Below are 56573 nucleotides of genomic sequence, written 5' to 3'. Positions count from 1 at the left end.
GCCCCGCCCGGTTGCTCCGACCGGGTGGGGCACGTCCGGCCGCGGGCCGTGGCTCACCCGGATCGGCGATGACATGTGCTTAGCGTGGCCCGATGAACGATCAGTCGTCGTATCGTCATATCGCCACACTGCGAGGGGCCGTGAGCCGGGCCACCGTCGCCGTCGCCGCGGTCGGAGCGTTGGTGGTGCTGCCGACGGTGGCCGCCCAGCCCGCGGCGGCCGTGCAGCCCGTCACGCCCGCCCCGCCCGCCGGCCACCCGGCGCCGCCACCGGCGCAGGCCGCTCCGGCCAAGGCAGCCCCCGTGAAGGCGGCCCCAGCGAAGGCCGTTCCGGTCAAGGCGGCCCCCGTGAAGGCCGTTCCGGTCAAGGCGGCCCCGGCGAAGGCCGCCCCCGCGACCGCCCCGCGCGGCGTGTGGAACCGGATCGCCCAGTGCGAGAGCAGCGGCGACTGGCACATCAACACCGGCAACGGCTTCTACGGCGGGCTGCAGTTCTGGCAGCCGACCTGGCAGCGGTTCGGCGGCACGAAATACGCCCCCCGCGCCGACCTCGCCACGCCCGCCCAGCAGATCGCGGTCGCCGAGCGGGTGCGCAGGGCGCAGGGCTGGCGTGCCTGGCCGGTCTGCGCCCGCGCCCAGCGCCTCGCCGCGAAGAAGCACCGCGTGCACACCGTCAGGCGCGGCGAGACGCTGTCCTCCATCGCGCACGACCACGCCGTCACCGGCGGCTGGCAGCGGCTCTACGCCATGAACAAGGCCGCGATCGGCGCCGACCCGGACAACGTCGCCGTGGGACTGGTGCTCACCCTCGCCTGAAGCGCGCGAAGTGTACTGCGACCGCTCCCGAACTCCAGACCGGCGGCGGCCCGTTGTCCGACGGTCTTGTTAGGGTCGGTCAGCGGGCCGCACGGCCTGTTCGGCTGGGGGACACGGGACAGACATGCGCATCACGTTCTTGATTCACAACGCGTACGGCATCGGCGGCACCATCCGTGCCACCTTCAACCTGGCGGGGCAGCTCGCGGCCGAACACGACGTGGAGATCGTCTCGGTGTTCCGCGACCGCGAGCGGCCCGCCTTCGCGATCGACCCCCGGATCCGGCTGCGCCACCTCGCCGACACGCGGGGGGACGTCCCCGGCAGCGTGCGCGAGGACCCGCGGCACGCACTGCCGTCGGCGGTCTTCCCGTCCTCCGACCGGCAGCACGCCATCTACAGCCCGATCACCGACGAGCGCATCGGCCGCTGCCTGGCCGAGCTCGACACCGACGTCCTGGTCGGCACCCGGCCGGGGCTCAATGTCCACATCGCCCGCCAGGCGCCGCGCCACCTCGTCCGGGTCGCCCAGGAGCACCTGACGCTCGACACGCACTCCACCCGGCTCGTCCTGGAGCTGCGCCGCCGCTACCCGGGCCTGGACGCCGTCACCACCACCACCGAGGCCGACGCGGCCGTCTACCGCCGCCGGATGCCCGGCGTGCCCGCCACAGCCATCCCCAACAGCGTCCCGCCCCCCGGCGCCCCGCCCTCCGACTGCACCGCGCCCGTCGTGGTCGCCGCGGGACGCCTCGCCGAGGCCAAGCGGTACGACGACCTCATCCGCGCCTTCGCCGTCGTCTGCGACCGGCACCCGGACTGGGCCCTGCGGCTGTACGGCTCGGGCGACCGGCGCGCGATGCTCGACGCGCTCATCACCGAACTGGGCGTCGGCAAGCACGTGACGATGATGGGCCCGGTCTTCCCGCTGGAGCCCGAGCTGGCCAAGGCGTCGGTGATGGCCGTGACCTCCACCATGGAGTCCTTCGGCATGACCATCGTGGAGGGCATGCGCGCCGGGCTCCCGGTGGTCGCCACCGACTGCCCGCTCGGGCCCCGCGAGATCGTCACGGACGGTGTCAACGGCTTCCTGGTGCCGCCGCGCGACATCGACGCCATCGCGGGCGCGCTGCTCACCCTCGTCGAGGACGACGAGCGCCGCCGGGCGATGGGCCGCGCCGCCCTGGCCACCGCCGAGACCTACGACCCCGCCCTGATCGCGGCCCGGCACGTACGCCTCTTCCAGGCGCTGCTGGACGCCCGCGCGCGCCCCGGCCACCGGGCCCGCGCCGCTGTGCGCCGGGCCGTGGGAGGCACCCTGGGAGCCTTCCTGACCGTGGCCGACACCATCGGGGCGGGCGTCAGGAAGGTGCGGCGGACCTTTCGGGGCGTCAGGTAATCGCACTGGCCGGAAACGGGTTACGGGTCACTTATCCGGGCATCCGAGGAGGCCACCCGCGAACCGCCGGGTAACCGCGGGTATTGCGGAGATGCTGTGCGGGACATGTGTGCGCGGGAAATTCATTGACCTGCGGGTATTCACCCGAAATCGGTAAACCGGAAGGGCACGATCTGTGACACGAGTGTGACGATCAAGGCCCTCGGAGGGAGTGCCGGGGCCTACCGTGTCGGGCATGTCGCCGCAACCGCAGTTTCCGCAGAACCCGCAGGACGACCTCGACGCGTACCTCGGCCTCGACGCCGGTGAGGCGGAGCTCCGGGCCCGTGAGCGGGGCTGGACGACGGTCAGGAGCCTGCCGCCGGGCGCGATCGTGACGCTGGAGTACATGGCCCGCCGGCTGAACTTCACCGTGGAGGAGGGCCGGGTGCGGCGCTGCTGGGCGGGCTGACCGGCTGACCCGTGGCCGCGGCCGGGCATGCTCGTGGCGGGCCCGCGATCGCGCAGGCCCGCCGGGTGTACGGGTGGGGGAAGGTCAGCCGACCATGCCGCGGCCGCGCACCTGCTGGTGCGCGAGCGGGGTGGCGCTGGGGCGTACGGGACGCTCGACGGGCGGGCGGCGGCTGCCGACGGGAGTGAGCGGGGTCCGCTCGTTGCGTCCCGTGGGGGGCCTGCCGGGCGCGTGCGGGGCCGTGGCGCCCGGAACGGCCGTGGCGCCCGTCGCGGGGCCGGAGCCGCCGCGTGCGCCCGCACCGACCGTCTCGCGGCTCGGCACCTGCTCGTCGTCGCCCGTGGCGGTCCGCTGGGTGACCAGGACCGGGCTCGCGGGCACCGGCGCGGCCAGCGGACCGGCCGAGCGGTCACGCATCCGCTGCCAGGCGGCGAGGATGTACGCCTCGGCCCGCGCCATCGCCGGTTCGAACCACGGCAGCGCCAGCAGGATCAGCAGCCCCGCGGCCCAGCCGAGCAGCACATCGCTGACCCAGTGGGTGCCGAGGTAGACGGTGGTCGCTCCCACGCCCAGCGCGAGCAGCGCGCTGATCACGGAGCCCAGCCGCCGGGCCCGCGGCGTGGTGGCCAGATACGCCAGAACGCCCCAGGTCACGACCGCGTTCGCGGTGTGGCCCGAGGGAAATATATCGCCGCCGGCGAACATCTCGGCCGATCCGACGGTCGTCGCGTAGTGCGGTCCGAGCCGTCCGAGGCCGTATTTCACGGCCCCCACGGTGATGTTCAGCAGCAGCAGCGAGGTGCCGAGAACCAGCAGCGGGTGCAGGGTGCGGTGGCGCCACGCGCGCCAGCCCAGCCATGCCAGCACCATCACCGCGGTCGGTCCGCGCTGGCCCAGGACCACGAAATAGTCCAGGAACGCGTGGATTTGCGGCCATTGTTTGTAAGGACGCCAGAGCATGACCTGCCAGTCCAGCGTCACCAGCTTGGAGGTGGTGAGGACGCCCACGACGATGGCGACGTAAACCGCCAGCGTCAGACCGAACAGCCATACGCGGGTTCGGCTCATCCGCGGCACGTCGCCACGGGTCGTGGGGTGCTCCGCCGGACGGAGGAGCTTCTCATCGGTACGCACCCAAAGGACGTTACAGCGTGTGACGGCACAGTTCGGCCGAACGGGCTGCTTTGTAATGACGATGTGATGTGGAGTGCGTCTCACTGCGGCTTTGCGGGCCGTGGTTTCGGCGGAATAGCGTGGCGGCTGGAGTTTATGTTCGGGTGTTGATACTCACACCTCCTTGGCGCGCCGCTCCGTTCTTATTTATCGCTTATTTCCCTCACCTTTCTGTGGCGTTTCCCGTCCGATAGCCGGGGCGCCGCGTCCGCACGGTGTGACCTGGGCCACAGGGGGTCCTCAGCTGCGTCGCGTACGCTGGCCAATCACCCGACAGTGGCCGGAGGCCCGCGGGGGGAACCAGGCGCCGCGAAGGCGAGCGCGCAGGGAGGTACGCAGATGACAGGGACGACCGTGACCCGCAGGTCCAGGCCTGCGACGACCGTCCCCCTGTTCGCCACCCGCCAGGCCAGCCGCTGGACGATCCTCTTCGTCCTCTGCGTCAGCCTGCTGATCGTGGCGCTCGACGCCACCGTGCTCCACGTGGCCGTGCCCGCGCTCACCGAGGACCTGCGGCCCAGCTCGCAGGGCCTGCTGTGGATCGTGGACGCCTACCCGCTGGTCGCCGCCTCGCTGCTGATCCTCTTCGGCACGCTGGGCGACCGGATCGGCCGCCGCAAGGTGCTGCTGATCGGCTACGGGCTCTTCGGCGTCGCCTCCGCGCTGGCCGCCTTCGCGCCCAGCCCCATGGTGTTGATCGCCGCACGCGCGCTGCTCGGCGCCGGCGGCGCCATGATCATGCCTGCCACTTTGTCGATACTTCGACAGGTCTTCCCGGACCGCCGCGAGCGGGCCATGGCGATCGGCGTCTGGAGCGCGGTCGCCGCCGTCGGCGCCGCGGTCGGACCGGTGCTCGGCGGCTTCCTGGTCGAGCACTTCTGGTGGGGCTCGGTCTTCCTGATCAACATCCCGCTGATGGCCGTCATGCTCGTGGTGGGCCGGATGCTGCTGCCGGAGTCCAGGGGCGGCGCCGACGGCCCGTGGGACGTACTCGGCGCCCTGACGGCCGCGGGCGGCGTCCTCGGCGTGGTGCTCGGCATGAAGCGGCTCGGCGCCGGCGCGGGCCCGCTGAACGCCTCCGTGTGCGTACCGCTGATCGTCGGCGCGGCGCTGCTCGTCCTCTTCATACGCCGCCAGCGGCAGCGAAAGCACCCGCTGATCGACATCAAGATGTTTGCGCAGGTCGCCTTCTCCACCTCCGTCGGCTGCATCGTGCTGGCCATGCTCGCCCTGGTCGGCCTGGAGCTCATCGCCGTCCAGTACCTGCAGCTCGTCCTCGGCCTCAGCCCGTTCCAGACCGGCTTGCGGCTGCTGCCGCTCACCTTCGCCGCGATGGGCGCCGGGCTCGCCGGATCGCGGCTGCTGACCCGCTTCGGGCCGCGCGCCATGGTCTCCAGCGGCTTCGTCCTCACCGCCGTCGCGGTGCTCTCGCTGACCGCGATGGGTCAGCACGACCGTCCGATGCTGCTCACCACCGCCTTCGTCCTGCTCGGCTTCGGCCTGGAGACCACCCTCTTCGGCGCCTACGAGTCGATGCTCAGCGAGGCCCCGGCCCGCCAGGCGGGCGGCGCCGCGGCGATCGGCGAGACGTCGTACCAGCTCGGCGCGGGCATGGGCATCGCGCTGCTCGGCAGTGTGATGAACGCCGCCTACACCCCGGGCGTGGCGCACACCCCCGGTGTCAGCGCGGCGGACGGCGCCGCGGCGGGCAACTCGCTCGGTGAGGCGTACGACATCGCCGACCGGCTCGGCGGCGGCCCCGGCGCGGCCCTGCGGCACGCCGCCCGGCACGCCTTTGTCACCGGGCTGCATGTGACACTGCTGGTCAGCGCCGCCCTGCTGCTCGTCGGCGCGCTCGCCGCGCTGCGGCTGCCGCGGGTCATGGAGTGCGGCAGCCTGGACCGGGCCGCCGCTCTGACCTCCTGCGACGCCCTGCTTCCGGCACGCCGGGAACCGGTGGAACTGCTCCGCCCGGCGCGCCAGGAGTCGCTGGCCGTCGCCCGGTCTGGACTCGCGGGAGACTGAGCCGTAACGTCGGCGCGAGCCGCCAGTTACCACCGCTAGTTTTGCCGGAGGACCGTCATGCCCGCACCTTCCGCAGCGAAGCCGCCGCCCTTCGACCCGTACGACCCGCTCGGCCTCGACGACCTGCTGACGCCGGAGGACCGCGCGGTCCGCGACACCGTGCGCGGCTGGGCCGCCGACCGGGTGCTGCCCCATGTGGCGGGCTGGTACGAGCGCGGCGAACTGCCCGTCATCCGCGAACTCGCCCGCGAACTGGGCGCCATCGGCGCGCTCGGCATGTCGCTGACCGGCTACGGCTGTGCGGGAGCCAGCGCCGTCCAGTACGGCCTGGCCTGCCTGGAGCTGGAAGCCGCCGACTCCGGCATCCGCTCCCTGGTGTCGGTCCAGGGCTCGCTGGCGATGTACGCCATCCACCGCTTCGGCTCCGAGGAGCAGAAGCAGCGCTGGCTGCCGTCCATGGCCGCCGGCGAGGTCATCGGCTGCTTCGGCCTCACCGAGCCCGACCACGGCTCCGACCCGGCCGAGATGCGCACCTACGCCAAGCGCGACGGCGGGGGCACTGACGCCGACTGGATCCTCAGCGGCCGCAAGATGTGGATCACCAACGGCTCGGTGGCGGGCGTCGCCGTCGTCTGGGCGCAGACCGACGAGGGGATCCGCGGCTTCGCCGTCCCCACCGACACCCCCGGCTTCTCCGCCCCCGAGATCCACCACAAGTGGAGCCTGCGCGCCTCGGTCACCAGCGAACTCGTACTCGACGACGTACGCCTCCCGGCCGACGCGGTGTTCCCCGAGGTCACCGGCCTGCGCGGCCCGTTGAGCTGTCTGAACCACGCCCGCTACGGAATCGTCTGGGGCGCGATGGGCGCCGCCCGCAGCAGCTTCGAGTCCGCGCTCGAATACGCCAGGACGCGCGAGCAGTTCGGCAAGCCGATCGGTGGCTTCCAGCTCACCCAGGCCAAACTCGCCGACATGGCCGTCGAACTGCACAAGGGCATCCTGCTCGCCCACCACCTGGGGCAGCGGATGGACGCCGGACGGCTGCGGCCCGAGCAGGTCAGCTTCGGGAAGCTCAACAACGTCCGCGAGGCGATCGAGATCTGCCGCACCGCCCGCACCATCCTGGGCGCCAACGGGATCTCGCTGGAGTACCCGGTGATGCGGCACGCGACCAACCTGGAGTCCGTGCTCACCTACGAGGGCACGGTCGAGATGCACCAACTGGTGCTGGGCAAGGCACTCACCGGACTCGACGCGTTCCGCGGCTGACGCGGAGTGCGCCGGGACGTCCGGTGAGGGCCTTGCTCAGTTCTGGTTGAAGAAGCCGTCGCCGCCGCGGGCGGTGTCGGCGTTCATCACCATGTAGTCGGCCGGGGTCAGCAGGAAGACCCGGGTGGCGACGCGCTCGATGGAGCCGCGCAGCCCGAACGTGAGACCGGCGGCGAAGTCGACGACGCGCTTGGCGTCGGTCGGCTCCATGCCGGTGAGGTTGACGATCACGGGGACACCGGCGCGGAACAGCTCACCGATGCCACGCGCGTCCCGGAAGCCGTCCGGAGTGACGGTGGCGATCCGGCGGCCCTGTTCCTCGGCCGCCTCCGTGGCCACCCGCACCCGCGGGTCGGTCACCCAGGTGTCGGCACGCTCGGAACCCTCGCCGTAGTCGGCGTACTCCTCGTCGTAGTAACTCTCGTCGCCGTTGTCGTCGACGAGGCCCAGCCAGGCACTCGCCCGTCGAACCGATCCCATGACGCCTCCTCTCTCACACGCGGTCGGTACCGTCCGCAGTCCTATGGTCGTCCATGATGCGGAGGATGCGCCAAGCGGATTGCCGCCTCGCAGGCGACTTGTGACGGTACTGGTGCACACGATAGTGGCGGATCGTCAGGTAGCCACAGGTGTAAGCAAGGTGACGGATCGGTGGAAGCGCTCTCCACTTCCGGGTGACGGCGGGGGCCGTCCGGCCGAATCAGGCCGTGCGTGACCGCCCGCTGGGGTGTGGGTGGTTGGCGGTAGCATGACCGCCGATCACAGGGACAGTCACCGGGGGAGCCATGTTCGGGATCATCAGGCCGTGCCGTCATCGCATGTCGGAGGGGTTGGCGGCGTCGTGGCTCGCCCATCTGTGCGGGCTCTGCCTGGCGCTGCGTGACGGGCACGGCCAGTTCGCGCGGATGGCCACCAACTACGACGGACTGGTGATCTCGGTGCTCGTCGAGGCGCAGTCCACGCCCGGCGCGGTGGATTCGCGGCGTAAGGCAGGACCCTGCCCGCTGCGCGGGATGCGGACCGCGCCGGTGGCCATGGGCGAGGGCGCGCGGCTGGCCGCGGCCGTCTCACTGGTGCTGGCCTCGGCGAAGATGCGCGACCATGTCGAGGACGCCGACGGGGCGTTCAGGCGGCGGCCGGTCGCCGCGGCGGCCCGTACGGTGGCGCGCCGCTGGGACCGCGCGGGTGCCCGGACCGGCGGCGACCTGGGCTTCGACACCGCCGTGCTGCTCGACGCGGTCGGGCGGCAGAGCGAGATCGAGGCGGCGGCGGGCCCCGGCACCTCGCTGCTGACCATCACGGAACCGACCGAGACGGCCACCGCGGCGGCCTTCGCCCACACCGCGGTGCTCGCCGGGCGGCCCGGCAACCTGGCGCCGCTGGAGGAGGCGGGACGGCTCTTCGGCCGCCTCGCCCATCTGCTCGACGCGGTCGAGGACCTGGCCGCCGACACCCGCTCCGGCGCCTGGAACCCGCTGACCGCGACCGGCACGGACCTCGGCGAGGCCCGCCGGCTGTGCGACGACGCTCTGCACGGCATACGCCTGGCCCTGAAGGACGCCGACTTCGCGGGGTCCACGTCGGGGCGGCTGACGCACATGCTCCTCGTCCACGAGCTGGGACGGTCGGTGGACAGGGCGTTCGGCACGGGCGGTTGCTCCCACGGGACGGCGGCGGGGCCGGCCGACGGGCCGTACGCCTCCGGTGGGAACCCGTACGGTCCCGGGCCGAATCCCTACGCGCCCGGTGGTCCCGGGCAGAGCCCGTACGCGCCGGGCGGACCGGGGCAGAACCCTTACTCGCCCGGCGGTCCCGGCTTCCCCGGCGGGGGCTTCCCGCCGCCCCCCGAGCCGCCGCGTCGCCGTGGACTGCTCGCCGGGTGCCTGGTCTACACGGGCATGTGCTGCACCTGCGAGCTCTGCTGCCGCGAGCACGACGACGCGTGGAGCGGGCAGCGCCGGGACGCCTGGTGCAACAGCTGCGACTGCGACGGGTGCTCGGACTGCTGCGACTGTTGCGAGTGCTGTGAGTGTTGCGAATGCTGCGACTGCGGCTGCTGAGGTCGGTGTCCTGAGGTCAGCCGCGGGAGGGGGGCTCCCGCGGCTGAAGTGCCGTCATATCCATGGTGGGGCGCGGGTGGTCGCGGCCGAATGCCCCCTTGTGTGTTTCCTGTGAGGTCTGAATACTCCTGTGTACTTGTCAGGCACACGACGAGTTCGAATATCGGAGCGAGTCTGACGGTACACCGACAAATCCACCCTCCACCCCACAGGAGGAACCGCGTGAAGACCACCCGACGCATCCAACTGCTGGCCGTCACTTCCGGCCTGCTGGCGGCCACCGCGTTCGCGCTGCCGTCCGCCGTCGCCGCCCCCACGGCGAAGGCCACCCCCGCCACCGCCGCCTCCGTCGCCGCGTCGCTCGGCACGGGCAGCACCGCGGGCACCTACTACGACACCGCCTCGAAGGCCACCGTCGTCAACGTCACCAACCAGGCGGCGGCCGACACCGTCCGCGCCGCGGGCGCCACCCCCCGGCTGGTCGCCCACAGCGCCGCGCAGCTCGCCAAGGCGGCCGACGCCACCAAGGCCGCGGACATCGCGGGCAGCGCCTGGTCCGTCGACCCGCGCAGCGACACCCTGTCGGTCACCGTCGACAGCCGGGTCACCGCGGCCCAGTTGGCGCGCCTGAAGCAGTCCACGGCCGGCTACGGCGACGCCGTGCACATCAGCCGGGTCGCGGGCAGGTTCAGCAAGCTGCTCTCCGGCGGCGACGCGATCTACACCGACAGCTGGCGCTGCTCGGTCGGCTTCAATGTCCGCAGCGGCAGCACGTACTACTTCCTGACCGCGGGTCACTGCACCGAGGGCTACCCGGACTACTACACCAGCGGTGGCACGTACATCGGCCCGACGGTCGGTACCAGCTTCCCGAACAACGACTACGGCATCGTCCGCTACGACTCCTCCGTCGCCCACAGCGGAACCGTCGGCAGCCAGGACATCACCAGCGCCGCGAACGCGTACGTCGGCGAGTCCGTCAAGCGCCGCGGCTCCACCACCGGCATCCACGGCGGGTCCGTGACCGGCCTCAACGCCACCGTCAACTACGGCAACGGCGAGGTCGTCTACGGCCTCATCCAGACCAACGTCTGCGCCGAGCCCGGCGACAGCGGCGGCTCCCTCTACGACGGCTCCAAGGCCATCGGCCTGACCTCCGGCGGCAGCGGCAACTGCACCTCCGGCGGCACGACCTTCTTCCAGCCGGTGACGGAGGCGCTCAGCGCCTACGGCGTCAGCGTCTACTGACGGTCCTCTTCCGGTTCCGGCGTCTCCACCGTTCCCTGCGCGGTGGAGGCGCCGGTTCTCATGTCCACGGTGAGTGCGCCGGCCTGATCCCGGGTCATGTGGGACCGGCCGTGGTGGGTACGGGACCGGCCGGTGTCCGTGAGGAACGCCAGCAGGCGGGCGGCCTCCGCCTCGACCGCCGCCCGGTCCTCGGCGGACGTCCACTCGCCGAACGGTTCCACCACCAGCGTCGCGCCGTCGCGCCGCTCGTCGAGGCGCCAGATGCCGTGGACGAAACCGTCCACCAGATAGGTGCCGCGCCGCTCCCGGCCGCTGTACACGACGCGCGCCCGGTCGTCGTCGGTGCGGAAGACCCGGGAGCGGTCGTCGTGCGACAGCAGCAGATTGTCGTACTGCGGCAGAAAGCGCGGGGGAGCGGGGACCTCGGGTCCGGGGAAGGGGGCGCCGGGCACGTCGTACAACTCGGTGCCGCGCTCGTCGCGGTAGTTCACGAGGCGGTCGGCCAGGCGGGCGAGGACGGTACGGACCGCGGTGAGACCCGACCAGACGGCGATGTCGGCGGCGGAGGCGGGGCCGAAGGCGGCGAGGTAGCGCAGGACGGCGGTGTCGGTTCCGGTGTCGGTGTCGGTGCCTGTTTTCGTGTCCGGGTGCGGGTCCGGGTGGCTTTCCGGGCGGAGGGCGGCGGCGTCGAGCCAGGTGTCGGCCGGGACATGGCGGGCCGCGCCCGAGGTGCGCCACAGGCCGCGCGGCGGCGGCTGGACCAGCGGCAGCCGGGCGCCGACCGCGGCGCCGAGCGCGAGCCGGTCGCGGTCGGGCCAGCGTTCCCGCAGCCGGTCGCCCAGCTCACTGGTCGTCATCGGCCGCTCCTCCAGCAGCGGGCGGGCGGCGCGGACCACCTCGTTCAGGTCGAGCCCGGCGAGCGCCTTGCGGAAGGTGCCGAGCATCCGCTGGTCGATCACCCGCTGCATCACCGGGCGCAGCGCCAGGCAGTCCCTGTCGGTCACCAGGTGGATCGTCCAGCGCATCAGACCGATCCGTACCGCCGCACGCCTGCTGAGCAGGTCCGACAACTCGTCCGGCGCGAAGTCCGCCACCCGCGACCACAGTCCCACATACGGGTCCTGCGGCACCTGGGCCTGCATGCCGACCAACCGCTCGATCGCCTCGGCCGCGCCGACCGCGTTCCTGTGCAGCAGCGACTGCCGTGCCAGCAGCGAGCGGTTGAGCGTGCGCCGGTCGAGCGTGGCACCTGCGGCGGGGGCAGGGGCGGCCGGGCGGGCGTGAGGGGTGGGGCGGGTCGTCATGGTGTCCAGCGTAGGAAGGCTTGCGGTCAGTTCCTGTCCGCAAGCCTTCCCGACCGGTCGGAGCGGCCGGTCGGCGCGGCCCGTCAGCGAAGGGTGACGGTGCGTTCCCCCAGATAGGTGGTGTACGAGGTGACGGCGGTGGGCACCTGCAGCGCCTTGTGCTCCTGGTAGAGGCGGCGGATCTCAGCGAACGGGCCGCCCGCGGCGCTCAACTCGGCCGCCGAGTCGAGCAGCGCCACATCGCCGGCTGCCAGCGCCTCCAGCGGCTGTCCGGGCGGCGCGTCGGCCAGGCCCCAGGCGTCCCACGGCAGCACCTCGGCCCCGTTCATCGCCGCGAGGTCCCGCACCACGTTGTTCTGCACGAACCACAGCCCCTGGAGCCCGATGCCGCCGACCCCGTACGCCTCCGGGTCGGCCGCGCCGCTGCGGCAGTCCTGCCAGGCCCGCCCGGCCACCAGGAACCGGTCGCGCGGCACGTCGCACGGGTCGAAGTCGATCCCGTACCCCTTCGCCGGCTCGGGCGCGGCCAGTTGGGGATCCGCCAGCAGCCAGCCGCGTCCGGTGTCCCAGAACTCGGTGACCCAGTGGTCGTCGTGGAACCCGGGGGTGAAGTAGGTGGCGAACCCGACGCGGGGCCTGGCCGGTATGCCCTTGGCGCGCAGGGCGGAGCACAGCAGCAGAGCGAAGTCCCGGCAGGTCCCGGCGAATCGCCGTGCCGGGTCGCGCGGCCGGTCCAGCGGCGCGTCGTCGAGGCCGCGGACCGCCGCCAGGATGTCCGCCGCATAGCGCGTCTCCGCCTCGGTGTGCTTGCGCTCCCGCGGCAGCGCGTACCCGAAGAGGTGCTCCGACTCCTCGCGGTGTACGAGCAGACCACGCACCGCCTCCGCCAGCGCGCGCGGTTCCGCGGGGAGCCCGGCGAAGGCCGCGGGGCTGCCCGGATCACTGACCCGGCTCTGCGTCCGGTAGAAATCTCTTTCGATGGCGTCCATGCCGGAACCCTGCCGGAAATTCGCCCCGAATTTCAACCCGCGGAAACTCGGCGGGATTTCGGGCCGGGGAAAGGGGCGAATTCCGCCCCGGGCGGGAGCGTCACTCCACTGGGCCGCTGACGGCTCCCGAACCGCGGCCCCAGCCATAGGCCCGGTCGGCGCGCAGGGTGATGACCAGGCGCTTGTCGGCGACCATCGCGGCGCGGTACTCGTCCCAGTTCGGGTGCTCGCCCTGGATCGCGCGGAAGACGTCGATCAGTTCCTCCACCGTGGCGTCGTGCGGATCCGCGGCCACCGGGGTCAGTTCCGCTTCGCCCTCGGCGACCAGATACGCCCCGAGATCGGAGGTGGAGACATAAAAGCTGGCCCGCGGATCGCGGCGCAGATTGCGGGTCTTCGCACGGTCGTCGGTCGCCGAAATGCGGATGGTACGGGTCTTGTCGTCATAGGTGAACGCCACATTGGACAACTGCGGGCGCCCGTCCCGCTTCAGGGTGACGAGGACGCCGGTGCGGCGCTCCCGCAGAAGGTCGAACAGCGTGCCGGCGGGTGATTCTTCCTGGCTCACAGTCACTCCGATTCTGGTTCCGGTGCTGATTCCTGCTCCCTGAGGGGGAACGCCATGACCGTGGCCCCGATTCCGAGCGTGCCGGGGGCGTGCGGGGCCCGCGCCGCCTCGTGGAGCTCGTCGAAGAGCGCGGCCAGCCGCTGCCGGAAGTCCTCCCAGACCTCCGGCTCCACCCACAGCTCCAGGTCCGAGGTCACGCCCGGCGCGTCCGGGGCGCGGCGGGCGGCGCGGGCCCGCAGGTTGTGGGCGAGCGCCTCGGCGAGCAGCGGCGCCCCTTCGTGCCTCTGGTCGGAGAGCGGCGAGCCGTGCACCGCGAGGTAACGGCGTTCCCGCCCGCCCCTGTTGGACCGCACCTCCGCGAGCCGCACCAGCCCGGCCGCGTCCAGCTTGCGCAGATGCTGGCTGGCCAGGGCGTGCGAGATGCCGAGTTCACGGGCCAGTTCGGCGGCGGACAGCGGCGCGTTCCAGACCAGGGACACCATGCGCAGCCGTACCGGATGGGCGAGGGCTCGCAGGAGGGGATCGTTCGCCGTCATGGGCCCATTAGATCGCGTACACCGCACCGGGAGCGGGAGCGATGTTGCCGCTCATGACTCCCAAGCAATAGATTGGGGGTCATGACGGTACGGAGGGTCCTGGGGGACCGTGTCGCGGCGACCTATCTGGGCGGGGTGCTGGTCTCCGGGTTCGGCGACGCGGCGATGCTGCTGGTCGCCGGCATCTGGGTGAAGACGCTGACGGGTTCCAGCAGCCTCGCGGCGGCGGTGACCTTCTGCGTGTGGGCGCCCACCCTGGCAGGTCCCGTGCTGGGCACCCTCGCCGACCGGGTGCGCCGCCGCCCCTTGCTGATCTGGGTCAACGTGGTGCTCGCGGCCCTCCTCCCCCTTCTCCTCGCGGTGCGCGCCGGGCGCGACGTCTGGCTGCTCTTCGCGGTCTTCTTCGTGATCGGCACCGCCTCCGTACTGTCGGACGCCGCCGAGGCGGGCATCGTCACCGCCGCCGTACCCGCCGCCCTGCGCGGCGACTTCAACGGTCTGCGGATGACCGTCAACGAGGCCATGAAACTGCTGGCCCCCCTCGCGGGCGCCGGGCTCTTCCTCCGGTACGGCGGTGGCGCCGTCGCCGTCCTCGACGCCGTCACCTTCGTGCTCGCCGCCGCGGCCTTCGCCGCCCTGCGCGTGCGCGAGCAGCCGCCCGCCCCGCCTGTCGCGGGGTGGCGCGAGCAGACCGCGGAGGGCGTCCGCTATCTACGCCGGCACCCGCTGCTCCGGCCGCTGGTGACCGCCGGAGCCGTCGCCATGCTGCTGTCCGGGCTCAGCAGCGCCACGATCTACGAGATGACCGACGCCGGTCTGCACCGCCCGCCCGCCTTCGTCGCGGTGCTGTACATGGTCCAGGGCGCCGGGTCGATCGTCGCCGGAGTGGTCGCCGGGGCTGTCATGCGCCGGCTTCCGGAACGCGTCTTCGCCGCCACCGGTCTGCTGCTCTTCACCGCCGGCGCCGCCGTGCGCGCCGTGCCGTCCCTCCCTGTCGTCCTCACCGGAACCCTGGCCATCGGGGTCGGGCTGCCCTGGGTCATCGTCGCGGGCTTCACCGCCGTCCAGCAGCACACCGAACCGGCGCTGGTCGGCAGGGTCGCCGCCACCGCGGGCACGGTGATCTTCGCGCCCACCGCCCTGTCCGCCGCCCTCGGCGCCGGCCTGGTCGCCCTCATCGACTACCGCGTCCAACTCGCCGCCGTCGGCGTCCTCGGCCTCCTCTGCGCTGCCCTCCTTCTCCTGCTCCGCCCGCGTACTTACCCGTCAGACGTCCCCGCCGCCGAGCGGGAACACGGCGTGCTGTCCCCAGCGGACGCCGTCGAAGGCCACCAACTGGACCTCGGCGACCCGAGTCCCCAGCAGCACTAGCGCGTCGGCGCACTCCTTCTGCACCGCCGCGTACACCTCCTCCGACTGCCACTGCGCGACGGTCAGATGGGGCGCGGGGTCGGCGAAAGCGCCTCCGTAGGGCGGTGCTTCCGGCCACCGCGCCGCCACCGCCGCGGTGAGTGCCCGTACCGGACCGTCCGGTTCGGGTACCAGCCACAGCAGTTCGGGGAAGCGGTCGAACCGCGGGAAACGCACCTCGAACGGCTCATGCCCCGCGAACAGCTCGCGCAGCGCCGCCAGCACCCCCGTGTCGATCCGCTCCACCGGCAGGAACGGGTACAGCACCGACACATGCGCGGGCACCCCTTCGGCCGCGGCCGTGTCGTACCGCTGCCGGGCGCGGCCCACCACCGGATCCGCCTCCGGAACCATGATCACCAAAGCGGTCGTGCCCGCCGGCCGCCGCGGTGTCTGCTCATCGCTCATGCCCCGCATCGTCCCGATCCGCGGCCCGTACCGCCACCCCTTGCCGCCTGTCCGCGCGTCGCGCGTCACCGGCCGTCGCGCGGTGCACTCGGGTGGCCACACGGCGGTATTCGTGCAGGTCCCCGCCCTTTCGGGGGTCGCCGATGCATCTCGTACGCATGTTCGAAATCTGGTTTATGGTGGTGGTGAGGAGACGCGAAAGGCGGGTCGGACAGGGGGTGGGGAAACAGCGGGAGGCACGGATGGGCGGCGGTGGATTCACGCATCTCCATGCCGCGTCCGGCTTCTCGCTGCGATACGGGGCGGGACACGCGGACCAGCTCGCGGAGCGGGCGGCGGAACGGGGGATGGACGCGCTGGCACTCACCGATCGGGACACGGTGGCGGGGGTCGTACGGTTCGCCAAGGCGTGCGAGCGGGTCGGGGTGCGGCCGCTCTTCGGGGCCGGGCTGGCGGTGCCCGGCTACGAGGACGGCCCGGCGGCGGGTGCGCGCCGTCGGCGTACCCCGGTGCGAGGCGGTGCCTTCGTCGACGAGAGCGCGCCGCGCGCCGTCTTCCTTGCCCGGAACCGGGCAGGCTGGGCCGCCCTGTGCCGGATGATCTCGGCCGCGCACCGCCCCGCCGACGACTCCGCCGCCCGCCCCCCGGCAGGCGGCGCCGTGCCCCGGCTGGACTGGGACGACCTGTCCTCGGACGGCCTGTACGTCCTGCTCGGGCCGGACTCCGAGGTCGGCCGCGCGCTGTCGGCGGGACGTCCTGACCGGGCCGCCCGGCTGCTCGGCCCCTGGCGGGAGATCTACGGCAGCGCCCTGCGGCTGGAGGCCGTCTGCCACAACCGCCAGGGCACCGGTCCCGGCTCGCTGCGGCTGGCCGCCCGCACCCTGGGGTTCGCCGCGGAACAGGGCGTCGCCGCGCTGCTCAGCAACGCCGTGCGCTACCCGGACCCCGACCAGCACGAGGCCGCCGACATCCTGGACTCCGCCCGCCGCCTGGTCCCCATCGACACGCGCAGGCCCGAGCGGCTGGACAGCGGCGAGCGCTGGCTCAAGGGCACCGTCGACATGGCCCGGATCGCCGAGCGGGTCGCCGAGGCCGCGGGGGAGGGGCGGACCGGGGCGCACCGGCTGCTGCGCACCACCGAGGAGACGGCCGCGAGCTGCGCCCTGGACCCCGTGGACGACCTGGGGATCGGGCGCCCGCACTTCCCGGAGCCCGGTGTCATCGGAGTGAGCGCCCGCACCGACGACCGGGTGCTGTACTCCCGCTGCGCCGCCGGAATGGTCCGCAAGGGCTACGCCGGCAAGCGCGCGTACTGGGCGCGGCTCGACGAGGAGCTGAAGGTCGTCCGGCAGCTCCGCTTCGCGCCGTACTTCCTCACCGTCGGGCAGGTCGTCGACGACGTGAAGGCGATGGGCATCCGGGTGGCCGCCCGCGGGTCCGGCACGGGCTCGCTGATCAACCACCTGCTGGGTATCGCGACCGCCGACCCCCTCGAACACGGCCTGCTCATGGAGCGCTTCCTGTCCGTCCACCGCAAGGAACTCCCCGACATCGACATCGACGTGGAGTCGGCCCGCCGGCTCGACGTCTACCGGGCGATCTTCGAACGGTTCGGGGCCGACCGGGTCGCCACGGTGGCCATGCCGGAGACCTACCGGGTCCGGCACGCCATCCGGGACGTGGGCGCCGCGCTCGGCATGGACCCGGTGGTCATCGACCGGCTGGCGAAGGCCTTCCCGCACATCCGGGCGAAGGACGCCAGGACCGCCCTCGCCGAGCTTCCCGAACTGCGCGCCGTCGCCGAGGAGGACCACGGCAGGCTCTGGGAACTCGTCGAGGCGCTCGACGGCCTGCCCCGCGGGATCGCCATGCACCCGTGCGGGGTGCTGCTCTCCGACGCGACGCTGCTGGACCGCACCCCCGTCATGCCGACCAGCGGCGAGGGCTTCCCCATGTCGCAGTTCGACAAGGAGGACGTGGAGGACCTCAAGCTGCTCAAGCTCGACGTCCTGGGGGTGCGGATGCAGTCCGCGATGGCCTACGCGGTGGACGAGATCGCCCGCGCCACCGGCGAGCGGATCGACCTGGAGGACCCCGACCAGGTCCCGGCGGGCGACGCGGCGACCTACGAGCTGATCCGCTCCGCCGAGACGCTCGGCTGCTTCCAGATCGAGTCCCCCGGGCAGCGCGACCTCGTGGGCCGCCTGCAGCCCGCCACCTTCCACGACCTGGTGGTCGACATCTCGCTCTTCCGGCCGGGACCGGTCGCCGCCGACATGGTGCGCCCCTTCATCGAGGCGCGGCACGGCCGCGCGCCGATGCGCTCTCCGCACAAGGACCTGGACGAGGTGCTGCGCGAGACCTACGGAGTGGTGGTCTTCCACGAGCAGGTGATCGGGATCATCGATGTGATGACCCACTGCGGGCGGGCGACGGCGGACGAGATGCGCCGCGCGCTGTCCGATCCTGACCAGCAGGGACGGGTGATGGCGTGGTTCGGCGCCGGCGCGCGCGCCCACGGCTACTCGCCGGAGGAGATCAGGCGCAGCTGGGAGATCCTGAGCGCCTTCGGCAGCTACGGGTTCTGCAAAGCGCACGCCGTCGCCTTCGCGGTGCCCACCTACCAGTCGGCCTGGCTCAAGGCGCATCGCCCCGCGGCCTTCTACGCCGGTGTCCTCACCCACGATCCGGGGATGTACCCCAAGCGGCTGCTGCTCGCGGACGCGCGGCGGCGCGGGGTGCCGGTGCTGCCGCTGGACGTGAACCGGTCCGCCGCTGATTACCGAATCGAACTGGAGTCCGGTAAATGGGGGTTGCGGCTGGCCCTGTCCGAGGTGCACGGCATCAGCACGGCCGAGACCGAACGGCTGGTGGCGGGGCAGCCCTACTCCTCGCTCCAGGACCTGTGGCGGCGGGCCCGGCCTGGCCGCCCGGTCGCCGAACGGCTGGCCCAGGTCGGCGCGCTGGACTCCTTCGGTGCCAACCGCCGCGACCTGCTGCTCCAGATCGCCGAACTCCACCGGCAGGGGCGGGCCAAGGGCGCGCACGAGGGGCAGCTCCCGCTGGGCGGGGACGACAGCCGCGCCGAGTCCGCGGGCCTGCCCGACATGGACGCCACCGAACGCCTCGGTGCCGAACTGGGCGTCCTCGGCATGGACGCCTCCCGTCATCTGATGCATGATCACCACTCCTTCCTGTCCGAACTGGGAGCCGTCCCCGCGAAGGCACTGCGCGGGATACGGCACGGCCAGACCGTGCTGGTCGCCGGGGCCAAGGGCGCCACCCAGACCCCGCCGATCCGCTCCGGCCGCCGCGTCATCTTCACCACCCTCGACGACGGCACCGGCCTGGTGGACTGCGCCTTCTTCGACGACAGCCACGAGGCGTGCGCCCACACGGTCTTTCACTCCTTCCTGCTGCTGGTCCGCGGTGTGGTCCAGCGGCGCGGGCCGCAGAGTCTCAGCGTGGTCGGCGCCGCGGCGTGGAACCTCGCCGAACTCGTCGAACTGCGCCGCTCCGGCGGCCTGGAGGCCGTCGCCGAACGGCTCGCCCAGGACACCGGGGCCGTGGCACCCGACGTCCCGGCCGACGAGCGCCGCATCCGCCTGCCCACGGGCTACGAGATGCACCCGTGGGCCGATCTCCAGCCGGCCGGCGACCGCGCCGCCACCGGCCGCAAGCTGTGGCACTCCAGCCCCGGGAGCGCCGGATGACCGGGCTGCGCGTGCTCTTCGTCCAGGCCACCGGCCGCCAGACCCCCGACGGTCTGGAGACCCTCCTCGGCCTGCTGGCGGACATCACCCCGGTGGTCGAGGCGCTGCCACCGGACGCCGCGCTCGCGGACGTCAGCGGCAGCGTCCGGTACTTCCACCGGGACGCCGTCGAGATCGGGCACCTGGTGCGGGTGCGCGCACTGGCCTGGCACGGCCTCGACTGCACCGTCGGAGTCGCTGCCAGCCCCCTGCTCGCCCGGATGGCGGCGCACGGAGGGCTGCCCGGCACGGTCCGTGTCGTGCCGGACGACCCGGCGGAGGTCGCGGCCTTCCTGAACCCCCGGCCGGTGGCGGCATTGCCCGGCGTGGGGCCGAGCACGGCCCGCACGCTGGGCGACTACGGACTCGACACCATCGGCCGGATCGCGGCCACCCCGGTGCCCACCCTGCAGCGCATCCTCGGGGTGCGGCTGGGCCGCACCCTCCACCAGCACGCCCACGGTGTCGATCCGACGCCGGTGGTGCCGAAGGCCCCGGCGCGCTCGGCCACCGCCGACCACCGGTTCGACCCCCATGAACTGGACGACGAGCAACGCCGCCGCGTCCTGCTGGGGCTCGCCGTCGACCTCGGGCTGCGACTGCGGAGCGACGGCCAGGTGGGGCGCGCGCTCACCCTCACCGTGAGCTACGCCGACCGGTCGTCCACCACCCGCACCCGGGCCTTCCGGGAACCCACGGCCCACGCCCCCGTGCTCTCCGGCACCGCCTATGCCCTCCATGACGCCCTGGGCCTGCAGCGGGCCCGGGTGACCGCTCTCTCCCTCCGTGTCGAGGACCTGACGGCGGCCGAACTCTCCAGCCATCAGCTCACCTTTGACCGCCAGGCGGCCAACGCCCGCCAGGTGGAGTCCGTCGTCGACCGCATCGCGGCCAGATGGCCCGGCGCGGTAGGTCCCGCGACCCTCGCCGGGCTCCCGCGACGCGACGCCTACCGCGCTTCCTGAACGCCCGAGCGCGAGTCGCCGACTTTTTACTCACCCGTAACTAGCCGCCCGTACTTACTCGCGCGTAATTTGACAGAAGTTCAGCAACCTCGTGATCCGGATCACAGGGCGTACGCACGTGTGTCCCATTTCCCGACCTGCGAGGAGATCACATGAGGCTGCCCTGGCGACGGCTTCTGGCCGCGCTTTCGCTGGCCACCGCGATGGCGGTGGTACCCACCGCCTCCGCCACCGCCAACTCGGCGCCGTCCAGCGGGTGGAACAACTTCTCCTGCCACCCCTCGGCCCAACACCCCCGTCCCGTCGTACTCGTGCACGGCACCTTCGGGAACGGCACCGACAACTGGCTCGGCTTCGCCCCCTATCTGGTCGCCCGTGGCTACTGCGTCTACTCCTTCGACTACGGCATGCTGCCCGGCGTGCCGCTGTTCGGCGGGCTCGGCCCGATCGCGGACTCCGCCCAGCAGCTCTCCGACTTCACCAACCGGGTGCTCGCCGCGTCGCGAGCGTCCAAGGTCGACATCGTCGGGCACTCCCAGGGCGGCATGATGCCCCGCTACTACCTGCAGTTCCTCGGCGGCGCCGCCAAGGTGAACGCCATGGTCGGGCTCGCTCCCGACAACCACGGGACGACGCTCGACGGACTCACCAAGCTGCTCCCGTACTTCCCCGGCGCGGCCGACGCGATCCAGTCGATCACTCCGGGGCTGGCGGACCAGGTGGCCGGATCCGCCTTCCAGCAGCACCTCAACGCGGGCGGCGACACCGTGCCCGGCGTGCGCTACACGGTGATCTCGACCATCTACGACGAGGTCGTCACGCCGTATACGACCCAGGCGCTGTCCGGGCCGAACGTGCACAACGTCGTGCTCCAGGACCTGTGTCCGCTCGACATCTCCGAGCACGTCACGATCGGTCTGACCGACCACATCGCGTTCCACGAGGCGGCCAACGCGCTCGACCCGGCGCACGCCACCCCGACGACCTGCCTGTCGGCGTTCAGCTAGCCCACGGCGGCGAAATGCGCGAGCCGTCGGCCAGCGTGGCTTCCAGGCCGATGCTCGTGGTGACCCACATCGTGGCCGGCTCCTCCGTGGCATTGGACAGACCTATGGAGGAGCCGGGCCCGGCGACCGCCGCGTCTCCAGGACCCAACGGGCGTGTCTCGCCGTCGATGGTCAGCTCGAGCGCGCCCGACAGGACCAGGAACACCTCCTCGCGCGAGACGCGGTGGGGCGGGCCGCTGGTACCCGCGGCGACCTCGGCGCGCCAGGCGCACAGCTCCTTGCTGCCGAGCGCCGACGCCGCGTACGACACGAAGCGCACCCCGTGCATCTCGTGGGCGACGGCGTCCTCGGCGGGGATGAAAGGCATGGCGATCTCCAGTGGTAGGCAAGTAACTTACGCAACTGATTTACTCAAGGAACTTGCTCAAGCTCCTTGCCTATATATTCAAGCAGCTTGCGCAGTGTGTCAAGGTGTTCCCGTGAACACTTCCGATGCCATGAGCCTGTCCGCGGCGCTGCTCGCCGCCGCGGGCTCACTCGTCGAGGACATCCACAACGGCGTGACGGCCCGCGGATACACCGATCTACGGCCCACGCACGGCTTTGTCTTCACCCGGCTGGCCCCGTCGGGCGCGACGGTGACCGAGATCGCCGAGCACCTCGGATTCACCCGGCAGGCGGCGAGCCAGATCGTCGACGACCTGGAACGCAAGGGTTATGTGGAGCGCCGCCCGCACCCCGACGACGCGCGGGCCCGGCTCGTCGTGCTCACCGAGCAGGGCTGGCGGTGCACGGCCGCCGCCGACTCCGCCGCCGCCGAGGCCGTCGAGCCCTGGGTCGAACTCCTCGGCGAGAAGCGGCTGCTCGCCCTGCGTGACGAGCTTCTCCGGCTCGCGCCGGCCGGCCCCATCCGCCCGAGCTGGTAGCGGGCCCGCGGGTCGCCCGCCCGGCCGACCGGCCACCGGCGCGCTGTCAGTGGCGGATGGCAGGCTCTCCCGTATGAGTACGGAGACGAGCGACCGGCAGTTCTGGGACGCGGAGGCGGACCGCTTCGACGACGAGCCCGACCACGGCCTGCGCAGCCCGCGCGTGCGGGAGGCGTGGGACGCCCGGCTGCGGAGCTGGCTGCCCGCCATACCGTCGGACGTGCTCGATCTCGGCTGCGGGACCGGGAGTCTGGCGCTGCTCGCGACCGGCCAGGGCCACCGCGTGACCGCGGTCGACCTGTCGGAACGGATGGCGGGGCACGCCCGGCGGAAGCTGGCCGGCACCGGCGCGCGGGTCCTCGTCGGTGACGCCGACGACCCGCCGGTCGGACGCGGCGCGTTCGACGTCGTGCTCGTCCGCCACGTGCTGTGGATGATGCCGGATCCGGCCGCCACGCTGCGGCGCTGGGCGGGACTGCTGCGGCCGGGCGGCAGGCTCGTACTCGTCGAGGGCCGATGGGGCGCGACCAGCCCGGTCGGCATCACCGCCGACGCCCTGGCCGCGCTGACGGCGCCGCTCGGCGGGCGGCTGCTCGTCGAACAGCTCGGCCACGACCCGGCGTTGTGGGGCCGCGAGGTCGCCGACGAGCGGTACGCGGCGGTGTTCCACCCGCCCGCCCGCGAGCGGCACAGGGAGATCGTCGACGTCCACCTCCTCCTGCTGCGCGACGACACCGTCCTGCTCGCTCGCCGGTCGGGCACCGGGTACGCCGACGGACTGCTGCACGCGCCGTCCGGGCATCTGGAGGACGGCGAGGACGTCAGGAGCGGGATGATCCGCGAGGCACGCGAGGAGATCGGTCTCGAACTGGCCCCGGACGAGCTGGAAGCGGTGCTGGTGATGCAGCACCGCTCGCCCAATGGACGGGCCAGGATCGGCTGGTTCTTCGCGGCACGCCACGGCGGCGCCGGGCGGCCCGTCGAGCGGGAGCCGTACAACCGCGAGCCCGACAAGTGCTCCGAGCTGGGCTGGTACCCGCTGGACGCGCTGCCCGACGACATGGTCGCCTACTGCCGGGCGGGCATCGAGGCGTATCTCGCGGGACAGCCGTTCCTGCTCCATCTGCACGAGAGCGGCGACACGATCGCCCATGACCCGGCCGGTCCGGTACGGGCGGTGCCGTTGTCACGGCCCGCTGTGCCAGGATCCGGAATATGAGCCTGAGGATCACGATCGACGCGGACGCGGACACCGCCCCGTACGAGCAACTGCGCGGGCAGATCGCCCTGGAGGCGCGGGAGGGGCGCCTCCCCGTCGGGTACAAGCTGCCCACCGTACGGGGCCTGGCCGAGGAGCTGGGCCTGGCCGCCAACACCGTGGCCAAGGCGTACCGGGCGCTGGAGTCCGACGGCGTGATCGAGACCCGTGGCAGGCACGGCACCTACATCGCCGCGGAAGACGCCCGTGCCAGGGAGGTGGCCGCCGCCGCGGCGGAGTACGTCCAGCGGACCCGGCGGCTCGGTCTGGACGAGGACGCCGCGCGCGCGGCGGTGGAGGAGGCGCTGCGCGCTGCCCGGGAACGGTCCGCCTAGGTAGCGATCCGCCGGACAGGCCCTAGTCCTGCTCCGCCGTCCGTTCCGGGCGGGCCGGTCGCTCGGGGGACCAGCAGGGCCTGTCGGAAGCCGGGCGGCCGGGCGGGCGCGACCAGGTGGCGGGGCCGCCGTCGTAGTCGAGCGGGGGAAGGGCGTAGCGGAGGCGGCCCATGGGGGAGTCGGTCTCGGTGAGGAACGGGCCGGGGTCGTAGGGCGTGCCCGGTGCCTCGGGGCCCGGGGCGGTGATGCCGTCGAGGAGCCAGGCGGCGGTGGTGGCGAGGGCGAACCTCACATGGCGGCCGCCACCGGACGTGTGGCGTTCGGTGAGGGCGCGCAGGACGGCGGCGGCGATCAGATAGCCCGTGCCGTGGTCGAGGAACTGGCCCGGCAGCGCTCCCGGCCGCCCGTCGGGACCGGCCTGGAGCAGTGCGATCCCGCTCGCGGCCTGGACGAGACTGTCGAAGCCGCGGCGGTCGGCCCACGGCCCGTCGAAGCCCCACGCCGACAACTGCGCCACGACCAGCCCCGGATGACGGTCGAGCAGCGCCGCGGCGGACAGCCCGTGCCGGTCGAGCGCGCCGGGACGGTATCCCGTCACCACCACGTCGGCGGTCGCCAGGAGTTCCTCGAAAGTCTCCCGGTCCCCGCGGCGCGCGAGGTCCAGTGCGGTGGACCGCTTGCCGAACCCGGTGTCGGCGTGTGCGTCCGCCATCTCGGGCAGCCCGGGCGCGTCGACGCGCAGGACATCGGCGCCGAGCAGCCCCAGCGTCCGCGTCGCGACCGGCCCGGCGATGACCCGGGTCAGATCGAGGACCCGGACGCCCTCGGCGGGAAGGGCGGCCGGAGGGAGAGCGCGGCCGGGCCCGGGCCCGGCCGGTAGCCACTGGACCAGCGGGCGGGCGGCGGCGGCCTGCCCAGGCCCGCTCGCCGCCCAGTCGGCGGCGGTTCTGACGGCTACCGCCAGCCCGCCCGCCGCGTACACCGCATCCGCCGACTCCGTGCCGGGGCGCGCCGCCAGTGCGTCCGCCACCCGGGCCACCAGCGTGTCGGTGTCGTCGCTGTCGGGGAGGCCGAGCGCGGCCAGCAACCGCGTGCGGTGGTGCGGGTAGTTGGCGTGGGTGCGCAGCCAGCCGTCCGCGGTGGGCCAGAAGCGGGAGAGCGGGGCGAAGGTGGCGCCCGGGCGGCCGTCGACCAGCAGATGGCGTTCGCTGGTGAAGGCGGTGGCCACCGCGCCGTCGTCCACCCGGACGGCGGGGACCGCGCCGCTCGACCGCCGTGCCAGCAGTTCGGCTGCCGCCAGGGCGCATGAGGCGGTCACCGTACGGGCGAGCGTCATCACCGGGACGGCGGCTTGCAGCCCGCCGGACGGGCCGTACGTCACCCGCTCCAGCAGTTCGGGCTGCCCGCCCAGGGCGGCCCACACGTGCTCCGAGTCTTCCGCTGCCATAGGGGCATTACAGCAGTCCGCCGACTCCGCCCCTTGCCGGGGCGGCCACGCGACCGCAAGGGGCAGGGACCGCGGGGCCCCTGCCGCGCCGTCGTGGCCGCTCGCGCAGTTCCCCGCGCCCCTTCGGGGCTCGGGCGGGTGTCAGAGGTAGAGGCCGTCCGCGGCCTGGGACGGGACGGGGAGGGTGGTCGTGGTGCCGCGGCGCAGGGCGTACAGCTCGGCCAGGGTGGCGCCCTCGCGGCCGATGCCTTCCGGTGTGCCGAGCCAGTTGACGGCCTCGTCGCGGGTGAGGGGGCCGACCTCGATCCTGGCCAGGCAGCGGCCGGGCCTGACGACGGCCGGATGCAGGCGCTCCAGGTCCTCGTTGGTGGTGATGCCGACCAGGACGTTGCGGCCCTGGCCGAGCAGGCCGTCGGTGAGGTTGAGCAGCCGGGACAGTGCCTGGCCGGTCTGGTGCTTGGCCTGGCCGCGGATCAGCTCGTCGCAGTCCTCCAGTAGCAGGAGCCGCCATCTGCCGCCCGCGGTGCCGTCGTCCTCGCCGATCGCGATGTCCATCAGATAGCCGACGTCGTTGAAGAGCCGCTCGGGGTCGAGCACGCAGTCGACCTGGCACCAGTCGCGCCAGGAACGCGCCAGGGTGCGCAGCGCCGAGGTCTTTCCGGTGCCGGGCGGGCCGTGGAGCAGCAGCAGCCGGCCCGCGATGTCGTCCGCGGTCAGCTTCATCAGGCCGTCCATCGCGTCGGCGACCGGCGCGGTGTAGTTCCCGCGCAGCTCCTCCCAGGTGGCGGCGGAGATCTGCCGGGTGGTGCGGTGCGGCCCGCGGCGCGGCGAGACGTACCAGAAGCCCATCGTCACGTTCTCCGGCTGCGGCTCCGGCTCGTCCTCGGCGTCCTCGACCGCGGAGTTCAGCACCTGCTCGGCGAGCTCGTCGGTGTCGGCGGCGACGGTGACGTCGGCACCGCGGTTCCAGCGGGAGATCAGGATCGTCCAGCCGTCGCCCTCGGCGAGGGTGGCGCTGCGGTCCTTGTCGCGCGCCTGCCGCAGCACGGTGGCGTCCGGCGGGATCAGGGTGAGACCCGACTTCACGTTCTCCAGCGAGGCGCTGCGCGCGAACGGCTGCTCACCGGAGGTGAACCGGCCCAGGAAGAGCGCGTCCACCACGTCGGACGGCGAGTCGCTGTCGTCCAGGCGCAGGTGGATGGGGAGGGCGAGCTGCGGGGCGGTCGGCTGCTTGACGGCCTCGGTGGGCGGCACTTGCCTCCTCGGTTCACGGGGTATCGCGGACATGCGGCCCATGATCCGGCACGGCGGCCCGATTCGCCCAGCCTTTTTCTGTCCGGGAACGCATGCCGGAAAACTCCCTGTTCGTCGGACGGTTGACTGGACCGGTCATCTCCACTGAAATGTCAACACCCTTGGAAAGAAGGTGAATACGGTGTCAGGGATGAGCCTGGGATGCGCGCGTGACGTGACGGGGCGATAGGGTTAGCCTGCCCGAGCCGGGTGCCCTCGACAGGGTGGGGAGAGCAATGGATCAGATAGCAATGCACAGCAGGCCGAGAGTGCCTGCCATCAACTGCGGTACGGGCGCGACCAGTGCGCGCCTCGACCGTCATCTCGCGATACTGGCCGGGCCCGCCCTACCGCAGCGCGAGACCGAGGAGGCGACCGTGCTCATGCGCGAGCTGACCTCGCGCAACACCGTGCACACCAAGACCAACCGGGGTGCCCGCGTGTCCCTCTTCGCGCCCCTGCGACGGCTGCGGAGGTCGCTGTTCGGCAACCGCGGCTGAAGTTCTTCACCCGCGGAACGCTCTCCGGATCGACCCGGTCCCAGGACCGTCCGGCGGCCACACCGTCCCGGCACAGCGCTGCCTCGCGCGGCGCTTCGGTGTGGGCCCGCCGCGACCGTCCGTCTGTCCGGCACCCGTTCGATACGCCGTTTCCCCCTGCGCCCCACCCGTGACGACGCCGAGGCACCCGCGTCTCACAGCAGGGCGAACTGCCCGTCCGGGCCCTCTTCCTGGTGCGCGAGTACGGAGGCGGGCCTGCGCCTTGCCGCCGGCACCGGCAGAATCCCGGCCGCACGCAGCTCGGCCGCTCCCACGGTGACGCCCGGCCGCGCCAACTGCCGTGCGAGGTCGGCGCGTTCGGTCCGCAGGTCAGCCAGGAGTGTCAGCACGCTGACCAGTTCCAGCAGTTCCGACGTGGTGGACCGGGTCCATCCGGCCGGTCGCAGCGCGTCCAGCGTTCCCGGCGCCCCCACGGCCGTCCGCCGCTCGTACCAGGCTTCGAGCACCCTGACGCCGCTCGCGGTGAAGTCCCAGGCGGCCGGTGACACGGGCGAGATCTGCCCGTCGCCGATCCGCAGCGCCCGCTCCTCCGGGTCGTACGTCAACTCCCCGGCGCGCGGCGTGACCGGCAGCGGTGACCGCACATAGGGGCGGCTTCCGCCGGGCAGCCGCAGCCCGGTGGTGTCCTGGCCCGTGGCGGGGTCGGCGAACCGGCTGCCATGGGTGTACAGCCACAACACGCGCCGTCCGAGGGCGACTCCGTCGTGCCAGACGCCGGGGTCGCGGGGCAGCGGTACGGCGCAGCCGCGCGGTCCGGGGCGGGCCACGGCGGCGATCCAGGCCACCGTGTCGGCGGCGGTGACCTCGGCGGACACCTGTGCGGAGAGCCGGTCGGTCAGGCCGGGGGCGAGGTTCGGCTCCACGCCGCCGGGCCGCCGGAAGAGCGGGCGTATCAGGCCCGGCTTCCCGGCGGGGGAGCGGCCGTCGGGAAGCAGCGCGGAGAAGGCCACGGCCGCCTCCGGTGCCGCCGCCTCGTGGGCGTCCGGCAGATACGCCTGCTCGATCACGAAGATCTGCCGGTCGTCGGCGACCCGCCACAACTCCGGCCGGGCGACGTCGATCAGCCGGTGGTCGGGGATCAGCCACTGCTGGTCGAACGGCCCGTGCTGGATCCGGACCGGGGCCGGGCAGCGGCCGCTCTCCGCGGCCAGCGCCGTGGTGGGTGTGCGGTGCCCGGGGAGCTGGGCCACGGGGGTGTGCAGGGTACGGGCTCGCGTCGGGTGCAGCAGCGCGGCCCGGGCGGACTCGTCGGCCGCGCTGGTGAAGAGCACCCAACGCGCCCGCAGGCTGCTGGGGTCGGGGGCCATCGGCCAACTGCGCCCGATGCGCATCGGGCGCACGGACCACGGCATCAGGTCGTGCAGCAAAGGCGCGTCGTCGCTCACCGCACGCATGCTACTGACGCGCACCGGCCCGCGCCTCAGGGCGCCTCCATCGTGACCGTGAACGAGAAGCGGTCGCCCCGGTAGTGGATGCGCACCACGTCGACCGCCCGCCCCTTCTCGTCGTAGGTGACCCCCGTGTAGTGCAGGATCGGGCTGAGCAGCGGGACCTGGAGCAGCCGGGCGGTGTCCGGGTCGGCCAGCCGGGCCTCCACGGTGTCGGTGATACGGCTGATCCGCACACCGAGCACGTCCCGCAGCACCTTGGTCATCGGCCACCGCCCCAGGTCGGCGAGGTCGATCCGCTCGGCCAGCTCCGGCCGGACGAAATTCTCCGCCCAGTTGGTCGGCTCGCCCTCCTCGTCGCAGCGCAGCCGGCGGAAGGCCACGGCCTCGTCGAGGTCGGGGAAGTGCTCGGCGACCCCGGGCGGCAGCGCGGCCGGGCCGTGCTGCAGCACCGCGGTGCGGCCGCCGGACTGCTGGGCCACGATCGCGTCCACCGAGCCCAGCAGCTTGACCGGCGCGCCCCGCAGCGCCGTCGGCTCGATGAAGGTGCCGCGCCTGCGGTACCGGGTGATCAGCCCCTCGTCCTCCAGCTCCTTCAGTGCCTGCCGCATGGTGAGAACGCTCACGCCGTAGTGCGCGGCGAGTTCGTCCTCCGTGGGCAGCCGCAGCGGGTCGTCGGGGCGGCGGCCCAGTATCGAGGCGCGCAGTGACTGCGAGACCTGATACCACAGCGGCAGCTTGCCGTTGAGGACGAGGGAGTCGGGGGCGAAGGACGTCACGGCCGGAAGTTTCTCGCAAGCCCCTCCCAGACCTTGTCGTACCCCTGCTGCCGGTGCTCCGCGTGGAGCGCGAACTCGGTCGGCACGACCGGCCAGCGGGTCTCGAACATGAACGCCATTCCGTCGTCCACCTTCTGCGGTGCCAACTCGGCGGCGCTCGCCCGGTCGAAGGTGGTCCGGTCCGGGCCGTGGGCCGACATCATGTTGTGCAGCGAGGCGCCGCCCGGCACGAAGCCCTCGGCCTTCGCGTCGTACGCCCCCTCGATCAGGCCCATGAACTCGCTCATCACATTGCGGTGGAAGTACGGCGGCCTGAAGGTGTCCTCGCCGACCAGCCAGCGCGGGGCGAAGACCACGAAGTCCACACCCGCGAGCCCGGGGGTGTCCGACGGCGAGGTCAGCACCGTGAAGATCGACGGGTCGGGGTGGTCGTAGCTGATCGACCCCAGCACGTTGAAGCGGTGCAGGTCGTAGACGTACGGCGTGTGGTTGCCGTGCCAGGCCACCACGTCCAGCGGCGAGTGGTCGTAGACGGCCGCCCACAGATTGCCGCCGAACTTGTTGATCACCTCGGTCGGCTCGTCCCTGTCCTCGTAGGCGGCGACGGGGGCCAGGAAGTCCCGGGCGTTGGCCAGGCCGTTGGCACCGATCGGGCCCAGCTCGGGCAGTTCGAAGGGCTGGCCGTAGTTCTCGCAGACGTAGCCGCTCGCGGTGTCCTCCAGCAGCTCGACCCGGAACCGCACGCCGCGCGGCACGAGGGCGACATGGCCGGGCGCGGCCCGCAGCAGGCCCAGCTCGGTGCGCAGCAGCAGCGCGCCCTGCTGCGGGACGATCAGGAACTCGCCGTCGGAGGACGAGAAGACCCGGTCGTCCATGGAACGGTTGGCCGCGTACCAGTGGATGCCGAGGCCCTCGCGGCGCAGCACGTCCCCGTTTCCGCCCACGGTGACCAGGCCCTGCACGAAGTCGGTCGGCTCCGCCGGCCGCGGAAGGGGGCCCCAGCGCAGCCGGTTGGGGTCCGGGTCGACATCGAGGAACGGGGCGCTGCGCAGCCCGCCGTTGGAGATGCGGTGGAAGGGCGGATGGGCGGCCGAGGGCCGGACGCGGTAGAGCCAGCTCCGCCGGTTGCGGGCCCGCGGCTCGGTGAACGCGGTACCGCTGAGCTGCTCCGCATAGAGCCCGAAGGGGGCTCTCTGCGGAGCGTTCCGCCCCACCGGGAGCGCGCCCGCCACGGCCTCGGTGCTGTGTTCGTTGCCGAAGCCGGGTGAGTAGGCCAGGGCCTCCGCGACCTTGGCCGCCTCGGCGCCCGAGCTGTTCATGGCGTTCATGTGTGCTCCCGGTGGTGTCGTCACTGATTCCTATGCTGGACCATAGGAATGACGGCGGCAACCCTCATCCGGCGCCTGTGGAAAACTCCGCGGCCAGCGTCCGCAGGGTGGCCGCGGCGATCACCGCGTGCCCGCGGGCCGAGGCGTGCACCAGATCGGCGCTGTACAGGTCGCGGTCGCCGACGGCGGGGTGGTCGTACATCTCCACGACCACCGCGCCGTACTCGGCCGCCACCTTGCGGGTGACCTCGTTGAGCACCGCCACGCCGTCCTCCAGCGGTCCGCCGCGCAGTTCTGGCACCGCGGCCGCCAGGTTCGTCAGCGCGTAGGTGAAGACCGTGGTGCCGGGGGTGGCCAGCCGGCCGAACAGCAGCCGGAGTTCCGTCTCCAGTACGGCCGGGGAGAAGCCGGGGAGCAGGAGGTCGTTGCCGCCGCACACGATGCCGATCAGGTCGGGGCGGAACGCGGCGGCGGGCGCCGCCTGGCTCGCCCGCACCTGGGCGGTGGTCAGCCCGCGCTCACCGAGGTTGAGATACGTCAGATCCGGCGCGGTGCGCCGCAGGGCGTCGGCGACGCGGTCCGCCCAGGACGAGGTGCGGTAGCCCGGCAAAGGGTCGCCCAGTCCCTCGGCGAGGCTGTCCCCGAGGACGGCGAAGCGGGTCCACGGGGCGCCGCTGAGCAGCCGGTCGCTCTCGGCGTCCGTCAGGCAGTGCGGATCGAGGGCCTCGGCGCTGTTGTCGGCCGGGACGGCCGCCGTGGTCGCCGGGGGAGGCGACACCGGTGACGCCGAGGACACTGAGTCGTGCGTCATGTCAGGACTCCTTCACCAGGGTGCGGGACAGACTCATGCCGATGACGGCGGCCACCAGGGCCAGCGCCGCGCAGATGAGGAACACCTCGCGGAACGCGGTCGCTCCACCGAGCCCGTGGGCGGCGATGACCGAGGCGGTCGCGGCCACACCGAGGGCGCCGCCCAGTTGCCGTGCGGTGGTGCTCATGCCGACGCCCGAGGCGAACTGCTGGGGAGGCAGTGAGGTGGCGGCCGCGGTGGACAGCGCGGTGAGGGTGGCGCCGAAGGCGGCCCCGCCGACCAGTCCCATCGGCAGCCACAGCGCCAGGAAGCGGGTCTCGGTGCCCAGTTGCGCCCAGGTCCAGAAGCTCACCGCGGCGAAGGAGGCCATGGACACGGCCACCACGGCGGGCAGTTGGCGCGGCTTGGCCCGCCGTCCGACCACGACCGCGGCGATCGCCGAGGTGAAGGCGCCGGGCGTCACCGCGAATCCGGCCTTGAGGACGGAGTAGTGCCACTCCGCGGTCAGGAAGAGCGGGCTGCTCAGCAGCCACGCGAAGAGCGCCGCCCCGGCGAAGGCGCTGGCGCCCGACGCGACGGCGAAGGTGCGGTTGCGGAACAGGCCGGTCTCGATCGCGGGCGTCTCCTGGTGCGCGGAACGCACCAGCGCCACGGCGATCAGGCCGAGGCCGCCCGCGGTGGTGGCGACGGTGCTCGCCGCACCCCAGCCCCAGTCGCTGCCCTTGGTCAGGCCCAGGACGAGCGCCCCGATGCCCAGCATGACGGACAGCGTGCCCAGGGGGTCCGGCAGCCGTCGCTGGGTGCCCGTACGCTCCGGCAGTCCGCGCATTCCGGCGACGACCAGGAGAGCGCCGACCGGCACATTGATCAGGAAGACCGAACGCCACCCGAAGGCGTCGACCAGGACGCCGCCGAGACTCGGCCCGGTCGCGGAGGCCATGGACCCGGCCGCGCCCCAGACACCGATCGCCGCCGCCAGCTTGGCCGGTGGGGTGGTGGAGAGCAGCAGGCCCAGCGCGGCGGGGATCAGCCCCGCCGCCGCGGCGCCCTGCACGGCGCGCGCGGTGATCAGGAACGGCAGGTTCGGCGCCGCCGCGCAGAGCGCGGAGGCGAGCGTGAACCCGGCCAGCGAGACCAGGAAGACGCGCTTGCGCCCGAAGGCGTCGGCGATCCGCCCGACCGGGGTGAGCAGCGCGGCGAACAGCACGGCGTAACTGCTCACGACCCAGGACAGGTCGGAGACGCCGTCGGCCGGAAAGCTCTTCGCCAGGTCGGGGAAGGCGACGTTGACGATGGTGGTGTCGAGGAACGCCATGAAGGCCGCGCCAGCGCTGAGCAGCAGGACGAGGCCGGGCTTCCCGTCCGGGTCCGGCGCGGACGCCTTCGGTGGCGCGGGCGCGGACGACGTGGGCGCGGACGTACGGGAAGGCGTCACGGACGAGGCCGCGGAGGAGGTCGCGGAAGCGGCCGCGGACGAGGTCGGCGTCGTGGAATCGGCAGGTGAAACGGATGAGGACATGGTCGTCCCTTGCCTTGGGCAGACGAAACATACTGGTAGTATGGAAGTACATACCGAAGGTATGTATGTGTCAAGCGATGACCTTGGCTAGGGTGGGAGCGCACTCGTACGACAGGAGGGCGGGCCGTGGCAGCACCGCGCACACGCACAGGGACCGTGGCGGCAAACCCGGCCGCCGCCCGGAAGTCCACGGCGAGGCCCACCCAGCAGGAGCGGTCCGACGCCACGGTGGAGGTCCTGCTCGCCGCCGCCCGGGCGCTGTTCGCCACCGAGGGGTACGCCGCCACCTCGCTCGACGCGGTCTGCGAGCGCGCGGGCGTCACCAAGGGCGCGCTCTACCACCACTTCTCCGGCAAGCAGCAGCTCTTCAGCGCGGTCTACACGCGCGAGCAGGAGCAGCTCGCCGAGCTGATCACCGCCGCCTACATGAGCGTCCCCGACCCCTGGGACGCGGTCTACGAGGGCAGCAGGGCCTATCTGGAAGCGTCGCTCGACCCCGAGGTGCAGCGGATCACGCTCTTCGACGCGCCCGGCGCGCTGGGCTGGGAGGCCATGCGCGCGCTGGGCGTCAACTGCCGCGACCTGACGCTGCGAGGGGTCTCCCGCGCGATCAGGAAGGGGGCGATCCCCGAGCGCCCGGCCGATCCGCTGACCTCGATGCTCTACGGCGGGCTCGGTGAGAGCGCCATGGCCATCGTGCGCGCCGACGACCCGCGCGCCGCGCTGGAAGAGGCGCTCGCCGACCTGCGCACCCTCTTCGACGCGCTCGCCGCCCGGAGCTGACGGCCCATGGCCAAGGCCCAGAGCGCGGACAGCGGCCTGCGGCGCGCTCCCGTACAGCAGCGCAGCACCGAGCGCCTGGAGCGGATTCTCGACGCCTGTGCGCGGCTTCTGGACGAAGGCGGCTACGAGCGGCTGAGCACCCGCGCCGTCGCCGCCCGCGCCGGGGTGCCGATCGGGTCGGTCTACCGGTTCTTCTCGGACAAGCGGGCCCTGGCCGACGCGCTCGCCCACCGCAATCTCGACGAGTTCGTGGAACGCGCGGCCGCGCGGCTGGCGGAGCCCGGCGCCGGTCCCGAGTGGCGCACGGCCGTCGACATCCTGGTGGACGAGTACACGGCCATGAAGCGCACCGCTCCCGGCTTCGCGCTCCTCGATTTCGGTGTGCCGGGGGAGACCAACCACAACCTCGCCGACCGGCTGCCGGCCCTGCTCGGCGACCGGCTGTCGGTCGACCCGGCGGATCCGCGGCTGCGGCTGGCCCTCGTCATCGCCGTCGAGGTCGCCGACACCGCGCTCCAGCTCGCCTTCCGGGACGATCCGTCCGGCGATCCGGACGTGATCGCCGAGACGAAGACCCTGATCAGGGCGTATCTCGGTACGGTGCTCGACTGATTCGTGGCGACTGCCCCGGGCCATTGTCAGTACCGGCGGGTAATGTCGGGGTCGATCGCGCGCCAACGCCGCCGCCGTCCTGGGGAGTCACCGATGACCCGTACCGCTCTGCGTATCTGCCCGCTCTGTGAGGCCACCTGCGGTCTCACCCTGACCATCGACGACGGCCGCGTCACGCACGCCCGCGGCGACCGCGACGACGTCTTCAGCGCGGGCTTCATCTGCCCCAAGGGCGCCTCCTTCGGCGCGCTCGACGCCGACCCCGACCGATTGCGGCGGCCTCTTGTGCGGCGCGACGGCCGCCTGACCGAGGCGAGTTGGGACGAGGCGTACGCGGCGGTCGCCGCCGGACTGGGCGCGGTCACCGGTGCACACGGCGGCACGGCGGTCGGCGTGGTCCTCGGCAACCCCAATGTGCACACGGTGGCGGGCGGGCTGTACCCGGCGCAGCTGGTGGCGGCGCTGGGCACCCGCAGCGTGTTCAGCGCCAGCACGCTCGACCAGATGCCGAAGCATGTGTCCTCTGGCTATCTGTTCGGCGACCCGAACGCGATCCCGGTGCCTGACCTCGACCGCACCGACCACCTGCTGCTGATCGGCGCCAACCCGCTGGTGTCCAACGGCAGCCTGGCCACCGCCGCGGACTTCCCCGGCAAGCTCAAGGCGCTGCGACGGCGCGGCGGACGGCTGGTGGTGATCGACCCGAACCGCACCAGGACCGCGCGGGCCGCCGACCAGCATGTGGCGCCGCGGCCCGGCACCGACGCCGCGCTGCTCTTCGCGATGGTCGAGGTGCTGTTCGCCGAAGGGCTCGTCGACCCCGGCGCGCTGGGCCCGCATCTCAGCGGCATGGCCGAGGTACGCGCCCTGGCGGCGGATTTCACCCCGGAGGCGGTCGCCGGGTACTGCGGAGTGCCCGCGGAGGACATCCGCACCCTGGCGCGCGATCTGGCCGCCGCCGAGCGGGCCGCCGTCTACGGGCGGCTGGGCAGCACGGCGGTCGAGTTCGGCACGCTGGCGAGCTGGCTGGTCGATGTGCTCAACGCCCTCACCGGCAACCTGGATCGGCCGGGCGGCGCCATGTTCCCGCTCTCCGCCACCGCGCGGGCGCCGCGTCCGCCGCGCCGGGGCAAGGGATTCGTCACCGGCCGCTGGCACAGCAGGGTCGCCGGGTATCCCGAGGTGAAGGGCGAACTGCCCGCGGCGGCGCTGGCCGAGGAGATCGACACGCCAGGAGACGGCAGGCTGCGCGCCCTCGTCGTGGTCGCGTCCAACCCGGTGCTGTCCGCGCCCGACGGGGCGCGGCTCGACCGGGCCCTGGAGGGGCTCGACTTCATGGTCAGCGTCGACCCGTACCTCAACGAGACCTCGCGGCACGCGGATGTCGTCCTCCCGCCACCCCCGCCCTCGCAGAGCGCGCACTACGACTTCGCGTTCAGCACCCTGGCGGTCCGTAACACCGTGCGCTACAGCCCGCCCGCGGTGCCGCTCGCCGAGGGCCTGCTCGACGAGCCCGAGATCCTCTCCCGGCTGATCCTCGCGATCCTCGGCCCCGCGGCCGGGCAGGACCCCGCGGCCGTGGACGGCCAGGCGATACAGCGCAAGCTCGGCATGGAGACGGCCGACCCGCACTCGCCCGTGTACGGGCGTGACCCGGCCGAGCTGGCCGCCGCGCTCCGCGGCGCCACCGGATACGAGCGCCGGATCGACATGCTGCTCCGGCTCGGCGCCTATGGAGACGCTTTCGGCGCCGACCCTGACGGCATCACCCTGGCCGCCGTCCTCGACCGCCCGCACGGCATCGACCTGGGAGAACTGCGCCCGCGCATACCGGAGGTGCTGCGTACCCCGTCCGGCACGGTGGAGCTCGCCCCCGCGCCCGTCGCGGCGGACGTGCCCCGGCTGCGGGCCGCGCTCGACGGCGGTGCCGGTGGCCAGGGCTTGGTGCTGATCGGCCGTCGGCATCTGCGCTCCAACAACAGCTGGATGCACAATGTGCCCGCGCTGACCGGCGGCAGCAACCGCTGCACCGCGCAGATGAATCCCGAGGACGCCGCCCGGCTCGGCCTCACCGACGGCGCGCTCGCCCGGATCAAGGCGGACGGCGGCGAGATCACCGCACCTGTCGAGATCACCGACGCGCTGCGGCCCGGCGTGGTGAGCCTGCCGCACGGCTGGGGCCACGACCGCGACGGCACCCGGCTGAGCGCCGCGGCCCGCGAACCAGGAGCCAACTTCAACCAGTTGCTCGACGGCAGCAGGCTCGACCCGCTCTCCGGCACGGCCGTGCTCAACGGCTTCCCGATACAGATGGAGGCCGCCCACTGAGCGGCGGGCGGGGCCACCACGGCGTGATCGACGGCACGCCGGGCGCCCTGGCGAGGGAAAACTAACGGCGCTAGTTTGGGGTCGGACGCAGACCGGCGGGACCCCGGAGGACGACACGGTGGAGACGACAGTGAGCGGCACGGTGGAAGCCCACGACGGCATGTACATCGACGGAGCGTGGCGGCCCGCGGCGGGCGGCGACCGTATCGAGGTGGTCGACCCGGCGACCGAGCAGGTCATCGGCCGGGTGCCGGCCGGAGGCGCCGAGGACGTGGACGCCGCCGTGCGTGCCGCACGGGCCGCCCTGCCCGGCTGGGCCGCGACACCCCCGGCCGAGCGTGCCGCGCTGCTGGGCGCCGTACGCGACGCGATGGCGGGCCGCCGCGAGGAGATCGCCGCGACCGTGGTGGCCGAACTCGGCGCGCCGCCCGCGTTCGCCGCCGCCGTCCACACCGACATGCCCACCGCCGTGATGGGCTCCTTCGCCGAGCTCGCCGCGAGCCACCCCTTCGAGGAGCGGATCGGCAACTCGCGGGTGTTCCAGGAGCCGGTGGGCGTGGTCGGCGCGATCACCCCGTGGAACTACCCGCTGCACCAGATCGTCGCCAAGGTGGCCCCGGCGCTGGCGGCGGGCTGCACCGTCGTGCTCAAGCCCGCCGAGGACACCCCGCTCGTCGCCCAGCTCTTCGCGGAGATCCTGCACGAAGTGGGGCTGCCCGCGGGTGTGTTCAACCTGGTCACCGGCCTCGGTCCGGTCGCCGGGCAGGCGCTCGCCGAGCACCCGGGCGTGGACCTGGTGTCCTTCACCGGCTCCACCGCCGTCGGACGGCAGATCGGCGCGACCGCCGGAGCGGCGGTCAAGCGCGTCGCGCTCGAACTGGGCGGCAAGTCCGCCAACGTCATCCTCCCCGGCGCCGACCTCGGCCGCGCCGTCAACGTCGGCCTGGCCAACGTCTTCGCCAACTCCGGCCAGACGTGCAGCGCCTGGACCCGGATGCTGGTCGACTCCGCGCGCTACGACGAGGCCGTCGGCATCGCCACCGCCGCGGTCGCGAAGTACGTGCCGGGCGAGCGGCTCGGCCCGGTCGTCAACGCCAAGCAGCGCGACCGGGTGCGCGGCTACATCAGGCGCGGCGTCGCCGAAGGCGCCAGGATCGTGGCGGGCGGCCCCGACGCCCCCGAGGGCATGGAGACCGGCTACTACGTACGCCCCACCGTCTTCGCCGACGTCGAGCCGGGCATGGCCATCGCCCAGGAGGAGATCTTCGGCCCGGTGGTCGTCCTCATCCGCTACGAGGACGAGGAGGACGCGCTGCGCATCGCCAACGGCACGGTCTACGGGCTCGCGGGCGCGGTCTGGGGCGGCGACGAGGAGGAGGCGGTCGCCTTCGCGCGCCGGATGGACACCGGCCAGGTCGACATCAACGGCGGCCGGTTCAACCTGCTGGCGCCCTTCGGCGGCTACAAGCAGTCCGGCGTGGGCCGGGAGCTGGGCGCGCACGGCCTGGGGGAGTACCTGCAGACCAAGTCGCTCCAGTTCTGACCCGCCCCACCCGTCCCGCCGCCCGCCCGCACCCGCACAATCGATTGGGGCACCCAGCCCAGGCCCACCCCCGCCCCGCCCGACCTGCCCCGTCCCCTCAGGAGCACAGGAGAGCCCGTGGTACGCGCCGCCGTCCTGCCCGCCGTCAACGCACCCCTGGTCGTCACCGACATCGACCTGCCGGAGCCGGGCCCCGGCCAGGTGCGGGTACGGCTCGCCGCCGCCGGGGTCTGCCACTCCGACCTGTCGCTGTCCAACGGCACACTGCGGCAGCCGGCGCCCGCCGTACTCGGACACGAGGGCGCGGGCACGGTCGTCTCCGTCGGTGAGGGGGTCGGCCATGTCGCCGTCGGCGACCGCGTGGTGCTCAACTGGGCCCCCGCGTGCGGCGACTGCCACTTCTGCGGCCTCGAGGAGCCCTGGCTGTGCGCCAACGCCGGCACGGCGGCCGCCGCCCCCTACGCGACGCTGTCCGCCGACGGCAGCGCGCTCTACCCGGGCCTGGGCACCGCTGTCTTCGCCGAGGAGACGGTGGTCGCCGCGCACGCCGTCCTCCCGCTGCCCGAGGGAGTGCCGCTCGCCGACGCGGCGCTGCTGGGCTGCGCGGTCCTGACCGGATACGGCGCGGTCCACCACTCGGCGGGGGTCCGCGACGGGGAGACCGTGGCCGTCTACGGGGTCGGCGGGGTCGGCCTGGCGGTCATCCAGTCCGCCAGGATCGCGGGCGCCGGGCAGATCATCGCCGTCGACGTCACCCCGGACAAGGAGGGGCTGGCGCGAGCCGCGGGCGCGACGGACTTCGTCGTCTCCGGCGCCGACACCGCCAAGCAGATCCGCAAGCTCACCGGCGGATTCGGCGCCGACGCCGCGATCGAGTGCGTCGGGCGCGCCGACACCATCCGTACCGCGTGGTCCTCCACCCGCCGCGGCGGCCGGACGACGGTGGTCGGCATCGGCGGCCAGGACCAGCAGGTCAGCTTCTCCGCGCTGGAGCTGTTCTACTTCGGGCGGACGCTGTCCGGCTGCGTCTACGGCAACTGCGACCCCGCGCAGGACCTCCCGGTGCTGGCCGAGCACATCCGCGCGGGCCGTCTGGACCTGTCCGCGATGGTCACCGACCGGATCACGCTCGACGGCATCCCGGCCGCGTTCGACGCCATGACGGCGGGCCGCGGCGGCCGGGCCCTGGTGGTCTTCTAGCGCGGCGCCGCCCGTTACGAGGAGGTCGCCGCCGCGGGCCCGCCGCCGGTCCCGTCCACCATCCGCAGCCAGCGCCGGTGCGAGCCGTCGAAGGGGCCGGTGCCCGCGGCGACCGCCGAGAGCAGCCAGCGGGCGGCGTCCTCGGCGGCGGTGACCACCTCGGCGGGATAGCCGTACCGCACCTGGTGCTCGGCGAACTCGTCCTCGTCGACCAGCAGGGGCGCGGACGCGCCGCGCTTGCGCAGGACGTCGAGATCGAGGTCGACCATGGTGACCTCGGCGGCGGACGGCCAGTGCGGCGGGGTCGTGATGTCGCAGTAGATCTCGGTGGAGCGCGGAGCCGCGTTGAAGACGGCGGTCCACCACACATCGCGCGGGAAGAGGATGACGTGTGCCTCCGCCAGGGGCACCTCGGGGTTGTGGCCCTTGCGCATCACGCTGTTCGCGGGCAGGCCGAGCCAGGTGCCGTGGCCGTCCTCGCCCAGCCGCCGCATCCGCAGGTTCCAGTGCAACGAGCCGTCGTACTTGCGGTAGTTCACCTGCACGAGCCCGGAACCGGGCTCGTCGTCGGGGGGACCGGGCACTCGCGCGTCAGGTAGGGGCGGCATGCCACCATCCTGCCAGCGGGCGGCGGGGCGCTCACCGAGATTTCCCGGTCACGCGTCCGCGTTCGCCACCTGCCGGTACTGGAGGGCGAGTCCGTCGACGAGGGCGCGCAGGCCGGTGTCGAAGGCCGCGTTGTCGACGCGCTGCTGGTGCCGCGCGAGCAGGTGGGCCTGGCCCAGGTGCGGGTAGTCGGCGGGGTCGTACGCCTCGGCGTCGCCGACGAAACCGCCCGCGAAGGAGCCGAGGGCGGACCCGGTCACGAAATACCGCATCAGGGCGCCGATCCGGGTGGCGTGGGCGGCGGGCCAGCCCGCCTCGACCATGCCGCCGAAGACGGCGTCGGCCATCCGCAGGCCCGCGGGCCGCAGCCCGGGCCCGGTCGCGAGGAACGGCACGATGTGCGGGTGGTCGGTGAGGGCGGCCCGGTACGAGCGGCCCCAGTCGTGCAGCGCCTCCCGCCAGTCCCGGCCGTCGCTGAACATCGAGAGGTCGACCTGCGCGATGACGGTGTCCGCCGCCGCGTCGAGGATCGCCTCCTTGGTGGCGAAGTGGTTGTACAGCGAGGGACCGCTGACCCCCAGTTCGGCCGCGAGCCGCCTGGTGGAGAGCGCCGCCAGACCCTCCGCGTCGATGAGCGCGAGCGCCGCCGTCACGATGCGGTCGCGGCTGAGGAGGGGCTTGCGGGGGCGGGCCATGCGGCACATAGTAGAGGCTGCCGCCCTAAAACTAGCGGTGGTAGTTTGGGAAAGGTTGCGTGGCGCAGTGAATTTGGAGCTGTCCGAGGAGCAGGCCGCCGTCAAGGAGCTGGCCAGGGACTTCACCGAGCGGGAGATCGTTCCGCACGCGGCCGCCTGGGACCGGGCCGAGAGCGTGGACCGCGCCATCGTGAAGAAGCTCGGCGCGCTCGGCTTCCTGGGGCTGACCATCGACGAGGAGTACGGCGGCTCCGGCGGCGACCATCTCGCGTACTGCCTGGTGACCGAGGAGCTGGGCCGCGGCGACTCCTCGGTGCGCGGCATCGTCTCCGTCTCGCTCGGCCTGGTCGCCAAGTCGATCGCGTACTGGGGTACGGAGGAGCAGCGGCGCGCGTGGCTGCCCCGGCTCACCTCGGGTGACGCGGTCGGCTGCTTCGGGCTCACGGAACCGGGCACCGGATCCGACGCCGCGAACCTCACCACCCGCGCCGTGCGCGACGGGGACGACTATGTGATCACCGGCAGCAAGATGTTCATCACCAACGGCACCTGGGCCGATGTGGTGCTGCTCTTCGCCCGCACCGGCGGCGCCGAGGGGCACCGGGGCATCAGCGCCTTCCTGGTGCCCACCGACACCCCCGGCCTGACCCGGCGCGAGATCCACGGCAAGCTCGGGCTGCGCGGGCAGGCCACCGCCGAGATCGTGCTCGACGGGGTGCGGGTGCCCGCCTCGGCGATGCTGGCGCCCGAGGGCAAGGGCTTCTCGGTGGCCATGTCCGCGCTGGCCAAGGGGCGGATGTCGGTCGCGGCGGGATGCGTGGGGATCGCCCAGGCGTGCCTGGACGCGGCCGTGGACTACGCGGGCCGGCGCGAGCAGTTCGGGGTGCCGATCGCCCGCCACCAGCTCGTACAGGAACTGCTCGCCGACATCGCGGTCGACGTGGACGCCGCCCGGCTGCTCACCTGGCGGGTGGCCGACCTCATCGACCGCGGGCAGCCCTTCGCCACCGAGTCCTCGGTCGCCAAGCTCTACGCCGGCGAGGCGGCGGTGCGCTGCGCCAACAACGCCCTGCAGGTCTTCGGCGGCTACGGCTACGTGGACGAGTTCCCGGCGGGCAAGCTCCTGCGGGACGCCCGGGTGATGACGCTCTACGAGGGCACCAGCCAGATCCACAAGCTGCTGATCGGCCGGGCGCTGACGGGCGTCTCCGCCTTCTGACGCCGTCCGGCGTCACCTCGCGCCCCGCTGGGTATGCGCTTAGCATCTAAGCGCTTGCTCAGTGCTGCGATAGGGTGGCGCCGGTGATCGGCGGGAGGAGCGTGGGATGAGTGTGGACGAAGCGGTGACCGGCGAGGCATGGGGAGACGTCACCCCCGATGCCGCCAGGCGGCTGGTGATCGCGGCGGTCCAGGCGTTCGCCGAGCGCGGCTACCACGCCACCACCACGCGGGACATCGCGGGCCGGGCGGGGATGAGCCCGGCGGCGCTGTACATCCACTACAAGACCAAGGAAGAGCTGCTCTACCAGATCAGCAAGGTCGGCCACCTGCGCTCGCTGGCCATGCTCTCCGAGGCCAGGGACGCCGACGGCAGCGCCGCCGAGCGGCTGGAGACGGCGGTCCGCGCCTTCGTGCGCTGGCACGCCGAGCACCACACCACCGGCCGGGTCGTGCAGTACGAGCTGGGCGCGCTCGCCGCCGACCACCACGCGGAGATCGTGGGCCTGCGGCGGCAGAGCGAGGACGCGATCCGCTCGATCATCAAGGACGGCGTGAAGGCGGGCGAGTTCGACGTGCCCGAGGTCTCGGGGACCACCCTCGCGGTGCTGTCGCTCTGCATCGACGTGGCCCGCTGGTTCAACCCGGAAGGCCGCAGGACGCCCGACGAGGTCGGCGCGCTCTACGCCGACCTCGTCCTGCGCATGGTCCGCCCGATGGTGTGACCGGCGGCAGCGTCCCTCAGGGGGAGGGGTCCCTCAGAGGTAGAAGCGGGCCACGGTCTCGGCCACGCAGACCGGCTTGTCGCCGCCCTCGCGCTCGATCGTCACCCGGGTCACCAGCTGGAAGCCGCCGCCGACCTCCGACACGTCGTCGACCACGGCGGTGGCGCGTACCCGGGAGCCGGTGGGCACCGGAGCCGGGAAACGCACCTTGTTGACGCCGTAGTTGACGCCCATCCGCACACCCTCGACGGTGAAGAGCTGCGGGGTGAGCGACGGGATCAGCGAGAGCGTCAGATAGCCGTGCGCGATCGTGCCGCCGAACGGGCCGAGCGCCGCCTTCTCCGGGTCGACATGGATCCACTGGTGGTCGCCGGTGGCCTCCGCGAACAGGTCGACCTGCTTCTGGTCGACCTCCTGCCATGCGGTCCAGCCGAGCTGTTCGCCGACGGCCGCACGCAGCTCGTCCACGGAACCGAAGATGCGGGGCTGCGACATGTGGGTGCCTCCTGGGCGTGCCGGGGGTCAGGGTGGCTGCGGGTTTCTAAGCGCTTGCTCAGCATGGTTCCGCAGCCCCCGGCCTGTCAATCGCCTCCCCGGCGCTCCACCCCGTCAGCCGTCGCCTCCGTGCCCGCCGCCGCGGCGCTCACCAGACCGACGGGTGCCGGTGCGCCCACGGAGCGGCCTGCTCCAGCTGGGCGGACAGCGACAACAGCGTCGCCTCGTCGCCGTAGCGTCCGCCGAGCATCACGCCGATCGGCAGCCCGTCCTCCGTCCAGTGCAGCGGCAGGCTCACCGCGGGCTGGCCGGTGGCGTTGTAGAGCGGCGTGAAGGGGGTGAAGGCGGCGATGGCGTCGAACTCGGCCGCCGGGTCCGCGTCGTTCCGGAGCGCGCCGACCACCGAGGGCGGCTGGGCCAGCGTCGGGGTGAGGATCACGTCGTACGAGGACAGCAGTGCGTCGGCGACGAGCTGGCCGAGTGCGCGGAAGCCGTAGAGCGCGTTCGCGAACGCGGGACCGCTCATCCTGTTGCCGTCCGCCCGCAGATGGCGGGTCAGCGGCATCAGCAGCTCCTCGTCGTGCGGGGCGACCGGCCAGAGGGTCGCCATCACCGACCACACCGTGGTGAACGCCTCCCGGATCGCGTCGTCGACCGGCAGCGCCATCTCGTCCACCTGGTGGCCGAGATCGCGCAGCAGCGCCGCCGCCCCGTCGTACGCCGCCCGGCAGTCGGGGTGCAGCGGGATGCCGGGCACCGGCGGGTCGGCCAGCGCCACCACCCGCAGCCGCCCGGGATCGCGGCGCGCGTACGAGGTGAAGCTCTCGCCGGGCGGCAGCGAGGGGGCGCCGTACGGCATGCCGGGGGCGGGTCCCGCCAGGATGTCGAGCAGCGTCGCCGCGTCCGCGACGGTACGGGCGAGCGCTCCGGAGGTGCTCAGCCCGCTCACGTCGTGCTGCACCGGGCCCGAACTGACCCGGCCGCGGCTCGGCTTGATGCCGAACAGGCCGCAGGCGGAGGCGGGGATGCGGATCGACCCGCCGCCGTCGCTGCCCTGCGCGATCGGGGCGAGGCCGCCCGCCACCGCGGCCCCGGCGCCGCCGCTGGAACCGCCCGCGGAACGCTCCAGGTCCCAGGGGGTGCGCGCGGGCGGCGCCAGCCGGTTCTCGGTGTACGAGGGCAGGCCGAACTCGGGGGTGTTGGTCTTGCCGAGCAGGATCGTCCCGGCCTCCCTGAGCCGGGTCACCACATGGTCGTCGGTGTCGGGGACGTGCTCGGCGAAGGCGGCGCTGCCGAGGGTGCAGCGCACTCCGGCCACGAAGTTGAGGTCCTTCACCGGCACCGGGACGCCGTGCAGGGACGGCAGTTCGCGGCCCTCGCGGCGGGCGGCGAGCGCCTGCGCCTCGGCGTCGGCGGCCTGCTTGCGCGCCAGCTCGGGCGTCACCGTGATGAACGCGCCGAGGGCCGCGTCCAGCCGGTCGATCCGGTCCAGATAGTGCTCGGTCAGCTCGACCGGTGACACCGATCCGTCGCGTACCGCCGCCGCTTGTTCCGTCGCCGTCAGATCGTGCAACTCGGCCATTTCGCGCTCCCGCCCTCCGCTCGACACCCCCGTGCCGCCGCGATCCTCGCACTACCGGCGGGTAGCGGCCAGCCCCCCGGACCACCTGGCGACGCCCGTGCGACCAGGCCCGACAGCGGGGATCCGCAGGCAGCGCCGCGACCCGGGCAATTCCGGCCATTTCTGCCCGCGCCCACCGGCCGCACCCGGGGTGCGCGGGCCCGCGCACCCCGTCCGCTACACCGCCGACGGCCGGCGCGTCAGCACGGATTCCAGGGCGGGCCGCAGGGCGACCAGGCGGTCGAGTTGGGCGGTCTGGGTGGGGATGTCGGGGGTGGCGATCCTGATGACGAGGTGGCGGGCGCCCGCGGCGACGTACTGGGCGAGGCGCTCGGTCACCGCCTCCGGGGTGCCCGCGGCCATCGCCTGGATCTGCTCCAGCATCTCGATCGGCCGTCCGTAGTTGTTGCGGGCGAACGTGTCGAGTTCGGCGCGCCCGCCGTCCGCGGCGTCCGTGAGCAGGACGTTCACGAACAGGGCCGGGGCCATCGGCTGGTCGCCGCGCCCCGCGTCCGCCGCGGCCTTGCGCACCGCGGCGATCCCGGTGGCGTAGTCGGCGGGCCGCGGCGGGTACGGCAGCCAGCCGTCGTAGAGCCGGCCGGTGCGGGCCAGCGCCGCGGGGGTGGCGCCGCCCAGCCAGATGGGCGGGCCCTGGGGGCGGAAGGCGGGGGTGGCGGGCGCGATGTCGTCGAAGTCCAGCACCTCGCCGTGGAAGGTGGTGGGACCCTCCCCGGTCCACAACCGCCGCCACAACTCCACCGTCTCGTCGAGCCGCTTGAAGCGGTTCGGCCAGGGCGTGCCCGCCATCGCGTACACCGGCTCGCCGAAGGGACCGGGGAATCCCGCGCCCACCGCCAGCACCAGCCGGCCGCCGGACAGCAGGTCGATCGAGGCGATGGTCTGCGCCGCGGTCACCGGTGGCCGCAGCGCGGGCAGCAGCGCCGCCGTACCCAGCGTCACCCGTTCGGTGACGGTCGCCAGCGCGGCCAGCGCGGTCAGCGCCTCGATCCGCGGCGTCAGCAGCGAGTCGGTCACCCACAAGGAGTCGAACCCGGTGCGCTCGGCGCGCACCCCGAAGGCGATGGCCTCCCGCGGATCGGTGCCGTCACCCCACTGCGCGGCCGTGGCCGGTACGAAGACGCCGAGCCGTACGCGGCCGTCGTCGCCGGTGGTGTCGTGAGCGTGCGGCGCGTCCTGGCCGCTTCCGTACGTGTACGTGTTCTCGCTTGTCATGGGGCCGATCGTGCGCCGCGCGGGTGTATGCCCTCAATTCCCGGCAGGGAATGGCCGTACGCCGGGAGCCGGGTTAGAAAAGGGGCGTGGACTTCCCCCAGGCACTGCGTGACAGCCGCAACCGGCGGCACCTCAGCCAGCTCGAACTGGCGGTACGGTCGGGCACGACCCAGCGGCACATCAGCTTCATCGAGAACGGCCGTTCCGTCCCCGGCAGGGAACTGGTCGCCCGGCTCGCCGACTCGCTGGGGCTGCCGCTGCGCGAGCGCAACGGACTGCTGCTCTCCGCGGGCTTCGCCCCCGTCCACCCGCAGCGGGATCTGAACGACCCGGCGCTGGCGCCCGCACTGGAGGCGCTCGACCACATCCTCACCGGGCATCTGCCGTACCCGGCGATCGTGGTCGACCACTACGGGGACGTCGTGGTGGCCAACTCCGCCTTCGACATCATGACCGAGGGCTCCGACCCCGACCTGCTGGGCCCGCACGCGAACATCCTGCGGCTGGCGCTGCACCCGGACGGCCTCGCGCCGCGGATCCGCAACTTCCCGCAGTGGGCCCGGCACGTCATCGAGGCGGTCCGCGAAGAGCTGCGCCGCAGCCCCGACGACCGGCTCGCCGCCCTCCACGAGGAGCTCTCCGCCTATGTGCCCGCCGCCGCCCCCGGTGCCGACGCGCTGCTCGGCTTCGCCGTCCCCATGGAACTCGACACCACGCGCGGCCTGTTGCGCCTGATGACCACGGTGGCCGTCTTCGCCACGGCCGCCGATGTGACCATTGCCGAGCTGAAACTCGAAGCCTTCCTCCCCGCCGACCGCGCCACCGCGGAGGCCCTGAACGCACAAGGAACCGTATGAGCCTGCGCCATCACGAGATCGCCGAGACCGGGCACCGCGTCCTGAACCCGATCACCGAGGAGAAGCTGGCGCTCCTCGGCGGGATCTGCCGGTTGCGGAAGGGGCAGCAACTGCTCGATCTGGCGTGCGGCAAGGGCGAGATGCTGGCCACGTGGGCGGAGCGGTACGGCACCGGGGGAGTGGGGGTCGACCTCAGCGAGGTGTTCCTCGGCGCGGCGCGGGAGCGGGCGGCGGAGCTGGGGGTGGCCGACCGGGTGACGTTCGTCCGCGGGGACGCGGGCGCGTACCAGGCGCTGCCCAGGGCCTTCGACGTCGTGTCCTGCCTCGGCGCCACCTGGATCGGCGGCGGTCTCGCGGGCACGATCGACCTGCTGCGCCCGGCGATGCGGCCCGGCGGGCTGATGCTGATCGGCGAGCCGTACTGGACGGAGCCCGCCCCGCCCGAGGCGTACGCGGCGCTGGGCGCCGACGAGGACGACTTCACCTCGCTGGTCGGCACCCTCGACCGGTTCGAGGCGGCGGGCATGGAACTGGTCGAGATGGTGCTCGCCGACGGCGACAGCTGGGACCGTTACGCGGCCGAGCAGTGGTTCGCCATCTCCGACTGGCTGCGCGCGGCGCCCGCCGACCACCCCGACGCCGCCGACATGCGCACCTTCCTCGACCAGCACCGCCGCGCCCATCTCGGGTACAACCGCCGCTACGTGGGCTGGGGGGCGTTCGTGCTGCGCGCGGCCTGACGACCCGTCGGCGGGCCGCGCCGCGTCGACGCCCGGCACGGCCCACCGATTGTGGGGGAACTGAAAAGCTGACGCATGTTCATCTTCCGGCGACGGCGTACCGGCGGTAACGTCCGGGCACCGGTTTCCGGAAGGAGCAGACATGCCGCTACGGACCCCACGACGGATCGGCAAGTGGAGAACAGCCACCGCCGCCGCACTACTGGCACTCGGCGCGACGCTGGTGGCCCCCCTGCCACTGGCGGCACACGCCGCGGACGGCACGGCGGACTACTGCGCAGGGCAGTGCGCCGACATCCTGCCGCCGGGCGAGAACGGGAACGCCACCCTCGCCGACATCCTGGCGAACAAGGTGTTCGGCACCCGCCCGGCGCACACCATGGACCAACTCGGCCCGTACGCCTCGCTCGCGGACGGGTATCCGGGCCTGACGGACGCCACCGTCACCAACTTCTTCAACGACGCGTCCTTCGGCGTGCCCAGCGGTCAGGTCGCCTCGGTGATCAGCCCGCGCTCCGACGTGACGATCACCCGGGACAAGAAGACCGGGATCCCGCACATCAAGGGCACCACCCGGCAGGGCACGGAGTTCGGCGCCGGATACGCGGCCGGGCAGGACCGGCTGTGGCTGATGGACCTCTTCCGGCACGTCGGACGCGGCGAGCTGTCGTCGTTCGCGGGCGGCGCCGCCGCCAACCGCGGCCTCGAGCAGGAGTTCTGGCAGCAGGCCCCGTACACCGAGGCCGATCTGCAGGACCAGGTCGACCGGCTGGCCAACGGCACCGGTGCCCGCGGCCAGCAGGCGCTCGCCGACGCGCAGGCGTACGTCGACGGCATCAACGCCTATCTGACCGCCGCCAAGAACGGCCGCTACTTCCCCGGCGAGTACGTGCTCACCGGGCACATGGACGCCATCACCAACGCCGGCACGATCGAGCCCTTCAAGCTCACCGACCTGATCGCGCTCGCCTCGGTGATCGGCGCGCTGTTCGGCACGGGCGGCGGCGGCGAGGTGCAGTCCGCGCTCTCGCTCGCGGCCGCGCAGCAGAAGTACGGCGTCGACGAGGGCAGCAAGGTCTGGGAGTCCTTCCGCGAGCGGGACGACCCCGAGGCCACGGCCACCGTGCACGACGGCACCAGCTTCCCGTACGCGGGCAAGCCGGCGCAGCCGCAGGGCGAGGCGCTGCCCGACCCCGGCTCCGTCACCCCGGAACCGCTCGTCTACGACGCGACCGGCGGCGCCACCCAGGCCACCACCAAGAGCCAGGGAGTGCTCCCCGCCAACCTCTTCTCCACCAAGAAGGGCATGTCCAACGCGCTCGTCGTCAGCGGCGCGCACACCGCCAGCGGCCACCCGGTCGCCGTCTTCGGTCCGCAAACCGGCTATTTCGCGCCACAGTTGCTGATGCTCCAGGAACTGCAGGGCCCCGGCATCAGCGCCCGCGGCGCCTCCTTCGCGGGACTGGGGATGTACATCGAGCTGGGCCGCGGCCAGGACTACTCCTGGAGCGCGACCTCCGCCAGCCAGGACGTCACCGACACCTACGCCGTCGAGCTGTGCCAGGACGCCACGCACTACCTCTTCCACGGCAGTTGCGTGCCCATGGAGAAGCTGGAGCGCACCAACTCCTGGACGCCCACCGTCGCGGACTCCACCGCGGCGGGCTCGTACCGCATGCAGATCTACCGGACCGCGTACGGCATCGTGCAGTACCGGGCGACGGTGGGCGGCAAGGCGGTCGCGTACACGTCGCTGCGCAGTTCGTACCGGCACGAGGCCGACTCGATCCTGGGCTTCCAGATGTTCAACGACCCGGGCTTCGTCCATGACGCCGCCTCCTTCCAGCAGGCGGCGCAGAACATCAACTACACCTTCAACTGGTTCTACGCCGACTCCCGGCAGACCGCGTACTACAACAGCGGCACCAACCCGGTACGGGCCGACGGCGTCGACGCCTCCTTGCCCGTGTGGGCGCAGGCCGCGTATGACTGGCGCGGCTGGGACCCGGTGACCAACACGGCCAGCTACACCCCGCCCGCGCAGCATCCGCAGTCGGTGGACCAGGACTACTACGTGTCCTGGAACAACAAGCAGGCCAAGGGGTACACCTCCGCCGGGTTCGGCAACGGCTCGGTGCACCGCGCCGATCTGCTCGACTCCCGGGTGAAGGCCCTCGTCCAGGCGGGCGGCGTCACCCGTGCCTCGCTCGTCAAGGCGATGGCGGACGCGGCGCTGACCGATCTGCGCGGTGAGGACGTCCTGCCCGATCTGCTGCAGGTGATCAACACCGCGCCGGTGACGGATCCGCAGGAGGCCACCGCCGTGCAGCAGTTGACCGCCTGGAAGGCGGCCGGCACCAAGCGGCACGAGACGTCGCCCGGCTCGCACGTGTACGCCAATGCGGACGCGGTGCGGGTGATGGACGCCTGGTGGCCGCTGCTGGTCGCGGGCGAGTTCCAGTCGGGGCTCGGCAGTGATCTGTACACCGCGCTGACCGGGGATCTCTCGATCGACGAGTCGCCGTCCGCCGGTCATGGGCCGACGGGTGCGCACGCGGGCAGTTCGTTCCAGTACGGCTGGTGGTCGTACGCGGACAAGGATCTGCGGCGGGTGCTCGGGAAGCCGGTGCAGGGGGGGCTGGAGCAGGTGTACTGCGGTGGTGGGCAGGTGGCCGCGTGCCGCGACATGCTGCTGTCGACGCTGAAGCAGGCGGCGGCGGTGCCGGCGTCCACGGTCTACCCGGCTGACGCGAGCGGGTGTGCGGCGGGAGATCAGTGGTGCGCCGACTCGATCGTGCAGCGGCCGCTCGGCGGTGTCACGGATGACCGGATCGCTTGGCAGAACCGGCCGACGTTCCAGCAGGTTGTGGAGTATCCGACGCATCGGTGATCGGTGGGGCGTGGGCGTGGGTCGGGGGGCCGGGGGCTCCCCCCGGCCCCCTCGCATGGGCTCTCAGTCAGGGAGGCAGGCTGCCGCGCGGAGTACGACGCTTGCCAGTTCGGGGTGGCAGATGTCGCTGTGGGCGCCGGAGGGGGGGCCGCCGTGGCAGACGACGTCGGAGACGTCGACGCTGACGCAGCCGGAGGTGGGGAAGGGGCCGGCGAGGGCTTGGGGAAGGGTGAGGGTGCCGCAGCCGTCGGTGGACTGGAAGCCGTCGTGGCCGAGGGCGCCCCAGCGGTCGTCGAGGCCGAGGAGGGACTCGGCGTCGCCGGCGAGGCGGGAGGCGAGGGGGTAGAAGACGCCGAGGGCCTGGTCGTGGCTGGAGTGGCAGGCCACCACGGGGCCTGTGACGCGGCGCTGGAGGCCGCTCAGGGCGCCGCCCTTGGGGTCGAAGGAGAGGGGGCCGCTGAAGGTGTAGTGGGAGAAGGCGCCCTGGAGGAGGGTGACGGAGGCGACGTTGTGGGCGGTGGGGGGCAGCCCGCGCAGGGCGAAGGAGACCAGTCGGGCGCCGAAGCTGTGGCCGACCAGGTGGATCCGGGTGTTCGGCGACGTTTGGGCCAGCCGTCCGAGCAGCGGGCCGAGGCCGAGTTGGCCGACGGTGCCCGCGCGTCGCTTCATGGCGTAGTAGGTGGCCTGGCGCAGCAACTCCTTGGCGCCGTCCCAGATTTTCTTGCCCCAGCCGCCGAACAGGGCTTCGCCGCCGGGCGGTTCGTCCGGGCCCAGGTCGACGCCGGCGTCCCGCAGGGCGTCGGCGAACTCGCCGCAGACGGCGGCGACTTCGCCGCTGAGCATGGCGGGTTCCGAGAGGCCCGAGGCGTCCCCGGTGTCCAGGGCGAACCGCGCGGCGGCGGTGCCGGGCGCGACGCCGGTGAGGGAGCGGACCAGGGTCGCGAATTCCGCCAGCGACGCGTCGTCCGGGGGGCGTTGGTCGAGGAGTTCGGCGAGCCGGTCGACGAGGGGCTCGCTGCCGGGGAAGACCTGCACGAGTGCGGCGCGCTCGCGGGCGTCCAGGCCGCCGGGGGCGGGAGCCTCCGCCAGGGCCGTGGCGTGGGGGAAGTTGGGGATCGGCTCGTCGCTGAACCGCATCGAGGGCCAGATCACGCCCGCGTAGCCGAAGTGGACGTGCGCCTGGGCGCCCAGCAGGCCGGGGAAGGGGGCGAAGAAGCTGTCGTAGAGGGCGGTGGCGCCGGACATGTCGCTGTTCCAGCCGTGCGAGAAGACCACCAGGTCGGTGATGTCCTGGGCGGGGACCTGGGCCACCAGGTGGTCGCGCTCGCCCGCGTCGGGGTCGCCGTCCGCGTCGAAGGTCAGTTGCCAGTAGGGCTGCACACTCGTCACGGTCATGGCGTCCCCCTGCTCCATTTGTCTGCTCTGGGCGCATCATCCTGGTGGTCCGGCGTGCCGTCCATCCCTCTCGTAGGGTGAATTCCGCTGGTATCGGGCGCGGTCCGGAGCAACCCTTCCGGTTCGGTGACCAACCGCTTAGTATGCCCGTGGGGGCGGAGTCCGCACCGAGCCGGAACCGAGTCGAGTCGCATCGAGTCGAAGGAGACACGATCGTGGTCGTGGAAGCACTGCGCGGCGCCCGGGTGGTCGTCACCGGAGCGGGCGGCGGTATCGGCGCCGCCCTGGCCCGCAGATTCGCCGCCGAGGGTGCCCGGGTGGTCGTCAACGACCTGAACGCCGACGCCGCCCGTACGGTCGCCGACGAGATCGGCGCGGCCGTCGTCCCCGGTGACGCCTCCGAGATCGTGCCCGCCGCCCGCACCGCCCTCGGCGGCGGCATCGACGTGTTCTGCGCCAACGCCGGGGTCGGCACCGGCGGCGGCCCCGAGGCGGACGACGCCGCCTGGGAGCTGGCCTGGGACGTCAACGTGATGAGCCATGTCCGTGCCGCCCGCGCCCTGCTGCCCGAGTGGCTGGAGCGCGGCGACGGCCGTTTCGTGTCCACCGTCTCCGCCGCCGGGCTGCTGACGATGATCGGCGCGGCGCCGTACTCCGTCACCAAGCACGGCGCGCTCGCCTTCGCCGAGTGGCTCTCGCTCACCTACAAGCACCGCGGTGTCCATGTGCACGCCGTCTGCCCGCAGGGGGTGCGCACCGCGATGCTGCGCTCCACCGGGATCGCGGGCGACCTGGTGCTGGCGCCCAACGCCATCGAGCCCGAGGACGTCGCCGAGGCGGTGCTCGACGGCATCGCCAAGGACCGCTTCCTGATCCTTCCGCACCCCGAGGTGGCCGACTACTACGCGGCCCGCGCCACCGACACCGACCGCTGGATCGGCGGCATGAACCGCTTCCAGCGCACCTACGAGGAGCTGTCCGCCAAGGAGCGCGAGCAGGCAGGGGAGGACGCGTGACGAGCACACCGAAGAGCGAGGACGGCGCCGGCCGCCCCACCCGCTACGCCGACCAGCCGTGGCTCAAGCACTTCACCGAGGAGCAGCGGCAGCCCGTGGAGGCGCCGCCGTCGGTGCTGCACAGCTTCCTGGACGCCGCCCGGCGCGACCCCGGCCACACCGCGCTGGTCTACTTCGACGCGCGGATGAGCTACGGCGAACTCGACGAGCTGTCCGACGGGCTCGCCCACCACCTGGCGGCCCGCGGCTTCACCCCCGGCGACCGGCTCGCCGTCATGCTGCAGAACGTCCCGCAGTTCGTCATCGCCCTGCTGGCCGCCTGGAAGGCGGGCGGCGCCGTCATCCCGGTCAACCCGATGTACAAGGCCGACGAGCTGGCGCACATCCTCGCCGACGCCGAGGCGGCCGGGATCGTCTGCTCCGAGCGCGCCTGGGACGGCTACGTGCGCGAGACCGCTGCGGCCTCGCCGGTCCGCTTCGCGCTCACCGCCTGCGAACTCGACCTGCAGACCCGCGACGACGCCCGCGTACTGCCGCCCGGGCGGCTGCCCGCGGCGGACGCCGAGGACCTGCTGACGGCCGCCCGCGCCGCCGTCACCGGGACCCGCCCGGACATCCCGCTGCCGACGGCCGACGCGACCGCGCTGATCAGCTACACCTCGGGCACCAGCGGCCGCCCCAAGGGCGCGCTCAACACCCACGGCAACATCTCGTACAACGCCCACCGGCAGGTGCGCGTCCACGGCTTCGACCATGACGCCGTGCTCTTCGCGATGGCGCCGCTCTTCCACATCACGGGCATGGTCTGCCAGCTCGGCGCGGGCCTGGCGGGCGGGCAGACGGTGGCGCTGGCGTACCGGTTCGAGCCCGGCGTGGTGCTCGACGCCTTCCGCGAGCACCGGCCGGTCTACACCGTCGGTCCGTCCACCGCCTTCATGGCGCTGATGGCCAGGCCCGACGCGACCGCCGCGGACTTCGCGTCCTTCCGGCTGGTCTCCTCGGGCGGCGCGCCGCTGCCGCCCGCGGTGGTCGAGGCGTTCCGGGACCGTACCGGCGGGCTCTACCTCGCCAACGGCTACGGGCTGACCGAGTGCACCGCGCCCTGCGCGACCGTGCCGCCCGGCTCCGAGGCGCCGGTCGACCCCGCGTCCGGCACGCTGGCCGTCGGTGTGCCGGGCCCCGGCACCATGGTCCGCATCCTCGACGACAGCGGCGCCGAGGTGCCCTTCGGGGAGCAGGGCGAGATCGCCGTCACCGGCCCCATGGTGGTGCCCGGCTACTGGAACCGCCCCGAGGAGTCGGCGGCCGCCATCCCCGGCGGCGAACTGCGCACCGGCGACATCGGGTTCATGGACGAGGACGGCTGGCTCTACGTCGTCGACCGCAAGAAGGACATGATCAACGCCTCCGGGTTCAAGGTCTGGCCCCGCGAGGTCGAGGACGTCCTCTACACCCACCCCGCGGTCCGCGAGGCGGCCGTCGTCGGCGTCCCCGACGCGTACCGCGGCGAGAGCGTCAAGGCGTACGTCAGTCTGCGGCCGGGCGCCACCACCGCCGGTGAGGAGTTCGTCGCCTACTGCAAGGACCGGCTGGCGGCGTACAAGTACCCGCGCGAGGTCGAGGTGCTCGGCGAACTGCCGAAGACCGCCACCGGCAAGATCCTCCGGCGCGAGCTGAAGGTCCGGGCCGGATAGGGTCCATACCGGTCGGCATGTGAGTACGGAGAGAGGTCAGCGCCATGGCACGCAACGCGACGGGGAGCACCGGCGGGGGTACGGGCATCGCGGTACCCGAGCGGCTGCTCGCCGAGGCCACCAGGCTCTTCGCGGAGCAGGGCTACGACCGCACGTCCGTGCAGGAGATCGTCGAGGCGGCGGGCGTCACCAAGGGCGCGCTCTACCACTACTTCGGCTCCAAGGACGATCTGCTGCACGAGATCTACGGCCGCGTGCTGCGGCTGCAGACCGAGCGGCTGGACGCCATCGCCGCCGGTGACGGCGGAGTCCGGGAGCGGCTGGCCGAGGCCGCCGCCGACGTCGTGGTCACCAGCATCCAGAACCTCGACGACACCAAGATCTTCTTCCGCTCGATGCACCAGCTCAGCCCCGAGAAGCAGAAGGCGGTACGGGCCGAACGCCGCCGCTACCACGAGAAGTTCCGGTCGCTGGTCGAGGAGGGGCAGCGCGAGGGCCACTTCCGCGCCGACCTGCGCCCCGACCTCGTCGTCGACTTCTTCTTCGGCTCGGTGCACCACCTCGGCACCTGGTACCGCGAGGACGGCCCGCTGTCCGCGGAGCAGGTCGCCACCGAGTTCTCCGACCTGCTGCTGCACTCGGTGCGGCGGCACTGACACCCTCCGGGAGTACCCACGTGAAGGCATGGCGTGTGCACGAGAACGGGGAGCCGCGCGAGGCGATGCGCCTCGACGAGGTCCCCACCCCCGAGCCGGGACCGGGGGAGGTGCTGCTGCGGGTCCGCGCCGCGGGGGTCAACTTCCCCGACGCGATGCTCTGCCGCGGTCAGTACCAGATCCGGCCGCCGCTGCCCTTCACCCCGGGTGTCGAGATGTGCGGCGAGGTTGTCGCGCTCGGCGAGGGAGTGACGGGACTTGAACCCGCGACTCGCGTCATCACCCCCGCCGCGCTGCCCGCGGGGGCCTTCGCAGAATACGCCGTCGTGCCCGCCGCCGGGGTCTTCCCCGCGCCCGACGCCCTCGACGACGCCGAGGCCGCCGCCCTCCACATCGGCTACCAGACCGGCTGGTTCGGGCTGCACCGCCGGGCCGCGCTACGGCCCGGCGAGACCCTGCTCGTGCACGCCGCCGCGGGCGGCGTGGGCAGCGCCGCCGTCCAGCTCGGCAAGGCGGCGGGCGCCACCGTCATCGGTGTCGTCGGCGGCCCCGACAAGGCCAAGGCCGCCCGGGACCTGGGCGCCGACATCGTCGTCGACCGGCACAGCGAGGACTTCGTGGCCGTCGTCAAGGAGGCCACCTCCGGGCGCGGCGCCAACGTCGTCTACGACCCCGTCGGCGGCGACGCCTACACCCGCTCCACCAAGTGCATCGCCTTCGAGGGCCGCATCGTCGTCGTCGGCTTCACCAGCGGCACCATCCCGGCCCCGGGCCTCAACCACGCCCTCGTCAAGAACTACGCCATCCTCGGCCTCCACTGGGGCCTCTACAACACCCACGACCCCGTCGCGGTCCGCCACGCCCACGACGAGCTGTGCCGGCTGGCAGCCGCGGGAGACGTCAAGCCGTTCGTCAGCGAACGGCTTGCTCTCGGCGCCGCCGCCGACGCCGTCCAGCGGGTCGCTGACGGTACGACGGTGGGGCGCCTCGTCGTCCTCCCCTGAAGCGGAAGTGCCCCGAAGGGGCGCGGGGAAGCGCGCTGCGCTGGCGGAAGACCTAGCCCCGTTAGGGGCGCGGGGAACTGCGCGATCAGCCCCCACCGGCCGGTGGTCCGAAGACAACCGATCTGCCCCTCTGGGGCCGGTGGTGACCTGCAGCCAGGTCATGGGCTGGTCGCGCAGTTCCCCGCGCCCCCTCGGGGGGCGGGGCCCACCCCCCCGCGGGGGATGGGGACTTTCGGATT

At 72.8% G+C, this 56573-nt stretch carries 50 protein-coding genes; 29 read left to right on the top strand and 21 right to left on the bottom strand.

Annotation, left to right across the window (positions count from 1 at the left end; genetic code table 11):
* Window positions 1-92 precede the first annotated feature (92 nt).
* The 3 genes from AB0M29_RS29085 to AB0M29_RS29075 all read left to right on the top strand — a co-directional run bounded on the left by AB0M29_RS29085 (window position 93) and on the right by AB0M29_RS29075 (window position 2665).
* Window positions 93-815, top strand: coding sequence for a transglycosylase family protein (locus AB0M29_RS29085; protein WP_365387878.1), 723 nt, complete (start codon window positions 93-95; stop codon window positions 813-815).
* A 124-nt stretch (window positions 816-939) separates the two neighbouring features.
* A complete protein-coding gene (locus tag AB0M29_RS29080) occupies window positions 940-2214 on the top strand; it encodes a glycosyltransferase family 4 protein (protein ID WP_365387875.1) in 1275 nt (424 codons plus the stop codon).
* A 235-nt stretch (window positions 2215-2449) separates the two neighbouring features.
* Window positions 2450-2665, top strand: a complete 216-nt coding sequence (locus AB0M29_RS29075; protein ID WP_365387873.1) for an I78 family peptidase inhibitor — start codon at window positions 2450-2452, stop codon at window positions 2663-2665.
* An 84-nt stretch (window positions 2666-2749) separates the two neighbouring features.
* Here the strand turns inward: AB0M29_RS29075 and AB0M29_RS29070 are convergent, their stop codons facing one another.
* Complete coding sequence (locus AB0M29_RS29070; RefSeq protein ID WP_365387871.1) at window positions 2750-3799, bottom strand: phosphatase PAP2 family protein; 1050 nt, start codon at window positions 3797-3799, stop codon at window positions 2750-2752.
* A gap of 378 nt (window positions 3800-4177) precedes the next feature.
* Here AB0M29_RS29070 and AB0M29_RS29065 point away from each other — a divergent pair, with 378 nt between their 5' ends.
* Both AB0M29_RS29065 and AB0M29_RS29060 read left to right on the top strand, forming a co-directional pair.
* Window positions 4178-5863 carry an MFS transporter gene (locus AB0M29_RS29065; protein WP_365387870.1) on the top strand — a complete coding sequence of 562 codons (1686 nt, stop codon included), beginning with the start codon at window positions 4178-4180 and terminating at the stop codon, window positions 5861-5863.
* 57 nt (window positions 5864-5920) lie between these two features.
* A complete protein-coding gene (locus tag AB0M29_RS29060) occupies window positions 5921-7132 on the top strand; it encodes an acyl-CoA dehydrogenase family protein (protein ID WP_365387868.1) in 1212 nt (403 codons plus the stop codon).
* A 36-nt stretch (window positions 7133-7168) separates the two neighbouring features.
* Here AB0M29_RS29060 and AB0M29_RS29055 read toward each other — a convergent pair whose 3' ends face one another.
* A complete protein-coding gene (locus tag AB0M29_RS29055; RefSeq protein WP_365387866.1) occupies window positions 7169-7612 on the bottom strand; it encodes a cell division protein SepF in 444 nt (147 codons plus the stop codon).
* Between the two features lie 305 nt (window positions 7613-7917).
* Here AB0M29_RS29055 and AB0M29_RS29050 point away from each other — a divergent pair, with 305 nt between their 5' ends.
* Together AB0M29_RS29050 and AB0M29_RS29045 are read left to right on the top strand one after the other, a co-directional pair.
* A complete protein-coding gene (locus tag AB0M29_RS29050; RefSeq protein ID WP_365387864.1) occupies window positions 7918-9192 on the top strand; it encodes a DUF5685 family protein in 1275 nt (424 codons plus the stop codon).
* Window positions 9193-9414: 222 nt separating this feature from the next.
* Window positions 9415-10440, top strand: a complete 1026-nt coding sequence (locus tag AB0M29_RS29045; RefSeq protein WP_365387863.1) for a S1 family peptidase — start codon at window positions 9415-9417, stop codon at window positions 10438-10440.
* Here AB0M29_RS29045 and AB0M29_RS29040 read toward each other — a convergent pair.
* The 4 genes from AB0M29_RS29040 to AB0M29_RS29025 all read right to left on the bottom strand — a co-directional run bounded on the left by AB0M29_RS29040 (window position 10434) and on the right by AB0M29_RS29025 (window position 13837).
* Window positions 10434-11744, bottom strand: a complete 1311-nt coding sequence (locus tag AB0M29_RS29040) for a winged helix DNA-binding domain-containing protein (protein ID WP_365387861.1) — start codon at window positions 11742-11744, stop codon at window positions 10434-10436. The genes AB0M29_RS29045 and AB0M29_RS29040 overlap by 7 nt on opposite strands.
* 83 nt (window positions 11745-11827) lie before the next feature.
* Window positions 11828-12733, bottom strand: a complete 906-nt coding sequence (locus AB0M29_RS29035) for a transglutaminase-like domain-containing protein (RefSeq protein ID WP_365387859.1) — start codon at window positions 12731-12733, stop codon at window positions 11828-11830.
* A gap of 100 nt (window positions 12734-12833) precedes the next feature.
* Entirely contained in the window at window positions 12834-13301 is a 468-nt protein-coding gene (locus AB0M29_RS29030; RefSeq protein ID WP_365387857.1) for a PPOX class F420-dependent oxidoreductase, read from the bottom strand.
* Window positions 13302-13303: 2 nt separating this feature from the next.
* Window positions 13304-13837 carry a metalloregulator ArsR/SmtB family transcription factor gene (locus tag AB0M29_RS29025; RefSeq protein WP_365387855.1) on the bottom strand — a complete coding sequence of 178 codons (534 nt, stop codon included), beginning with the start codon at window positions 13835-13837 and terminating at the stop codon, window positions 13304-13306.
* An 81-nt stretch (window positions 13838-13918) separates the two neighbouring features.
* Between AB0M29_RS29025 and AB0M29_RS29020 the strand changes: the two genes are divergently transcribed.
* Window positions 13919-15208 (top strand): MFS transporter, encoded by a 1290-nt coding sequence (locus tag AB0M29_RS29020; RefSeq protein WP_365387853.1) that lies wholly within the window; start codon window positions 13919-13921, stop codon window positions 15206-15208.
* Here the strand turns inward: AB0M29_RS29020 and AB0M29_RS29015 are convergent.
* Window positions 15104-15655: a 2'-5' RNA ligase family protein gene (locus AB0M29_RS29015; protein WP_365387850.1), complete on the bottom strand. Its 552-nt coding sequence runs from the start codon at window positions 15653-15655 to the stop codon at window positions 15104-15106. The two genes, AB0M29_RS29020 and AB0M29_RS29015, sit on opposite strands and share 105 nt — an antisense overlap.
* Window positions 15656-15897: 242 nt before the next feature.
* Between AB0M29_RS29015 and dnaE the strand changes: the two genes are divergently transcribed.
* The 3 genes from dnaE (at window position 15898) to AB0M29_RS29000 (ending at window position 21379) form a co-directional block, all read left to right on the top strand.
* The gene (gene dnaE, locus AB0M29_RS29010) at window positions 15898-19368 is read left to right on the top strand and encodes a DNA polymerase III subunit alpha (RefSeq protein ID WP_365387847.1); all 3471 of its coding nucleotides are present in this window, start codon (window positions 15898-15900) and stop codon (window positions 19366-19368) included.
* Window positions 19365-20372 carry a hypothetical protein gene (locus AB0M29_RS29005; protein WP_365387846.1) on the top strand — a complete coding sequence of 336 codons (1008 nt, stop codon included), beginning with the start codon at window positions 19365-19367 and terminating at the stop codon, window positions 20370-20372. The genes dnaE and AB0M29_RS29005 overlap by 4 nt, the downstream gene beginning before the upstream one ends.
* A 152-nt stretch (window positions 20373-20524) precedes the next feature.
* Complete coding sequence (locus AB0M29_RS29000; RefSeq protein WP_365387843.1) at window positions 20525-21379, top strand: alpha/beta fold hydrolase; 855 nt, start codon at window positions 20525-20527, stop codon at window positions 21377-21379.
* Here AB0M29_RS29000 and AB0M29_RS28995 read toward each other — a convergent pair.
* A complete protein-coding gene (locus AB0M29_RS28995) occupies window positions 21372-21746 on the bottom strand; it encodes a cupin domain-containing protein (protein ID WP_365387841.1) in 375 nt (124 codons plus the stop codon). The two genes, AB0M29_RS29000 and AB0M29_RS28995, sit on opposite strands and share 8 nt — an antisense overlap.
* Before the next feature lie 112 nt (window positions 21747-21858).
* Here AB0M29_RS28995 and AB0M29_RS28990 point away from each other — a divergent pair, with 112 nt between their 5' ends.
* From AB0M29_RS28990 to AB0M29_RS28980, 3 genes are all read left to right on the top strand, one after another.
* The gene (locus tag AB0M29_RS28990) at window positions 21859-22305 is read left to right on the top strand and encodes a MarR family transcriptional regulator (RefSeq protein WP_365387839.1); all 447 of its coding nucleotides are present in this window, start codon (window positions 21859-21861) and stop codon (window positions 22303-22305) included.
* Between the two features lie 73 nt (window positions 22306-22378).
* Window positions 22379-23524: a methyltransferase domain-containing protein gene (locus tag AB0M29_RS28985; protein ID WP_365387837.1), complete on the top strand. Its 1146-nt coding sequence runs from the start codon at window positions 22379-22381 to the stop codon at window positions 23522-23524.
* Entirely contained in the window at window positions 23521-23898 is a 378-nt protein-coding gene (locus AB0M29_RS28980) for a GntR family transcriptional regulator (protein ID WP_365387835.1), read from the top strand. Before AB0M29_RS28985 ends, AB0M29_RS28980 begins: the two co-directional genes overlap by 4 nt.
* A gap of 22 nt (window positions 23899-23920) precedes the next feature.
* Here the strand turns inward: AB0M29_RS28980 and AB0M29_RS28975 are convergent, their stop codons facing one another.
* Complete coding sequence (locus AB0M29_RS28975; RefSeq protein WP_365387833.1) at window positions 23921-25345, bottom strand: CoA transferase; 1425 nt, start codon at window positions 25343-25345, stop codon at window positions 23921-23923.
* 141 nt (window positions 25346-25486) lie between these two features.
* Window positions 25487-26599: a DUF5925 domain-containing protein gene (locus AB0M29_RS28970; RefSeq protein WP_365387831.1), complete on the bottom strand. Its 1113-nt coding sequence runs from the start codon at window positions 26597-26599 to the stop codon at window positions 25487-25489.
* Window positions 26600-26874: 275 nt separating this feature from the next.
* On the opposite strand from AB0M29_RS28970, the gene AB0M29_RS28965 reads away from it, so the two are divergent.
* Window positions 26875-27138, top strand: coding sequence for a hypothetical protein (locus AB0M29_RS28965; RefSeq protein WP_365387830.1), 264 nt, complete (start codon window positions 26875-26877; stop codon window positions 27136-27138).
* A 194-nt stretch (window positions 27139-27332) separates the two neighbouring features.
* Here the strand turns inward: AB0M29_RS28965 and AB0M29_RS28960 are convergent, their stop codons facing one another.
* From AB0M29_RS28960 to AB0M29_RS28940, 5 genes are all read right to left on the bottom strand, one after another.
* Window positions 27333-28592 (bottom strand): type ISP restriction/modification enzyme, encoded by a 1260-nt coding sequence (locus AB0M29_RS28960; RefSeq protein ID WP_365387949.1) that lies wholly within the window; start codon window positions 28590-28592, stop codon window positions 27333-27335.
* A gap of 26 nt (window positions 28593-28618) precedes the next feature.
* Window positions 28619-29365: a GntR family transcriptional regulator gene (locus AB0M29_RS28955; protein ID WP_365387828.1), complete on the bottom strand. Its 747-nt coding sequence runs from the start codon at window positions 29363-29365 to the stop codon at window positions 28619-28621.
* Window positions 29362-30693, bottom strand: a complete 1332-nt coding sequence (gene hmgA / locus AB0M29_RS28950) for a homogentisate 1,2-dioxygenase (protein WP_365387826.1) — start codon at window positions 30691-30693, stop codon at window positions 29362-29364. Before hmgA ends, AB0M29_RS28955 begins: the two co-directional genes overlap by 4 nt.
* Before the next feature lie 64 nt (window positions 30694-30757).
* Entirely contained in the window at window positions 30758-31504 is a 747-nt protein-coding gene (locus AB0M29_RS28945; RefSeq protein ID WP_365387824.1) for an SGNH/GDSL hydrolase family protein, read from the bottom strand.
* Between the two features lies 1 nt (window position 31505).
* Window positions 31506-33023 (bottom strand): DHA2 family efflux MFS transporter permease subunit, encoded by a 1518-nt coding sequence (locus AB0M29_RS28940; protein ID WP_365387822.1) that lies wholly within the window; start codon window positions 33021-33023, stop codon window positions 31506-31508.
* A gap of 126 nt (window positions 33024-33149) precedes the next feature.
* On the opposite strand from AB0M29_RS28940, the gene AB0M29_RS28935 reads away from it, so the two are divergent.
* The 5 genes from AB0M29_RS28935 to AB0M29_RS28915 all read left to right on the top strand — a co-directional run bounded on the left by AB0M29_RS28935 (window position 33150) and on the right by AB0M29_RS28915 (window position 39489).
* A complete protein-coding gene (locus AB0M29_RS28935) occupies window positions 33150-33806 on the top strand; it encodes a TetR/AcrR family transcriptional regulator (protein WP_365387820.1) in 657 nt (218 codons plus the stop codon).
* Between the two features lie 6 nt (window positions 33807-33812).
* Entirely contained in the window at window positions 33813-34418 is a 606-nt protein-coding gene (locus AB0M29_RS28930) for a TetR/AcrR family transcriptional regulator (protein WP_365387818.1), read from the top strand.
* A 93-nt stretch (window positions 34419-34511) separates the two neighbouring features.
* Entirely contained in the window at window positions 34512-36746 is a 2235-nt protein-coding gene (locus AB0M29_RS28925; protein WP_365387816.1) for a molybdopterin-dependent oxidoreductase, read from the top strand.
* A 142-nt stretch (window positions 36747-36888) separates the two neighbouring features.
* Window positions 36889-38289 (top strand): aldehyde dehydrogenase family protein, encoded by a 1401-nt coding sequence (locus tag AB0M29_RS28920; protein WP_365387947.1) that lies wholly within the window; start codon window positions 36889-36891, stop codon window positions 38287-38289.
* A 117-nt stretch (window positions 38290-38406) separates the two neighbouring features.
* Window positions 38407-39489 (top strand): zinc-binding dehydrogenase, encoded by a 1083-nt coding sequence (locus AB0M29_RS28915; protein ID WP_365387813.1) that lies wholly within the window; start codon window positions 38407-38409, stop codon window positions 39487-39489.
* 14 nt (window positions 39490-39503) lie between these two features.
* Here the strand turns inward: AB0M29_RS28915 and AB0M29_RS28910 are convergent, their stop codons facing one another.
* A complete protein-coding gene (locus tag AB0M29_RS28910; RefSeq protein WP_365387811.1) occupies window positions 39504-40097 on the bottom strand; it encodes a DUF402 domain-containing protein in 594 nt (197 codons plus the stop codon).
* A gap of 48 nt (window positions 40098-40145) precedes the next feature.
* Window positions 40146-40790, bottom strand: a complete 645-nt coding sequence (locus AB0M29_RS28905; RefSeq protein ID WP_365387808.1) for a TetR/AcrR family transcriptional regulator C-terminal domain-containing protein — start codon at window positions 40788-40790, stop codon at window positions 40146-40148.
* Between the two features lie 67 nt (window positions 40791-40857).
* Here AB0M29_RS28905 and AB0M29_RS28900 point away from each other — a divergent pair, with 67 nt between their 5' ends.
* On the top strand, window positions 40858-42009 hold the full coding sequence (locus AB0M29_RS28900; protein ID WP_365387805.1) for an acyl-CoA dehydrogenase family protein: 1152 nt from the start codon (window positions 40858-40860) through the stop codon (window positions 42007-42009).
* A 106-nt stretch (window positions 42010-42115) separates the two neighbouring features.
* Window positions 42116-42733, top strand: coding sequence for a TetR/AcrR family transcriptional regulator (locus AB0M29_RS28895; RefSeq protein WP_365387803.1), 618 nt, complete (start codon window positions 42116-42118; stop codon window positions 42731-42733).
* 33 nt (window positions 42734-42766) lie between these two features.
* On the opposite strand, the gene AB0M29_RS28890 is transcribed toward AB0M29_RS28895, so the two are convergent.
* From AB0M29_RS28890 to AB0M29_RS28880, 3 genes are all read right to left on the bottom strand, one after another.
* Window positions 42767-43228: a MaoC family dehydratase gene (locus AB0M29_RS28890; RefSeq protein ID WP_365387801.1), complete on the bottom strand. Its 462-nt coding sequence runs from the start codon at window positions 43226-43228 to the stop codon at window positions 42767-42769.
* A 148-nt stretch (window positions 43229-43376) separates the two neighbouring features.
* Complete coding sequence (locus AB0M29_RS28885; RefSeq protein ID WP_365387800.1) at window positions 43377-44810, bottom strand: amidase; 1434 nt, start codon at window positions 44808-44810, stop codon at window positions 43377-43379.
* Window positions 44811-45026: 216 nt separating this feature from the next.
* Window positions 45027-46082 (bottom strand): LLM class flavin-dependent oxidoreductase, encoded by a 1056-nt coding sequence (locus AB0M29_RS28880; protein ID WP_365387798.1) that lies wholly within the window; start codon window positions 46080-46082, stop codon window positions 45027-45029.
* Between the two features lie 86 nt (window positions 46083-46168).
* Between AB0M29_RS28880 and AB0M29_RS28875 the strand changes: the two genes are divergently transcribed.
* From AB0M29_RS28875 to AB0M29_RS28865, 3 genes are all read left to right on the top strand, one after another.
* Window positions 46169-46939, top strand: coding sequence for a helix-turn-helix transcriptional regulator (locus tag AB0M29_RS28875; RefSeq protein WP_365387796.1), 771 nt, complete (start codon window positions 46169-46171; stop codon window positions 46937-46939).
* Window positions 46936-47679 (top strand): methyltransferase domain-containing protein, encoded by a 744-nt coding sequence (locus tag AB0M29_RS28870; protein WP_365387793.1) that lies wholly within the window; start codon window positions 46936-46938, stop codon window positions 47677-47679. Before AB0M29_RS28875 ends, AB0M29_RS28870 begins: the two co-directional genes overlap by 4 nt.
* A gap of 142 nt (window positions 47680-47821) precedes the next feature.
* A complete protein-coding gene (locus tag AB0M29_RS28865; protein ID WP_365387791.1) occupies window positions 47822-50569 on the top strand; it encodes a penicillin acylase family protein in 2748 nt (915 codons plus the stop codon).
* Window positions 50570-50632: 63 nt separating this feature from the next.
* Here AB0M29_RS28865 and AB0M29_RS28860 read toward each other — a convergent pair whose 3' ends face one another.
* Window positions 50633-51964: a serine-threonine protein kinase gene (locus AB0M29_RS28860; protein ID WP_365387788.1), complete on the bottom strand. Its 1332-nt coding sequence runs from the start codon at window positions 51962-51964 to the stop codon at window positions 50633-50635.
* Between the two features lie 221 nt (window positions 51965-52185).
* Between AB0M29_RS28860 and AB0M29_RS28855 the strand changes: the two genes are divergently transcribed.
* From AB0M29_RS28855 to AB0M29_RS28840, 4 genes are read left to right on the top strand one after another with little or no spacing between them, the layout of a single operon-like run.
* Window positions 52186-52980, top strand: a complete 795-nt coding sequence (locus AB0M29_RS28855) for an SDR family oxidoreductase (protein WP_365387945.1) — start codon at window positions 52186-52188, stop codon at window positions 52978-52980.
* Window positions 52977-54674 (top strand): AMP-binding protein, encoded by a 1698-nt coding sequence (locus tag AB0M29_RS28850; protein WP_365387786.1) that lies wholly within the window; start codon window positions 52977-52979, stop codon window positions 54672-54674. The genes AB0M29_RS28855 and AB0M29_RS28850 overlap by 4 nt, the downstream gene beginning before the upstream one ends.
* A 44-nt stretch (window positions 54675-54718) precedes the next feature.
* Window positions 54719-55330, top strand: coding sequence for a TetR/AcrR family transcriptional regulator (locus AB0M29_RS28845; protein WP_365387783.1), 612 nt, complete (start codon window positions 54719-54721; stop codon window positions 55328-55330).
* A gap of 20 nt (window positions 55331-55350) precedes the next feature.
* A complete protein-coding gene (locus tag AB0M29_RS28840; RefSeq protein WP_365387780.1) occupies window positions 55351-56334 on the top strand; it encodes an NADPH:quinone oxidoreductase family protein in 984 nt (327 codons plus the stop codon).
* Window positions 56335-56573: the final 239 nt, after the last annotated feature.

The organism is Streptomyces sp. NPDC051976 (genome assembly GCF_040680795.1).
Classification (GTDB): Bacteria; Actinomycetota; Actinomycetes; order Streptomycetales; family Streptomycetaceae; genus Actinacidiphila.
This window is presented reverse-complemented; position numbering and strand designations above follow the sequence as displayed.

Coding starts and splice junctions, on each gene's coding strand:
- AB0M29_RS29085 (WP_365387878.1), top strand. CDS start 93: ATGAACGATCAGTCGTCGTATCGTCATATCGCCACACTGCGAGGGGCC.
- AB0M29_RS29080 (WP_365387875.1), top strand. CDS start 940: ATGCGCATCACGTTCTTGATTCACAACGCGTACGGCATCGGCGGCACC.
- AB0M29_RS29075 (WP_365387873.1), top strand. CDS start 2,450: ATGTCGCCGCAACCGCAGTTTCCGCAGAACCCGCAGGACGACCTCGAC.
- AB0M29_RS29065 (WP_365387870.1), top strand. CDS start 4,178: ATGACAGGGACGACCGTGACCCGCAGGTCCAGGCCTGCGACGACCGTC.
- AB0M29_RS29060 (WP_365387868.1), top strand. CDS start 5,921: ATGCCCGCACCTTCCGCAGCGAAGCCGCCGCCCTTCGACCCGTACGAC.
- AB0M29_RS29055 (WP_365387866.1), bottom strand. CDS start 7,612: ATGGGATCGGTTCGACGGGCGAGTGCCTGGCTGGGCCTCGTCGACGAC.
- AB0M29_RS29050 (WP_365387864.1), top strand. CDS start 7,918: ATGTTCGGGATCATCAGGCCGTGCCGTCATCGCATGTCGGAGGGGTTG.
- AB0M29_RS29040 (WP_365387861.1), bottom strand. CDS start 11,744: ATGACGACCCGCCCCACCCCTCACGCCCGCCCGGCCGCCCCTGCCCCC.
- AB0M29_RS29035 (WP_365387859.1), bottom strand. CDS start 12,733: ATGGACGCCATCGAAAGAGATTTCTACCGGACGCAGAGCCGGGTCAGT.
- AB0M29_RS29025 (WP_365387855.1), bottom strand. CDS start 13,837: ATGACGGCGAACGATCCCCTCCTGCGAGCCCTCGCCCATCCGGTACGG.
- AB0M29_RS29020 (WP_365387853.1), top strand. CDS start 13,919: ATGACGGTACGGAGGGTCCTGGGGGACCGTGTCGCGGCGACCTATCTG.
- AB0M29_RS29015 (WP_365387850.1), bottom strand. CDS start 15,655: ATGAGCGATGAGCAGACACCGCGGCGGCCGGCGGGCACGACCGCTTTG.
- dnaE (WP_365387847.1), top strand. CDS start 15,898: ATGGGCGGCGGTGGATTCACGCATCTCCATGCCGCGTCCGGCTTCTCG.
- AB0M29_RS29005 (WP_365387846.1), top strand. CDS start 19,365: ATGACCGGGCTGCGCGTGCTCTTCGTCCAGGCCACCGGCCGCCAGACC.
- AB0M29_RS29000 (WP_365387843.1), top strand. CDS start 20,525: ATGAGGCTGCCCTGGCGACGGCTTCTGGCCGCGCTTTCGCTGGCCACC.
- AB0M29_RS28995 (WP_365387841.1), bottom strand. CDS start 21,746: ATGCCTTTCATCCCCGCCGAGGACGCCGTCGCCCACGAGATGCACGGG.
- AB0M29_RS28985 (WP_365387837.1), top strand. CDS start 22,379: ATGAGTACGGAGACGAGCGACCGGCAGTTCTGGGACGCGGAGGCGGAC.
- AB0M29_RS28980 (WP_365387835.1), top strand. CDS start 23,521: ATGAGCCTGAGGATCACGATCGACGCGGACGCGGACACCGCCCCGTAC.
- AB0M29_RS28975 (WP_365387833.1), bottom strand. CDS start 25,345: ATGGCAGCGGAAGACTCGGAGCACGTGTGGGCCGCCCTGGGCGGGCAG.
- AB0M29_RS28965 (WP_365387830.1), top strand. CDS start 26,875: ATGGATCAGATAGCAATGCACAGCAGGCCGAGAGTGCCTGCCATCAAC.
- AB0M29_RS28960 (WP_365387949.1), bottom strand. CDS start 28,592: ATGCGTGCGGTGAGCGACGACGCGCCTTTGCTGCACGACCTGATGCCG.
- hmgA (WP_365387826.1), bottom strand. CDS start 30,693: ATGAACGCCATGAACAGCTCGGGCGCCGAGGCGGCCAAGGTCGCGGAG.
- AB0M29_RS28945 (WP_365387824.1), bottom strand. CDS start 31,504: ATGACGCACGACTCAGTGTCCTCGGCGTCACCGGTGTCGCCTCCCCCG.
- AB0M29_RS28940 (WP_365387822.1), bottom strand. CDS start 33,023: ATGTCCTCATCCGTTTCACCTGCCGATTCCACGACGCCGACCTCGTCC.
- AB0M29_RS28930 (WP_365387818.1), top strand. CDS start 33,813: ATGGCCAAGGCCCAGAGCGCGGACAGCGGCCTGCGGCGCGCTCCCGTA.
- AB0M29_RS28925 (WP_365387816.1), top strand. CDS start 34,512: ATGACCCGTACCGCTCTGCGTATCTGCCCGCTCTGTGAGGCCACCTGC.
- AB0M29_RS28910 (WP_365387811.1), bottom strand. CDS start 40,097: ATGCCGCCCCTACCTGACGCGCGAGTGCCCGGTCCCCCCGACGACGAG.
- AB0M29_RS28905 (WP_365387808.1), bottom strand. CDS start 40,790: ATGGCCCGCCCCCGCAAGCCCCTCCTCAGCCGCGACCGCATCGTGACG.
- AB0M29_RS28895 (WP_365387803.1), top strand. CDS start 42,116: ATGAGTGTGGACGAAGCGGTGACCGGCGAGGCATGGGGAGACGTCACC.
- AB0M29_RS28890 (WP_365387801.1), bottom strand. CDS start 43,228: ATGTCGCAGCCCCGCATCTTCGGTTCCGTGGACGAGCTGCGTGCGGCC.
- AB0M29_RS28885 (WP_365387800.1), bottom strand. CDS start 44,810: ATGGCCGAGTTGCACGATCTGACGGCGACGGAACAAGCGGCGGCGGTA.
- AB0M29_RS28880 (WP_365387798.1), bottom strand. CDS start 46,082: ATGACAAGCGAGAACACGTACACGTACGGAAGCGGCCAGGACGCGCCG.
- AB0M29_RS28870 (WP_365387793.1), top strand. CDS start 46,936: ATGAGCCTGCGCCATCACGAGATCGCCGAGACCGGGCACCGCGTCCTG.
- AB0M29_RS28865 (WP_365387791.1), top strand. CDS start 47,822: ATGCCGCTACGGACCCCACGACGGATCGGCAAGTGGAGAACAGCCACC.
- AB0M29_RS28860 (WP_365387788.1), bottom strand. CDS start 51,964: ATGACCGTGACGAGTGTGCAGCCCTACTGGCAACTGACCTTCGACGCG.
- AB0M29_RS28845 (WP_365387783.1), top strand. CDS start 54,719: ATGGCACGCAACGCGACGGGGAGCACCGGCGGGGGTACGGGCATCGCG.